Below are 41,437 nucleotides of genomic sequence, written 5' to 3' on the forward strand. Positions count from 1 at the left end.
GCTACCGGCTGGGGGCGGGGGCGGCGCTGCCGCCGCTGCTGCTCGACGACGAGGAGGCAGTCGCGGTGGCGGTCGGGCTCGGCCGGGCCGCGGGCGGCGGCGTCGTGGGCATCGAGGAGACCTCGGTGCGCGCGCTGGCCAAGCTGGAGCAGGTGCTGCCGGCGCGGCTGCGGCGGCGGGTCAACACGCTCAACGCCTACACCGTGCAGATCCTCGGCCCGGCGCCGTCCGTCTCGCCCGAGGTGCTGACCGCGATCGCGAACGCGGCCCGCGACCGCGAGCGGCTGCGGTTCGGCTACACCGGGCACGACGGCGGGCAGAGCGCGCGCGACGTGGAGCCGTACCGGCTGGTGCACCGGCGCGGGCGCTGGTACCTGGTGGGCTACGACGTGGAGCGGGGCGGCTGGCGGACGTTCCGGGTGGACCGGGTGAGTCCGCGCACGCCGTCCGGGCCCCGGTTCCCGCCCCGCGAGCTGCCGGGGGACGGCGACGTGGCGGCGTACGTGGAGAAGGGGCTGAACACGGCGATGTGGCGGCACCGCGCGACGGTGCTGCTGCACGCCCCGGCCGAGCGGATCCGGGCGCTCCGGACCGGCGTGGAGGTCGAGCCGGTGGACGACGCCACCTGCCTGGCCCGGCTGGGCGGCGACGACCTGGAGGGCATGGCGGTGTGGATCGGGTTCCTCGGGGTGGACTTCGAGGTGCTGGACTCCCCTGAACTGACCGAGCAGGTACGGCTGCTGGCCGAGCGCTACCACCGGGCGGTCAGCCGCCGGTAAGCCCGCCGTCAGCGTCCCCGGCGATGCTCAGGCCATGCAGAACATGACGCACGTCGCAGGCGGCAAGGACGACTTCCAGCTGGTCACCCACCTCACCCTGACCGGCTCCCAGGTCGAGATCGGCCGGGCGCTCACCGAGGAGGCCCGCCGGCTCGGCTGGGCGCCCACGCCCGCCGACCCGATCGTCAACCGCGCCCGCAGGGCCTGGTTCGAACGGCACTGGCCGCAGCACCACGCCCGCATGGACGGCGCCGCGGCGGCACTCGGCCTCGACCCCGACCAGGACGAACTGGCGCTCGACGGCCTCAACTACATCCCCGAGGGCTCGGGATGCTCGGCCCTGTGGATCCCGCCGTCGGCCGCCTCGGACGGCCACGGCCGCGTGGGCCGCAACTACGACTTCTTCCCGTGGACCACCAGCGAGGTCATGGGCGCCGTGCCCGGGCCGAACGAGCTGCCCATGGCCTCGCGCCCGTACGTCATCACGACCGTGCCCGACGAGGGCCTGGCCTCCACCGTGATCACCATGAACGACCTCGACGGCTGCATGGACGGCGTCAATTCGGCCGGCCTCGCGGTCATGCTGCTGGTCGCCGACTTCGCCAGCGCCGCGCCGCCGGAGACCGTCGCGCCGCAGGTCGGGGTGGGCAGCGTGCAGCTGCCCCGGTTCCTGCTCGACACGTGCGAGAACGTCGAGCAGGCCAAGCAGGCGCTGCTGGGCGCCAAGCAGTACGACCACGGCCTGCCCCTGCACTACCTGGTGGCCGACGCGAACGGCAAGGCGTTCGTGTGGGAGCGGGGCCGCGACGGCAGCGAGCACATCGTCGAGTTCGGCGACGGACCGCTCTGCGTCACCAACCACCTGCTGCACCGCCACCCCGACCCGATGGACCTGCCCGAGGACACCGAGGGCAGCTTCTTCTCCTTCGGCCGGCTGCGCACCCTCCACGAGCGCAGCAAGGGCGTCACGATGTCGGCCGACGACCTGCGCGAGAGCCTGCGCGCGGTCCAGCAGGCCGAGAACCCCGACCTGCCGTTCCGCACGCTGTGGACCACGATCTTCGACACCGCCGACCGTACGCTGTCGGTCCGCTTCCACCTGGGTGACGGCAGGGGCTACTCCGAGGAACTGCTCTTCCCCGCCGCCGCCAGGTAGGCCTCGCGCACCCGCGACCGCGACAGCTTGCCGGTCGGGGTGCGCGGGAGCTCGTCGCGGTATTCGATCACCCTCGGGTGCTTGAACCGGGCGATGCGCGGCCCGCAGTGCTCCAGCAGCTCGGCGGTCAGCTCGGGGCCGGCCTTGACCCCCTCGACGGGCTGCACGAGCGCGACGACGTGCTGCCCCCACTCCTCGTCGGGCACCCCGATGACCGCGACGTCGGCCACCGCGGGATGTTCGAGCAGGGCGGCCTCGATCTCGGCGGGGTAGATGTTCACGCCGCCGGAGATGATCAGGTCGGTGCGCCGGTCGCACAGGAACAGGTAGCCGTCCTCGTCCAGGTAGCCGATGTCGCCGGGGGCGTACCACTCCCCCAGCATGCTGGCAGCCGTCTTGGCCGGGTCTTTCCGGTATTCGAACGTGCTGAGAGTCGACTTGACGTAGATCATGCCGGGCTCGCCGGGCGGCAGCTCCTTGCCCGCCTCGTCATGGATCTTCGCCTCGAACGTGGGCGCGGGCCGGCCGACGGTGCCGGGCCTGGCCAGCCAGTCGTGCGGTTTGACGGAGAACGCGATCGTGGACTCGGTCGAGCCGTAGTACTCGTACAGCACCGGGCCCCACCAGTCCATGATCTTCTGCTTGACCGCGACCGGGCAGGCGGCGGCGGTGTGGATGACCTGGCGCAGGCTCGACACGTCGTACCGGGCCTTGACCTCCTCCGGCAGCTGCAGCATCCGGTGGAACATGGTCGGCACCATCATCGCGTTGCCGACGCGGTGGCGCTCGATCAGCTCCAGGATGCCGACCGGGTCGAACCGGGGCGCGATGACCACGGTGTGGCCCAAGTGGAGCGCGAACTGGGTGTGCGCGCAGGGCGAGGAGTGGTACATCGGCGAGGTGACCAGGTGCACGTCGTCGCCGGGCTCGAGGTCGACGACCTCGGCGAGGAACCAGGTGTACATCGGCACGATCGCCTCCGGCTCCGCACCCGGCAGCGGACGCTGCACGCCCTTGGGGAAGCCGGTGGTGCCGGAGGTGTACCACATGACGGCCCCCGACGTACGGCCGGCGGGCGCGTCCGACGGTTGGCCGTCGGCCAGGCCGGCGGTGCCGACCTCGGCCCCCGGCACGGTGGCGGCGTACTCGGGCCCGGCGACCACGACCTTGGCGTCGCAGTCGGCCACGATGTACGCGATCTCGGCGGCGTTCAGGTGCCAGTTGATCGGCACGTAGTAGAGCCCGATCTGACCGGTCGCCATGAGCATGACGACGGCGTCGAGGCCGTTGGGCAGCACGCCCGCCACCACGTCGCCGGTGGTCAGCCCGCGGGCGCGCAGCCCGTGGGACACCTGGTTGACGCGGGCGAGCAGGTCGCCGTACGTGGTCTCGGACCCGTCGGCGTCGATCACGGCACGGCGGCCGGGGTCGGCTGCGGCGATGGCGTAGAAGCCGGGCAGCCCGCTGACGTCCATCACAGCTCCAGCAGGTCGGCGAGGCGGGCACGGTGGATGCGCGGCGGGCCCAGCAGCACCTCGTCGGCCTTGGCCCGCTTGTAGAACAGGTGGGCGTCGTGCTCCCAGGTGTAGCCGACACCGCCGTACAGCAGCAGGTGGTCGCGGGCCACCTCGAAGCAGGCCCGCCCGACGTACGCCTGGGCGAGTGCGGCGGCGCCGGGCAGCTCGCCGGGCGACTCGTCGGCGGCCCAGGCGGCGTAGCGGACGATCGACTCGGCCTGTTCGAGCTTGCCGTGCATGTCGGCGAGCTTGTGCTTGACGCCCTGGTAGGAGCCGATGTAGCGGCCGAAGGCGACGCGGATCTTGGCGTAGGCCACGATGGCGTCGAGCGCCGCCCGCATCACGCCGAGCTGCTCGGCGGCCAGCGCCACGCACAGCCGGTCGGCGATGCCCGACTCCGGCGCCGGGCCGAGCGCCCGCCCCGGCGCGCCGTCGAGCACCACCTTCGCCTGGCCGCGGGTGAGGTCGAGGGTATCCAGCGGATCGCGGCGCACGCCGGGGGCCGCCAGCTCGACGCAGACCATGACCAGGCCGTCGCCGGTACGGGCGGGGGCCACCAGCACGTCGGCCTCCATGCCGCTGAGCACCCGCGGCAGCGTGCCGCGCGCGGACGTGCCGTCGAAGAGCACCTCGGTCTCGTCGAGCGTGGCCGTGACGCGACCTTCGGCGATGCCGGTCAGCAGCTCCTTGTCGGGCACGAGGGTCGTGGCGATGGCGGCGAACGCGGTGGCCAGGAACGGTCCGGGCAGCAGCGCGGCGCCGGTCTCCTCCAGGGCGACGGCGAGCTCGGCCATGCCGGCGCCCGCGCCGCCGTACTCCTCGGGGATGATCAGGCCGGACAGGCCGAGCTCACCGTTGAGCCGGGCGTACACCTGGGGGTCGTAGCCCTCGCGGACCTTGGGCAGCGGCGAGGCGCCGCGCAGGAAGCCGCGCACGGCCTCGCGCAGCTCCCGCTGTTCGGGGCTGAGTACGAGCTTCACGCCTGGGTCCCCACCTTCAGGTCCTTGAACGGCACGTTCTTGTCCACCCGCGGCTCCGGCGGCAGGCCGAGCACGCGGTCACCGACGATGTTGCGCATGATCTCGTTGGTGCCGCCGCCGAGCGCCATGCCGGGGGCGGTGGCGATCAGGCGGGAGAGGGGATGGTCTGCCAGCACCGCCTCGGGGCCGACGAGCCGGGTGGCGAGGTCGGCCTGGAAGAGGGTCAGCTCGGCGAGCAGCAGCTTGGCGGCGCTGCCGCGCGCGCCGGGGAAGACGCCGGCCTCGGTCTCCTGCGCCAGCCGCTGGTTGAACAGCGCCAGCGCGCGGCTGCGGATGTGCAGCTCGACGAGCTGGTCGCGGACGTACGGGTCGCTCGTGTCGACCATCGTGCGCAGCGCCTCCAGCGCGGCCGGGTTGTCCTTCTGACCGCCCATGCCGACGCCCGAGGAGATCGACAGCCGCTCGTGCAGCAGCGTCGTGACCGCGACGCTCCAGCCGTCGTCGACCTCGCCGACGCGGTGCTCGTCGGGGATGGTGACGTCGTCGAAGAAGACCTCGTTGAAGTTGGCCCTGCCCGACATGTCCTTCAGCGGCCTGACGGTCACGCCCGGGTGGTGCATGTCCACCACGAACATGGTCAGCCCCTTGTGCTTGGGCACCTCCACGTCGGTGCGGGCCAGCAGCAACCCCCAGTCGGCGTGGTGGGCGACGGAGGTCCACACCTTCTGGCCGTTGACGACCCAGTGGTCGCCGTCGCGCACGGCCCTGGTCTGCAGGGCGGCGACGTCGCTGCCCGCGCCGAGCTCGGAGAACAGCTGGCACCAGATCTCCTCGCCGCGCAGCAGCGGCCGCAGGAACCGCTCGCGCTGGGCGTCGGTGCCGCGATCGAGGATCGTCGGCCCGGTCATGCCGAGGCCGATCGAGAAGACGTAGGTGGGGAGGCTGTAGTCGCGTGCCTCCGCGGCGAACGCGCGCTCCTCCGCCTCGGTCAGCCCCTGGCCGCCCCAGCGCCGCGGCCAGGTGATGCCGGAGTATCCGGCGTCGTGGAGTCTGGCCATGAAGTCTTTGGCGCGGGTGACCGCGCCGGTCTCCGGGTGGTCGTCCGACGGAGCGTTGTCCTGCAGCCAGGCCCGGGCCGCGCGGCGATACTCGACAAGATTCACATCGACTCCTCGGCATCAGTGCTCACTTACTCTAAGTCAGCCCGCCGAGGCCCGTACAGAGCAATGCTCTGGAAGGTCTTTAGCCGGATTTGTCGAGGAATCTCCCTTAATTCGAGCAGTAAGTGCGTACTGTGATCATCTGATCACGGGGGGATGAAATGTGATCACTCGGCTGGGCCGTTCCATTCGTGCGCGACTGGCGCTGTTCGCCAGCATCGCCATGGCACTGCTCTGCCTGGTCACCAGCTCGCTGCTGCTGTGGTCGGCACAGGGCGCGCTCATGGACATCCGGACGAACGAGGTCATCGGCAGCGCGCTGCGCGTGGTGCACCTGATCAAGGAGCATGAGCGGCCGCCACCCTTGGTCGGCCTGGACTCACACAGCGTCCAGGCGGTCGACGAGAACGGCCGGGTGATGTCCGCGACGCCCGACCTGCGGGGCATGCCGCGCGTGACGAACCTGGCCCCCGCCTCCGGCAGCGCCAGCCGCATCGGCCCTCTCTGCGACGTGCCGCAGTTCCACGGGGAGTGCCAGATCATGGTCGCCTTCCGCGTGTACCGCAATGACGGCGACTGGACCGTCTACGCCTTCGGCGCCATGCCGCCCTGGTACGTCAACGCCTCCACGCTCGTCCTGCTGGCCGGGGGCTCGACGGCGCTCGTGGTGCTGGCCTGGTTCGGAGCCTCGCGGATGGTCGCCAAGACGCTCTCGCCGGTCGACAACATCACCGCCCGGCTCGCCGAGATCACCGCCGGCAACGGCGGGATGCGCGTGCCCGTGCCGGAGAACGCCGACGAGATCAGGGCGCTCGCCCAGACGGCCAACCGGACGCTCGCCCGGCTGGAGCAGGCGGTCGAGCAGCAGCGCAGGTTCGCCTCCGACGCCTCCCACGACCTGCGCAGCCCGCTGACCGCCATGCGCGCCGAGCTGGAGGAGGCCATGCTGGCCCCCGACGAGACCGACTGGCGCGAGACCGGGGCCCGGCTGCTGACGAGCCTCGACCGGCTGCAGAACATCGTCACCGACCTGCTCACGCTGACCAGGCTGGACGCGGGGGCGCCCGGGCACCTGGAGCCGGTGGACCTGGCCGAGCTGGTCAAGTCGGAGACGGAGCGGACGCGCGGCAAGAAGGTCGTCACCTCGCTGGAGCCCGGCGTGGTCGTCACCGCCGACCGGCTCCGGCTGAGCCGCCTGCTGACGAACCTGCTGGACAACGCCGAACGGCACGCCGAGAGCACGATCATCGTGGCCGTGCGGCAGTCTCGCGGGGAGGCGATGCTGGAGGTGCAGGACGACGGCGCGGGCATCGCCCCGGAGCACCGCGAGGTCGTGTTCCAGCGGTTCACCCGGCTGGACGCCTCCCGCAACCGCGACGCGGGCGGCACCGGCCTCGGCCTGCCCATCGCGCGGGAGATCGCGCACGCTCACGGCGGCGTGCTGCGCATCGAGGAGTGCGACAAGGGCGCCCGTTTCGTCCTCCGGATTCCAGTAAGGGATGCCTGATCCCTGTTTCCGCCCACTGCTACCATGATCAACCCGAGCGGAATTCCGGCGCGTACCGGATCGGTACATGCCCGGTTTGTCCTACGAATAACTATGAGTCAGAAGTTAGAGTTACTCGCTGTGACAACAGGTTTCAGCCGATTACGGCGCGAGGATTTGCTGAAAACGGCCTGCGAGGTGATCGCGGAGCAGGGGTTCGGGCACACCAGGACCATCGACATCGCCAAGGCGGCCGGCGTGAGCCAGGCCCTGCTCTTCTACCACTTCGAGACCAAGGAGCGGCTGTTCGCCCAGGCGTTCGGCTACGCCGCGCGCCTGCACCTGAACGCCCTGGCCGGTCTCGACAGCTCCGCGGGCACGCCCCTGGACCGCCTGCGCTCCCTGCTCAGGCTCTGCTCGCCGGCGATCCCCACCGAGGGCTGGCGGTTGTGGATCGACGCCTGGTCGGAGGCCATGCGCAGCGCCGAGCTGGAGGAGATCTCGCGCCGCATCGACGCCCGGGGACGTGCGCTGATGCGCGGCATCATCGAGGCCGGCGTCGACTGCGGGCAGTTCGCCTGTGCCGACCCCGACGCGACGTCGTGGCGGTTGTTCGCCCTCATCGACGGCCTGGCCGTCCAGACGCACCTGCACCCCAAGGTGCTCTCGCGCCGCCGGGTCAACGGGCTCATCCGGGCGGCGGCGTCGTACGAGCTGGGGGTTTCGGTGGAGGCGCTGTGACGGGCCTGCGGGCGAGCAGCACCTCGGTCACCGTCCGCAGCTCCCACGTGCCCGAGGGATTCAGCGCGAGCAGCTCCCGCCTGGCGGCCTCGGTGAAGGCCGCCAGCCGGTCGCCGAGCCGGGCTGGCGTGGAGTAGGAGTACGACAGCTGCAGGCCCAAGATCTCCTCGACCCCGTACGTCAGGCGCTCGGTGTAGCACGTCACGTCGAGGTCGCGGAACGGCGAGGTGACCAGCACGTCGTCGTGGTGCTCGCCGGTCGCCTGGTAGGAGTCGGACGCGGTCAGCGTGTTGACGCCGAACTCCTCGCGCAGCCGCCGCATGGCCGGCTCCCACGGCTCCTCCGGGTCGTCGTGGCGGGACGGCCCGACCAGCGCCACGACGCCGCCGGGCGGCAGCAGCTCGTCGAGGTCCGCCAGCACCGCGCGGCGGTCCGTCCAGTGGAACGACCGCCCCATGACGACGTGGCCGAACGGCGGCAGCGCGCGCAGCGCCGTGGAGTCGCCCCTGATCCAGCGGATGTTCGGCACGGCCGCCGCCAGGCGTTCGCCCTCGGCGAGCATGCCGGCGTCGGGGTCGACGGCCAGCACCTCGCGGACGTGGCGGGCCAGCGGGACGGCGATCGTGCCGGGGCCGCAGCCGAGGTCGAGCACGGTGCTTTCAGGCCCGAACGCCGCCGCCAGCCGCTCGATCGCCGGCCCTGCGTGGCGGGGTCTGTATCGGGCGTAGAAGGGAGCCGCGCCGCCGAACAGGTCCTCCATGGATGGGACCATATACGGGTTCATGACGTGTCCGATGGAAGGTTTTGCTCTGTGAGGCGGCTACTCACGGTCCTGCTGCTCGCCTGCGCCACCGTGGGACTGGCGCACACGCCGGCCCAGGCGCACAACGTGCTGATCGGCAGCGACCCCAAGGACGGAGCGACGCTGACGGCCTCGCCCGAGCGGGTGACGCTGGTGTTCGACCAGCTGGTGCGCCAGGGATACGCGCAGGTGGGCGTGACGGGGGCCGACGGGTCGGCGTGGGCCGACGGAGCGGCCGAGGTCGCGGCGGAGCGGGTGTCGGTCAAGGTCAAGCCGTTGCCCGCCGGGGGCACGTACGTCGTGGGCTACCGCATCCTGTCCGCCGACGGCCACCCGGTCACCGGCAAGATCACCTTCAGCCTGGCGCCGGACGCCTCCGGTGTGAGCACGGACACCACCAGCGCGGCGGCCGGGAGCTCTGGGGCTGCGAATTCTGGGGCTGCGAATTCTGGGGCTGTGAGTTCAGGAGCCGTGAGTTCTGGTGCGGCCGCCGAGGCGGCGGCCAACGGCGGCGCGGGGATGGCCGTGGTGTGGATCGTGGGAGCGCTGCTCCTGCTCGCGGCCGGCACCGCCGTGGCCCTGCGCCGTTCCTCCTCCCCCGTGGTTGAGGGCTCCCCCGCGGTTGAGGGCGAGAGGACGGGCGCGTGACCGTCACCGCTGCTTCCGTGTCCTCCCGCCGGATCGGCGGGCGTGCGGTGGCCGGGGCGTTCGGCGTGTGCGCCGTGCTAGCGGCCGTGGCCGCGAGCACCCTCACCGCCCAGGACGCCGTGCCCGGCATCCCCATGCCCGGCGTCGTGGTGACGTACGGGCTGCCGATCGTGCGGGTGCTGCTCGACGTGGCCGCCGTCGCCGTGGTCGGCCTCAGCCTGCTGCCCAAGCTGCTCGGCTTCGACGACCCCGAGCGCACCGAGCCCGTCATGCTGCGGGTGCGCCCGCTGGCGGTGACGGCCGCGTGGGCGTGGGCGATCTGCGCGCTGCTCACCATCGTGTTCCAGACCGCCGAGCTCAACCCCGGCTCCGTGCCGACGTTCGGCATGATCGCCGCTTACGTCGATGACGTCGGCACCGGTCAGGGGCTGCTGTTCAGCGCGGCGTGCGCGCTCGCGGCGGCCGGCATCGGGCTGATGGCGGTGCGGTTCGGCGAGAAGGTGCCGGCCGAGCTGCGGATCATCGTGGCGTTGTTCGGGCTGCTGCCGATCCCGGTCACCGGTCACGCGGTCGACTCGGTCTGGCACGACCCCATCATGATCTCGATGGAGATCCACGTCATGGGAGCGGCGGCGTGGACCGGCGGGCTGGTGGCGCTGGCCGCGTTCGTGGCCCCGCACCGCGATCTGCTGGCCGTGGCGCTGCCGAAGTTCTCGAGGATCGCCACGGTGTGCCTGCTGCTCGTGGGGCTGTCCGGCCTCATCACGGGACTCAGCACGATGGCGCTCACGCCGGGCGTGACACTGCCCGACGCGATCGTGACCAGCCCCTACGGGCAGCTGGTCGTGGTCAAGACGGCGCTGGTGGCGCTGCTGGTGCCGCTGGCCGCCCACATCCGCTTCCGGCTGCTGCCCGCCATCCGGCAGCGCCGGGCCACCGCCCTGGTGGGCTGGGCGGTGGCCGAGGTGAGCGTGATGGGGCTGGCCTACGGCGTGGCCGTGGCGATCACGCGCTCGTCGATCGTCTGACGGCTCAGGGGGTGACGGCGGCGGGGACGGTCGCGCGGGGCACCGGGGCCGCGGCCTCGCGCGGCCGGCGCCGGCTCGCGATCCACTCGACGGCCAGCCAGCAGACCAGCAGGCCGAGCCCGGCCCACACGGCCGACGCCGTGACCAGCGGGGGCGCGCCGAGCAGGCCCTCCTGGCCCTTGATCCAGCCGTACACCGGGCCCATGACGGTGCTCTGCGCCGCCAGCGCGCCGTACGCGCCGGCCGTGACCACGGCGGCGCCGAGCACCGCCCGCACGGCGGGCTGGCGCACCAGGAACGCCACGTCGACCAGCAGACCGGCGACGACCAGGAAGAACGGCACCGCCGACGGCGGGAAGCCGGTGAAGGTGAGCAGCGGCCAGGCCAGCGTCCTGAACCCGACGTAGGCGACGGCCACGAGCGTCGCGGCGCCGAACCGGCCGATCAGCAGCCGGGCCACGACGAGCACGGACAGCCCGACGACCACGGCGTAGACCGGGTAGAGATAGTCGGGCACGGGCAGGGTGAAGCCGGCCATCATCGCCCGGTCGATCGGCCGGCCCATCTGGTCGGCCGCGAACTGCAGCAGGATCTGCTCGGCGTAGACGACCTTGTCGTCCCACGCGCCGAGCGACAGGATGCCGTACTCCTGGTGCTGCTCTGGGAAGTGCACGTTCTCCAGGAAGAACGCGAAGAACGCCCCCAGCACGACCACCCGCTCCCGCCCGGGCGGCGCCCCCATGAACCAGCCGCGGATCACACCCGCGATCATGAAGAACGTCCCGGCGTAGAGCATCATGTGGGACGGGCTCCACGAGGTGATGTCGAGGCCGTTGATGCGGTGGTTGATCAGGTCGAGCGGCACCGCGACGAGGAAGACCCCCGTGCCCCACTGGATGAGCCGCAGCGCGGCCTTGTCGACACCGTAGCCGGTGTAGCCGTGGATGACGGTCAGCGCGACGACGATGACCGTGCCGACGGAGTTGAGCAGGTGGGGCGGGGCAAGGTCGTCGCGCAGCCACTTGAAGTGCCACGAGACGTCCCACGCCGAGCCCAGGACCTTGAGGGCGAACGCCACCAGCCAGCCGATGTAGAGCACCCTGAACAGATCCTGCGGCGTCTCACGGCCCGCCTGCCCCCGGGTCCAGTACGGCAGGGCCCAGGCGGCGGCCTTCTTGAACGATGCTGGAGACTTCACAGGACTGAATCTTACGGTGGCCGGCCTTGAACGCTGAGACGCCCTGTTCCGGCGATCACCTTTGCCACAATGCCGGCATGTCGTTTGATATCCGATCTGCCGGCCCGGAGGACTCGCCGGCGATCGAAGAGGTCCGCATCGCCAGCTGGCGTGTCGCCTACCGCGGGGTCCTACCGGACACGTACCTCGACGGCCTGGAGGTGCGGCCGCAGTTGGTGCAGGCTCGTGCGGAGGCGCTCGCGGACGGGCGGCTGACGGGCGCGGTCGCCGTGCGCGACGGGTCGGTCCGCGGCTTCACCCTGTACGGCCCGAGCCGCGACGCCGACATCCCCGGCATGGAGGTGTACGCCATCTACGTGCTGCCCGACGACTTCTCGACCGGCATGGGGCGGGCGCTGATGACGGCGACCACGCAGGCCATGGCCGCGTCGGGCGGCACGGAGACCGGGCTGTGGGTGCTGGCGGACAACCCGCGCGCGCGGCGGTTCTACGAGCGCTTCGGGTTCACGCCGTCGGGGCGGACGAAGCAGGTGGAAGATCCCCCGCTGGAGGAGGTGCACTACCGGCTGACGCTCTCAGCGAGAACATGAGAGGCAGCCGCGGCGCGCCGTACGGGAGGCGGTATCCGCCGTCGCCGGCGACGAGCGTGCCGTAGCGGCGGAAGAGCGTGTGGTCGTGCTCGTGCAGGAACTCCATCCGCAGCCCGGCCGCCGCCAGCGCGGTGACGATCTCACCCAGACCGTGCCGGAACTGCATCGTCCTCGTGTGCGTGAGCGCCGCGCCGTCGGTGTAGGTGTGCGGCTCGTCCCAGACGTGGGGGCCGCGTTCGAAGTAGTCGTGGGTGACCGTGGTGCCGCTCTCGTCGTCCAGGACGTCGGAGAACGGGTGGAACTCGGCCAGGTAGAGGAACCCGCCGGGCCGCAGCAGGGCGGCGACCGTCTCGGCCCAGCGGGCGATGTCGGGCAGCCAGACGAGCGCGCCGACGCCGGTGTAGACGATGTCGTACGTCTCGCCGAGCGCCTCGACGGCGTCGTACACGTCGGCAGTGACGAACCGGGCCGGGATGCCGCACTCCGCGGCCAGCGCCCGCGCCTGCTCGACAGCCGCCTCCGAGAAGTCGAGCCCGGTCACCTCAGCGCCGAGCCTGGCCCAGGAGAGGGTGTCGAGGCCGATGTGGCACTGCAGGTGAGCCAGCCGACGGCCGGACACGTCGCCGACCTCGTCCAGCTCGAACCTCCGCAGCGGGCTGCGCCCGGCCTTGAACCCTTCGACGTCGTAGAAGGCGGAGCCGACGTGGACGGGGACGCGCGCGTTCCAGTTGGCCCGGTTGAGCTCGAGGTAGTCGTCCATGCCGGGGAGCCTAGGCGTCGGCCCGCGGCTTCGCCGACATGCCACCTCCTACGTCCTCGTACGCGCACTCGTTGTCCACAGGAGCCCATGGGCGCCGGCCGGTTGTCCACAGGCGGCGCGCTCGGCGGTTCCCTCGGCCGGGCCGGCGTGCATCATGGCCGCGTGACTCCAGCAGACGCAGTGCCGCTTCTCCAGGTCGTGCATAGTCAGCCGCATGACCTGGCAGGTAATCGCCACGCCCACGCGCCGCCGGGCAGACTGCGACGGCACCACCGGGACGACATGAAGGAAAAGCCATGACGACACGTGACACCGTGCAGGAACTGCTGCGCCGGATCGGCGCGGGCGACCCCGAGGGCGTCGCCGCCCTGTTCGCCGAGCGGAGCGACTGGCGGTTCTCCTGGCCCGCCGACGGGCACCCGGCCGTGCCGTGGATCCGCCCGCGGGCCGGCCGCGGCGACGTGGCCGAGCACTTCCGGAGCCTGGCGGCGCACCACGTCGCCGAGCTGAACGGCACCTCGGTGAGCCACGTCCTGGTGGACGGCGACGACGCGGTCGTGCTCGGCACGATCGCGCAGACGGTCAAGGGCGGCGAGGTGTCCTACACGTCCCCGTTCGCGTTGCATCTCACCGTCGAGGAAGGCTTGGTCACCCGCTACCACATCTACGAGGACAGCCTCACGGTCGCCCGGGCGTTCTCCGGCGACCGGCGCACACCTTGATCACCCGGTTCAGCTCGTACAGCACCGCGCGGCAGGTCCCGGCGTGAGCCCCGTCTCAGGGATCTCTCAGGTGCGGAAAGTAGGCTCACCGCATGAAGCGTGTGGCCGCCCTGGTGGTGGCGCTCGCCCTCATCGGGGTGACGACGTGGCTCGTGTGGCCGTCGGCTCCCGGGGTGCGGGGCCAGGACCAGAAGATAACCGTCGTCGACGGACCCGCCGACGACCAGCGCGTGGTGCTCGACACGACGTTCTTCCCACCGCCTGAGGGCGGGAAGGCGCCTGCCGTGCTGCTCGCCCACGGGTTCGGCGGCAGCAAGCAGAGCATGCGGGACCAGGCGATCCGCCTCGCCCAGGACGGCTACGCGGTGCTGACCTGGTCGGCGCGCGGCTTCGGCCGCTCCACCGGTCAGATCGCGCTCAACTCGCCCGACTACGAGGTCAAGGACGTCAAGCAGCTGATCGACTGGCTGGCCGAGCGGCCCGAGGTCCAGCTCGACGCCTCGGGCGACCCGCGCGTGGGCATCGCGGGTGGCTCGTACGGCGGCGCGATCGCGCTCATGACGGCCGCCTTCGACCAGCGGGTCGACGCGATCGTGCCGCAGATCACCTGGTCCGACCTGGCCGACGCCCTGTTCCCCAACGCGGCCACCACCACCCAGACCGCCCCAGGCCCCACCACAGGCGAAGCCGACACCACCACCGGAACGGACGGCGACGCCGCGCGGAGCGATGGCGAGTCCGGCACGGCCTCAGGCGGCACCGACTCCTCCGCGAGCGCCGACCCCACCACGGGCGGCACCGAGTCCTCCGCGAGCGCCGACCCCACCACGGGCGGCACCGACTCCTCCGCGAGCGCCGACCCCACCACGGGCGGCACCGACTCCTCCGCGAGCGCCGACCCCGCCACGGGCGGCACCGGCACCGATCAGGGCGCCAGCGACACCGGCTCCCCTGACGCGTCCGGGTCGGGGGCGGCGAGTGGCGTCTTCAAGCGCATGTGGGCCGGCATCTTCTTCGGGCAGGGCGTCTCGCTCGACGCGTCGTCGCTGCTGGGCCCGCGGGAGACGGCCGGGCCGCTGACTCCTCAGCAGGCGCGCTGCGGCAGGTTCCTGCCGGAGATCTGCGACATCTACCAGGAGGTCGCCGAAGACGGCAGGGCCTCCCCGGAGGCCGTCGCGCTGCTGCGCAAGTCGAGCCCCATCACCGTGGCCGACCGCATCAAGGCGCCGACCCTGCTCATCCAGGGGCAGCGTGACTCGTTGTTCCCGCTGAGCCACGCCGACGCCAACGCCAAGGCCATCGCCGCCGCGGGCACGCCGGTCAGCCTGGCGTGGTTCGACGGCGGGCACGACGGCGGCAACGGCGAGGCCGACTGGCTGTTCGAGCAGTCCTCGGCCTGGTTCTCCCGCTATCTCAAGGGCGAGGGCTCGCGGACGCCGCCGGTGAGCGCGTTCACGGTGACCCGTGACGGCGGGCGCGACCCCGGCACCCGTCAGCGCATCCGCCTGCACCCGGAGGCCGACGCCTACCCCGGTCTCGGCGGCACCGACACCGCCACGGTCGAGCTGGCCGGCCCCGAGCAGAACATCGTCAACCCGCCCGGCGGCGCCCCTGCCTCGATCTCGACGGTGCCGGGCATCGGCGGCCTGCTGGGCGGCCAGGGCAACGGCGGCGTCTCGATCGACATGCCGGGCCAGAGCGCCGCGTTCGAGTCCCGGCCGCTCACCGCTCCCCTGCAGCTCACCGGCAGCCCGACCATCACGGTAAGGGTGACGGGCGAGGGCGAGGCGACACTGTTCGCCAAGCTGTACGACGTGGCCGAGAACAACCAGCTGCCCACCCTGCCCGCCGGGCTGGTGGCGCCCGTCCGGGTGACGATCCCGCAGGGCGCGGGCAGCACGGAGGCCACGATCACCCTGCCCGCCGTGGACCACCGCTTCGCCGTGGGCCACCGGCTGCGCCTGGTGGTGACGACGACGGACATGGGGTTCGCGACGCCCGCCGCGCCGGCGGCGTACCAGATCTCGCTGGCCTCCCCCGCGCTCACCGTCCCGACGGTGCGCACGCTGGCCGCCGCTCCCACCGGGGTGGCGTGGTGGGTCTGGGCCATGCCGCTGGCCTCGATCGTGGTCGCGGCCGTCCTGCTGGCCACCGGCCGCACCCCGGCCGGCCTCCGCCGCCGGCCCGTACGCGCCTCCACGGCCGAGCCCGCTTCGATCGGCGGCACGCCGGAAACCGGCATACCGAACACCACGCCTGCTTCCAGCCCGAACGGCAAGCCGGTCACCCCCGCTGTCACCACCCCGAACGGCCAGGCACCCGACGCCGGCACGGCGACCGGGACCACCGCGACCGGCACCACGACGGCCGGGACCACGACGGACGATCCATCGGACGTCGCCACCGGTGTCAACGGCTCCTCCCCCGATGCCGCGACCACCGTCAACGGCTCCTCCGATGCCATGGCCGGCGGCCAGGCTCATGACGGGGCCACGACGGGCAGCCGGACCGGTGCCGCGCCCGTCACCAGCGTCCCGGCAAGCGACACCCCCTCCGGCAGCAGCGCGACCGGCACGGCCGCGGTCGCCGCGGCGGAGGTGCCGCTGGAGATCAGGGGGCTGACGAAGGCGTACCGCAACGGCGAGCTGGCGGTCGACGGGCTGTCGTTCCGCGTCGAGAAGGGCCAGGTCCTCGGCCTGCTCGGCCCGAACGGCGCCGGCAAGACGACCACCATGCGCATGATGATGGGCCTCATCCAGCCCGACGACGGCGAGGTCCGCATCTTCGGCGAACGCGTCACGCCCGGCGCCCCCGTGCTGTCGCGGCTCGGCTCGTTCGTCGAGGGGCCCGGGTTCCTGCCCCATCTGTCCGGGCACGACAACATCCAGCTCTACTGGGCCGCCACCGGCCGCCCGGTCGCCGACGCGCACTTCGACGAGGCTCTGGAGATCGCCGGGCTCGGCAAGGCGCTGGAGCGGGCCGTACGCACCTACTCCCAGGGCATGCGCCAGCGCCTGGCCATCGCCCAGGCCATGCTCGGCCTGCCCGACCTGCTCGTGCTCGACGAACCTACCAACGGTCTCGACCCGCCCCAGATCCGCGAGATGCGGGAGGTGCTCAAGCGCTACGCGCGCGACGGCCGCACGGTGATCGTGTCCAGCCACATGCTGGCCGAGGTGGAGCAGACCTGCAGCCACGTCGTGGTCATGCAGCGCGGGCGGCTGGTGTCGACCGGCCCCGTCTCGCAGCTGCTCAGCTCGGCCGCCGCGGCCAACGGGCACGGGCCGCGCCTGGAAGACGTGTTCCTCGACCTCATCGGAGACAAGGCATGACCACCGCGACCGGCTACGCGCCCAACCGTACGCTGCCGTTGCGCGTGGAGATCGTCAGGCAGTTCAAGCGGCGGCGGACGCTGGCGATGTTCGGGCTGCTGCTGGCGCTGCCGTGGGTGCTGGTGATCGCGTTCCAGATCGGGCCGCAGGGCGCGAACGAGGAGCAGTCGCTGCGCATCTCCGACCTGGCCACCCAGAGCGGCCTGAACTTCGCCGCCTTCGCGCTGTCGGTGTCGGCCAGTTTCCTGCTCGTGGTGGCGGTCGCGCTGTTCTGCGGCGACACCGTGGCGAGCGAGGCCAACTGGTCGTCGCTGCGTTATCTGCTGGCCGCGCCGGTCCCCCGTGACCGGCTGCTGCGGCAGAAGCTGATCGTGGCGCTCGGCTTCTCGGCCGCCGCCGTGATCTGCCTGCCGGTGATGGCGCTGCTCGCGGGCACCCTGGCGTTCGGCTGGGACGACATCCAGCTGCCCGGCACGGGCGAGGTCATCCCGGCGCTCGACGTGCTGCCCCGCTTCGGCATCGTGATCGCGTACGCGATGGTCAGCCAGCTCGTGGTCGCGGCGCTGGCGTTCCTCATCTCGACCATGACCGACTCCCCGCTGGGCGCTGTGGGCGGCGCCGTCGGGTTGTGGATCGTGTGCACGATCCTGCAGGCCGTGGAGGCGCTGGGGGTGCTGCGCGAGTTCCTGCCCACGTTCTGGAACAACGCCTGGCTCGACGCCCTGCAGCCCGAGCTCGACTGGAGCGGGATGGCGAAGGGCGCGTCGGTGTCGATCACGTACGCCGCGATCCTCCTCGCGGTCGCCTTCCGCCGCTTCCGCCACAAGGACGTCGTCAGCTGACACCACCCCGCCGGCGAAGCGGCCGGTTGAGGGGTCAGTCGGTCTCGCTCCAGTCGAAGGCCTTGGTGATGGCCTTCTTCCAGCCGGCGTACCCCGTCTCGCGCTGCTCCGCCGTCCAGGTCGGTTCCCAGCGGCGGTCCTGGGCCCAGTGGGCGCGCAGTTCGTCGGTGTCACGCCAGAAGCCGACGGCGAGGCCGGCGGCGTACGCGGCCCCGAGCGCGGTCGTCTCCGAGACGACCGGCCGGCTGACCGGCACGCCGAGGATGTCGGACTGGAGCTGCATGCACAGGTCGTTGGCGGTGACCCCGCCGTCCACCTTCAGCACGTCGAGCACCACTCCCGAGTCCTGCTGCATGGCCTCGACGACGTCGCGGCTCTGGTAGCAGATGGACTCCAGGGTGGCGCGCGCGAGGTGGGCGTCGGTGTTGTAACGCGACAGGCCGACGATGGCGCCGCGCGCGTCGGCCCGCCAGTAGGGGGCGAACAGGCCGGAGAAGGCCGGCACGAAGTAGATGCCGCCGTTGTCCTGGACCTGCCGGGCCAGCGTCTCGCTCTGCGCGGCGGAGGTGATGATGTGCAGCTGGTCGCGCAGCCACTGCACCGCCGAGCCGGTCACCGCGATCGAGCCCTCCAGCGCGAACACCGCCGGCTGGTCGCCGAACTTGTAGGCCACGGTGGTGAGCAGGCCGCTCTTGGAGCGCACGGGGGTGGTGCCGGTGTTGAGCAGCAGGAAGTTGCCGGTGCCGTAGGTGTTCTTGGCCTCGCCGGGCGAGAAGCAGACCTGGCCGACGGTGGCGGCCTGCTGGTCGCCGAGGATGGCGGTGATCGGCACCTCGCCACTGCTCAGCCCGGCCCCGGAGGTGACGCCGTAGCCGGCGGGGTCGGACGAGGGGCGGATCTCGGGCAGCATCCGGCGCGGGATGCCGAAGAACGACAGCAGCTCGTCGTCCCAGTCGAGCGTGTCGAGGTCCATCAGCATCGTGCGGCTGGCGTTGGTGACGTCGGTGACGTGCACGCCGCCGTTGACGCCGCCGGTGAGGTTCCACAGGACCCAGGTGTCGGTGTTGCCGAAGACGGCCTCGCCGCGGTCCACGGCCTCGCGGACGCCGTCGACGTTCTCGAGGATCCACTGGATCTTGCCGCCGGAGAAGTACGCCTCCGGCCGCAGGCCCGTCTTGTCGCGGATGACCTGGCCGCGGCCGTCGCGATCCAGCGCGGCGGCGATGCGGTCGGTCCTGGTGTCCTGCCAGACGATCGCGTTGTAGTACGGCCGGCCGGTGCGCGGGTTCCACACCACCGTGGTCTCGCGCTGGTTGGTGATGCCCATCGCGGCCAGGTCGCTCGCCTGCAGGCCGCTGCGCTGCAGCGTGCTCTGGATCACGGCGGAGGTCCTGGTCCAGATCTCGATGGGGTTGTGCTCCACCCAGCCCGCCCTGGGCAGGATCTGCTCGTGCTCCAGCTGGAACTTGGCCACCTCGCCACCGTCATGATTGAAGATCATGAAGCGGGTGCTGGTGGTGCCCTGGTCGATGGCGCCCACGAACTCGGGCATGTCGTTCTCCTTACGGGTTCGTCCGAGGGTCAGTCCGAGGGCTTGACCACGTCGCGGTCCACGTCGTCGCGAGGCAGGAAGCGGTGGATCAGCACCTGGTAGAGACCGGCGCCGATGACCCCGCCGATCACGGGGCCGACGATGGGCACCCACCAGTACAGGTCGCCGTACTGGTCGCGCCAGGCTCCGCCGTACCCGGTGAGGAAGCTGGCCAGGCGCGGCCCGAAGTCACGCGCCGGGTTGATGGCGTAGCCGGCGTTGGTGCCGAAGGCCATGCCGATGCCGACCACCAGCAGGCCGATGAGGAACGGCGCCATGTTCGCGGCGGGCGCCATGTTGGCGACGTCCGACAGGGCGAAGACGACGAAGAGCAGGATGGCCGTGCCGATGATCTGGTCGCGCAGGCCGCCCCACATGTCCACCGGGAGGGTGCCGTTGCCGGGCAGGGTCGAGAAGACGCCCTGCGTCTTGATCGTGTGCCCGGGGTCCACCATGCTCAGGACCTCGTGGTAGTTCCACCGCACGATGAGCGCCGCGACGAAGGCTCCGGCCGTCTGGGCGAGCGCGTACGGGATGACCTTCTTCCAGGGGAAGCCGCGGAAGCAGGCGAAGGCCAGCGTGACCGCGGGGTTGATGTGCGCGCCGGTGGTGCGGCCGGCGACGTAGACGCCGAGCGCGACGCCGATGCCCCACGCCCAGGCGATGCTGTCGTGGTCGCCGATCTGTGCCGCGGCGACCTGCGCGACCACGCCCACACCGAACAGGATGAGCACCATCGTCCCTGCGAATTCGGCGATCAACTCGCCGGCCAGCCCCATTCGACCCAGACGTCCCGCCATCGCCGCGCCCCCTTCACCCGGCACCCGCGAACGCTGTGAGCCATTCCCTGGTTTACAAAGATGTATACGGCTGTTTTACGACATGTTTCACAAAAGAGCAGAAAGTAAGATTGCTCAGCGGGTCAGAGTTTGCGAGTGAAGGTCATCATGGCCGTTCCGGGGCCGTGGTATTCCGGGACCGGGCCGTCGGCCGTGAAGCCCATACGGCGGTGAAAGGCGATCGACGCGGTGTTGACCGGGGCGGTGATGGCACGCACGACGTGACGGCCCTCCCCGCGGGCGAGATCGAAGAAACGCTCGTACATGGTGCGGCCGAGGCCACTCCCCCTGGCCTCGGGGGCGACGCCGACGAAGTGGATGTACGCCTCGCCGGGCAGCGACGGCGACGGGAACCCGACGAGGAACCCCGCCATCCCCCCGCCAGGGCCCTGCGCGATCAGGCTGGTGCGGTGGAAATGGTCGAGGAAGAGCCTGGGCAGCGACGCCAGCACCGGCCGCCCCCACCAGTCGTCGACCACGGCGGCGATGGCGTCGTAGTCGGCGGGGGCGGCTGCGCGCAGGGTGTGCACAGGATCAGCCCCAGTGAGGCGGCCTGTTTTCCAGGTAGAAGGCGTCCTGGTCGCCCTCGGGCCAGTCTCCCCAGCCCAGGTCGCGGTCGTCGGACGTCTGTTCGGGTAGGAAATCTTCCACGGAGGACATGCTACCGGGGCGTACAAACCGGTACCGAGCGTGTCTCTCGCTCCGGGGACAGGCGTCGATCACCGGGGTACGATACGAGGGCAGGTGTCGCCTACCCCCCGTGAGGCTGCGCATGGCCACCCCGACCGGCTGGCGGCGAGAAGGCAATCTCCCGGCGGAGCTGACGAGCTTCGTCGGCCGCACTCGCCTCCTCGCCAACCTCAAACGGCACCTCAACGAGTCCCGCCTGGTGACCGTGACCGGCATCGGCGGCGTGGGCAAGTCGCGCACGGTGCTGCGCCTGGCCCACCAGGTGCGCGCGGGCTACCCCGACGGCGTCTGGTTCGCCGATCTCGCCCGCCTGCAGGACGCGGGCATGGTCAAGCACACCATCGCCTCCGCGCTCGGCATCGCCGACCAGTCCTCCCGCGCGGCGTCGGAGTCGTTGTCGGAGTGGGTCGGTGAGCGCGACATGCTGCTCATCATCGACACGTGCGAGCATCTCCTGGAGGGCTGCGCCGAGCTGATCCACGAGCTGCTCGAGGCCGCGCCCAGCCTGACGGTGCTGGCGATCAGCCGTCAATCGCTCAACCTCCCCTACGAGCAGGTCGTGCCGGTGCCGCCCCTCCAGGTGCCCGGCGACGACCCGGCGGAAAGCCTGTTCACCAACGAGTCCGTCCAGCTCTTCGCCGACCGGGCGGGGGCGAGCCTGCCCGACTTCGTGCTTGACGAGGACAACATCGGCGCCGTCGCCGAGCTGTGCCGCCGGCTCGACGGCATCCCGCTCGCCATCGAGCTGGCCGCGGTGCGGCTGCGGGCGCTGTCGGTCGAGCAGATCCTCGGGCTGTTGACCGACCGGTTCAGCCTGCTGGCCGGCGCGAGCCGCACGGCGCTGCCCCGCCACCAGACGCTGCGCGCAGCCATCGGCTGGAGTCACGAGCTGTGCGAGCCGGAGGAGCGGCTGTTGTGGGCGAGGCTGTCTGTGTTCGCGGGCGATTTCGAGCTCGACGCGGCGCGCTTCGTCTGCTCTGACGGGCGCCTGTCCGCCGAGCGCATCACCGACCTCATCGGTGGCCTGGTCGAAAAGTCGATCCTGCTGATCAGGAGCAACCACGCGGGCGTGCGCTACAAGTTGATCGACACCCTCGCAGAATACGGCGAGGAGTGGCTCGACAAGCTCGGCCAGGCCGAGCAGGTCCGCCAGCGGCACCTGGAGTACTACCTCAGCCTGGCCCAGCGCGGCGAGGACGCCTGGTCGGGGCCGCGGCAGATCTACTGGTTCATCCGCATGCGTCAGGAGCACAACAACGTCCGGACCGCGCTCGAGTACTCGCTGAACAAGCCAGGCAAGGAACCGCTGGCGCTGACGCTGCTGTCGTCGCTGTGGTTCATGTGGGTCTGCTGCGGATTCGCCCGCGAGGGCCGCCTCTACCTGGAGCGGGCGCTGGAGGCCAACCCCAGGCCGAGCAGGGAGCGGTGCAAGGCCCTGTGGGTGTTGGCCTATGTACGCAACTCCCAGGGTGACAGCGTCGGAGGGCGGGAGGCGGCCGAGACGTGCAGCGCCGAGGCCGTCAAGGTGGGTGACTCCCGGTCCGTGATCCTGGCCTCCAAGATGCAGGGCACGGCGGCGATGCTCCAGAACGACATGCAGAAGGCCAGCGCGCTGCTCGGCGTGGCGATCGAGTTCAACACCGACAACAAGGAGCTCAACCCCGGGCTGCTGCCCGCCATCGTCGAGCTGTCCATCGTGTTGACCGCGCAGGGGGAGTTCTACGAGGCCGAGTCCCTGTTGCATGACTGCCTGCAGGTGTGCAGGGAGCGCGGCGAGCTCTGGCTGAGTTCGCACGCGCAGTGGGCACTGGCGGGTGTCCGGCTCGCGACGAACCGGCCGGAGCAGGCGCTGCAGAACGTCAGGGAGGGGCTGCGGATCAAGCTGCACTTCCACGACACCCTCGGCACCCTGCTGTCGCTGGAGTCCGCGGCCCGCATATTCGTGGCCCTCGACCGGTTGCCGCTTGCCGCCACTCTGCTGGGGGCGCTGCACCAGAACTGGAAGACGGCGGGCCTGCCGCAACTGGGCGCGCCGTTCCTGTCCGACGACCACAACGCGTGCGTCCGAAACTGTGTGCTGCAGATGGGCGAGCTGCCCTACAAGAACGCCTTCGAGGAGGGTGCACGCCTAGACCTCGAAGAGGCGTCCGCGCTCGCGCTCGGCGAGCTGGACGCCCTCGACGAGATTTGACGGCGCGGCCTTAGACGGCCTGCGGCCAGCGGGTGTCCTCCGGCCAGGCCTGGACGAAACGTGCGCTGCCGAACGAGAACTCGATGTGACCGCGGATCCAGTGTTCTAGGCCGCGTACGTAGGCCAGCACCGGGGCCGGGGCCCATTTCTCCACGGCCTCGCGGCGCTCGACGAACGTGGCGATGGCGTCGTTATGCAGCTGCGCCACCTCAAGCAGCGCGTCCTGCAGCGAGAGGGACTTGTGGGTGGCCAGCACCGTCACGATGTTGTGCCTGGCCTTGTCGCTGTGGCGCTCCTTGGCATACGAAAGCAGGTCGTTGTCCCAGCCGACGAGGTCGCAAGCCAGGTCCGAGAGCAGTCGCACGTCGGGGTGGTACCAGTCCTCGGTCTCGATGCGGTAGCCGCCACCGAGGTCGATGAGCGCGAAACAGGTGTACGTGGCGCCGGTGGTACGGCGCATCAGGAGGTAATCCTCCGGAGTGGGGATGGCGTCGGCCTCGCGGTTCGCCGCCTCCCAGATTTGGGCGAACAGGTATTCCTTCACCGCGACGCGCCAGCGGTCGACCTGCTCGGGGGTGCCTAACGCGGAGATGCGGTCGAGGAGTTCTTTGAGAGCGAGGCTGAACGGATTACTGGAATCGGCCTCCCCGTCGAGACTTCTGAGGAGCGACGGCAAAGCCCGGGCGACCGTGGCGGGGCTGTCTCCGATGCCTTCCCTTTCGCAGAACCCGTCGTCGAAGGCCCAGAGCCAGAAATACCAGTCAGTGATCACCCGGAGGCTTACCTGCGGCACGGTGGGGTTGGTGCGCGCTGGAAGGGAGCCAAGTTCTGATCGCCTGAAGTACTCGACGCCATCGGCGTTCGGGAGCATGCCAGAGGCGGCAACCCACGCCTGGCTCTCGGCGGTGACTTCCGCATGATGGACGTTGATCTCGTTCGGGAAGGGGCAGGGCAGAGCGGGGATGTGGAGAGGTCGCCTAGCGAAGGAATGCGCAGAAGTAGCCACGCCTTACAGCATGACGATGGACCGCTCGAAAGGCCACAGTGGATAACTTTTATGTGGTTTAAGCCCATTTCATACTATGAATCACGTTGCGTGAACCATTGGACGAATTGGTCATTTGCGAACATTTGGGCAGTTTCCAGGGCGGATGGCCGGCCCTCGTTCGGATCGGCGCCCGCGTCGAGCAGCGCCCTGACGACCTCAGGCTCCTTCTTGAAGACCGCGCCCGCCAGCGGGGTCTGGCCGCGGTCGTTCGCCCGGTCGGGGTCGGCGCCGTGGGCGGCGAGCATGCGGACCGTTTCCGCGTGGCCGTGGTAGGCGGCCAGCATCAGCAGCGTGTCGCCCTTCTGGTTGGTCAGGTTGGCCGGCACCCCGGCCTCCACGTAGGCGCGCAGCGTCTCGGTCTCCCCCGCCCTGGCCATGTCGAACAGCTTGGTGGCGAACTCTTCCAGCTCCGGATCCCCGTCCATGCTGCCCATTCTGCCCCCGATAAAGTGCCCTGCACGGAATCGTTCCGGCGCGTCGTGGGTTCTGGTGATGAGTACCTAGGGAAAGGCTGTCCAACCGTGTTCGACCCGAAGGATCTCTACAAGCTCGCAGACGACGCGCCCGAGCTGCCCGATCCGGTGTTGCTGTACCACTTCGACGGTTTCGTTGACGCGGGCGGTGCCGGACGCCTCGCGGTGGGCCACCTGCTGGCCGAGCTGGAGCACCGGGTCGTGGCGACGTTCGACGTGGACCGGCTGCTCGACTATCGGTCGCGACGGCCGATCATGACGTTCGACACCGACCGGTGGGTGGAGTGCGAGAGCCCCGAGCTGGTCGTGTACGCCGCCAAGGACGCGACGGGCACGCCGTTCCTGCTGATGAGCGGCCCCGAGCCCGACCGCGAGTGGGAGCTGTTCATCCGGGCCGTGGGCGAGCTGGTGGAGCGGCTGAAGGTGAGCAAGCTGGTGATGGTCCACGGCGTGCCGATGGCCGTCCCGCACACCAGGCCGCTGGGCCTGACGATGCACGCCACCCGCCCCGAGCTGATCAACGCCCAGGCGAGCGTGTTCGGGCGGGTCCAGGTGCCCGGCAGCGTGGCGGCGCTGCTGGAGCTGCGGCTCGGCGCGAAGGGTCAGGACGCGATCGGGTACGCGGTGCACGTGCCCCACTACCTGGCCCAGGCCGAGTACCCGAGCGCCGCCGTGACCGGCCTGGAGGCGGTGACGCGGGCGACCGGGCTGGTGTTCCCGATGGACGCGCTGCGCGAGGCCGCCCGGCGTACCACGACGGAGATCGAGGAGCAGATCCGCGCCTCGGCCGAGCTGTCCACCGCCATCACTGGCCTGGAGCAGCAGTACGACGCCTTCGCGGCCGGTTCCGAGCGGGAGAACCTGATGGCCGAGACGACACCCATGCCCACGGGTGACGAGCTCGCCGCCCAGTTCGAGCGCTTCCTCGCCGAACGCGACGAGGACTGACGGCCTCCATGGACGACATCCGCGTCGGCCTCGTCGGCTACGGCACCGCGGGGGCGTACTTCCACGCCCCGCTGATCGACGCCACCCCGGGCCTGACGCTGTCGGCGGTGGTGACCCGCGACCCCGGCCGACAGGCAGAGGTCGGCGGCAGGTACGGCGCCGCGGGGGTGTCGGACGTGGAGGACCTGTGGGAGCGCTGCGACCTCGTCGTGGTGGCCTCCCCCAACCGCACCCACGTGACCACGGCCGTCTCCGCCCTCACCCACGGCCTGCCGGTCGTCGTCGACAAGCCGTTGGCCCGCACCGCCGAGGAGGGCCGCGCGCTGGTACGCCTGGCACGCGAGCGCGGGCTCATGCTGACCGTCTTCCACAACCGCCGGTGGGACGGCGACTTCCGCACCGTGCGGCGGCTGATGGGCGAGGGGCGGCTCGGCGACGTGCTGCGCCTGGAGTCGCGCTTCGAGCGGTGGCGGCCGGTGCCCAAGGGCGGCTGGCGGGAGAGCGGCACCCCGGAAGAGGTCCCCGGCCTGCTCTACGATCTCGGCAGCCACCTGGTCGACCAGGCCGTGCAGCTGCTGGGGCCGGTGCGCGAGGTCTACTGCGAGAGCGACGTCCGCCGGGCGGGAGTCTCGGGCGACGACGACACGTTCATCGCGCTCACCCACGAGGGCGGGGCCCGCTCCCACCTGTGGGCCAGCTCGATGGCGGCCCGGCTGGGCCCCCGCTTCCGCGTGCTCGGCTCGTCCGCGGCCTTCGTCAAGTACGGCATGGACGTGCAGGAAGAGCGCCTGCGCGCCGGGATGCCGCCGGACGCGCCCGGGTTCGGCGACGACGAGGAAGACCGGTGGGGCGCGCTCGGCACGCCCGGCGACCAGCAGATCGTGCGCACCGAGCCGGGGGCGTATCTCGACTTCTACCGGGGCGTGGCGGCGGCGCTGCGCGAGGGCGCGGCGCCGCCCGTCGACCCGGAGAGCGCCGTCGAGGTGCTGGCCGTGCTGGAGGCGGCCCGGCTGTCGGCGACCGAGCGGATCGTCGTCCACCTGAGCTGAGCGGGTCGTCAGTCGCGCAGGCGGGCGCGCATCGCCTCGGTGTCGCCGTCCGTCCAGCCGTGCCGGGCGAGCCAGCCCGCCGGGCCGCCGTAACGGTCGTCGAGCACGCCGAGGAACTGCTCGATGTAGCGGGCGCGCGGCATGTGGTCGTCCGCGGGGCGCGAGTCGAGATCATCCCGGTACGTGCTGCTGCCGCGCAGGCGCTTGAGTATCAGCTCCAGGCGCTCCCCCGTGGCCACGTAGTCCTCGACGATGGCCTCCCGGGTCGCCCCGGCGACCTCCAGCGCCAGCGCCGACAGCACACCGGTGCGGTCCTTGCCCGCCGCGCAGTGCACGAGCGAGGCGCCGGCGTCGAGCGCCATCGCGCGCAGGGCCGCCACCACGGCGTCGGGCCGGTCGCGCAGGTAGCCGAAGTAGAAGCCGGTCACCCGCAGCTCCTCGTCCAGCGTGCGGCCCGCCCACGGCAGCACCCGCTCACCGTCGATCCCGTCGGGGACGTCGGCCTCGACGTCGGTGTGCCGGCCGCCTTCGGCGAACAGCGTCAGATGGTGGTGGCGCACCTCCGGCACCAGCGTGAGCGGGCCGGGGCCCTCCAACTGCACCTCCGCGATGGAACGCAGGTCGACGACGTGCCGCAGCTTCAGCTCCGCGACGAGCAGCCGCACGTCGGCGGAGGTGAGGCCCTGCAGGTTGTCGGCGCGGAAGACGCGCCCGAAGCGGGTGCGGCCACCGTCACGCGTCGGCAGTCCGCCCAGGTCACGCGCGTTGACCGCGCCTTCCAGATCAATCCACCTCGTCATCTCGCTCATTGTTGTGACCCTATATGTCCGCCAAAGCTGAGCGGATTCGACGTTCATAACGCAGCATGAACATGTGACCCCTCCGCGCCCAGAAGGAAGCGGCCTCCCGATGAGCCGCTCGCGCCGCTCGGCGAAGGGCCTGCTGCCCGTCACCGATCGCGGCCGGCGAGGCCACACCCACGTCCGGACCGGCCACCTGACCGGTGGGCGGGAGCGGCCGGGCGGGCACACCGGCGCACGAGAGGATCACCTACCAGCGACGAGTTCCGTAATGCGACGATCACGACACTGCGAGGCGCCGGCACATCCGAAGGGAGGGAGCGCGGATTCCCCCGCCCGTTGAAGCAGGCGGCCCCCTCCGCGCACGACATATGGATCCACGAGCTCTGCCTCCACGGCTGGTGATCGATCCGACGCTGTCCCCGGAGATCGCGGCCGAGCTGCGGTCGAGCCCCGACCTCCTGCGCCTGACGCGGTCGGGCGCGCGCATGGACACCACGCACAATCCCGCCCTGCTGTTCGTCCTGCCCGCTTTCCTGGTGCTCCTCGCCGTGCTCACGAGCACGGAGCCGTTGTTCGTCGCGGGTGTCGGGACGGGGGTGATCGTGCTCTTCCGGTGGATCGCGATGGACAACTCCTACCGTTCCACCAGGCGCAGGCTCCATCTGGCGCGGGCCCACGCCGACCGCTACATCCTGCCGGAGGACCTCGACCATCCCTGTCAGATGCTGCTGCGCCGGGCGCAGAACGCGGTCGACGCGATACTCAACTCCAAGGTGCACAAGGCCGGGCTGATCGACAGCATCGACAACCAGGTGTCGCTGCCGGAGGAGCTGTGGGAGGTCGCCCAGCGGCTGCGGCGGTTGTCGGCCATGCACACCGAGCACGGCAGGCTCGTCCCCCGGGAGCTGCCGCCCGGCATGGAGGACGCGTTCAAGCCGTACACGAGCGCCCTCGACGCCGCCTGGACGTCGCTCACCCACCGCGTCCGCCACCTGGAGAAGTACGCCAAGCAGGTGCTCAAGGCCGACAAGGTCTACCACACGCACAAACGGCTGGAGGCGCTGGCCGCCAAGACGCCGGAGTATCAGCGGCTGATCGCCGACACCGTGCGCGACGACCTGGCCAAGCAGCACATCAAGGAGCTGTCGGACCAGGCGGCCCACGTGCGCAGGATGTTCGAGGAGAGCATCGTGCAGGCCCGGCAGGCCGCCGGTGAGCTGCTGCGCACGCCGTTCTCCGACCCGCCGGGCGGCGCGGTGGAAGGCCCCGGCAAGAGCACCGAGTACGGCACCACCTGAGGGCTCAGCCGGTGTCGGCACGCGCGCGCCGCAGGAGCTCCAGGGTCCGGCGCATGCCGGCCTCGTTGCCGAGGCTGCGGTAGATCGCCCTGGCCTGCTCCAGCGGCTCCACGGCGGCCGCGCGCCCGCCCGCGTCGAGGTGCGCCTCGCCCAGGTAGCGCAGGCTCAGCGCCATCCACCACCGGTCCTCCAGCTCCTCGAACGCCGCCCCCGCGCGCCGCAGCTCCAGCTCCGACTCGGCGGTCCGGCCGAGCCTGGCCAGCGCTCGCCCGGCCGACACCGCGGTCCTCGCCACGCCCCACGAGTCGCCGAGCGCGGCCAGGATGTCCTCGGCCCGCCGTACGTAGTCGAGCTCGCGCAGCCCGTTGTCCGGGTCGCCGACCTCGCCGGCCGCGCGCAGGCAGCGGGCCTCCTCCCACAGCTCCCCGCGCTGCCGGAACATCTCAGCGGCCCGGTCGAGGCTGAACCCGGCCCGGGTGAACAGGACGGCGGCCTGCCGGTGCTCGCCCGCGCGGTGCTCGCCGCGGGCCTGCGCCGCCAGCACCTCGCCGTAGACGCGCAGGGTCTGGGCCTCGGAGTAGCGGTTGCCGTCGCGTTCGAAGACCTCCAGGGCGTACTCCAGCAGTTCTCTGGCCTCCTCGGGCTTGCGTTCCGCCAGGCGCAGCTCGGCGAGGTTGCGCTGGGTGCGGGCCATCCACCACAGGTCCTCCTCGGCCCGGAAGCCGGCGATGGCGTCGATGAGGAAGTCCTGTGCCCGGTCGAGGTGGCCGTCGCTGAACAGCGTCATCCCGATCGTGCGCCGGGCCCTGGCCGCCCACCACGACTCGCCGAGGTCGGTGAAGAGCACCAGCGCGCGCTCCGCCTCCTCCTGCGCCCTGCGGCGCAGGCCGAGACCGCCGTGGACAGCGGCGGCGTCGAGCAGCGCGATGGCCATCGAACGCCGGTCGCCCGCCTGCTCGGCGGCCTCGCGGCCGAGCTCGGCCACGGCCGCCCAGTCGGCCCAGTACGCCCGCAGCGAGTGGCACAGCGAGCAGAACGCCCTGGCCAGACCCCAGGTCAGCTCCCAGAGCCGCAGGTGGTGGGCCAGGTTGATCATGGACAGGAGGGCGAGCCGTTCGGCGTTGAGCCAGTCGGCGGCGCGGACCTCACCGTCGAGCGTGGAGCGCCGCCCGCCGCGGCTCCAGTCCTGCGGCCAGCGGTTCTGGGCGGCCTCCTCGGCGCGGCGGCGGTAACCGGACAGGACGCGTTCGATGGCGGCGCGGCGGCGGTCGCCGTCCTGCTCGGCCAGTTCGGCGGCGAACACGCGGACCAGGTCGTGCAACCGGTAGCGCATCGCGCCGGTCTGGTCGGTGCCGGAGCACTCGGCGAGCTGGGCGTCGATGAGGGCTTCGAGCTGGTCGGCGCCGTCGAGCCCGGAGATGTCGAGCAGCTCGCCGGCCACCCAGCCGGGCACGTCGGGCGCGGTCAGGGAGCTGAGCAGGCGCAGCAGGCGACGCTGCATCCCGGTGCAGTCGTCGTAGCTGAGCTGGACGGAGTCGCGCACGCTCTTGTCCACCGTCGGGGCGACCTTGAGGTTGTCGAGGATGCGGCGCGTGTCGGCCAGCCGGTCGGCCATGTCGCGCATCGTCCACTGCTCGCGGGTGGCGAGCCGGCCGCCGCAGATGTTGATCGCCAGCGGCAGGTTGTCGCAGAGCCGTACGATCTGCCGGGCGGCGTCGAGGTCGGCCGCGACGCGGTCGTCGCCGGCCAGTCTGGCCAGCAGCTGGATCCCCTGTGCCTCGGAGAACTCGACGAGCTTCTTGTCGTAGGTGCCGTAGAGGTACAGCGGCGCGCGGGAGGTGACCAGCACCGCGCAGCCGGGCTCGGCCGGGATCAGCGGGGCGATCTGGGCGGAGTCGTGGGCGTTGTCCAGGCCGATGAGGATCTTGCGGCCCTTGGTCCAGGTCAGCCAGAGCTTGCCGAGCTCCTCCAGACCGCCGGGGTCGGTGGTGAGGCGGACGTCGAGCGCGCGCAGGAAACCGATCAGCACCTCTTCTGGGCGGACCGGGGCGTCCACGCCGCCGCGCAGGTCGGCGTAGAGGCGGCCGTCGGGGAACCGGTCGGCGACCTCCTGCCCGAACCGGGTCATGAGCGCCGACTTGCCGACGCCGCCGCGGCCGTACACGGAGATGACCAGCGGCGGCGAGACCTCGGAGGATCTCCTGCGGCCGTCGAAGACCCGGTGCAGCTCGGCGAGCGTCTCTTCGCGGCCGGTGAAGTGCTCGGGGACGGGCGGCCAATGGTCGGGGGCGACCGGGCCCAGCTCCGGCCGGGCCCGCGGCCTGGGCCGGATGTCGGTGGTGGCCCAGGTCGTCAGCCCCACGAGGACGGCCGCCGCCATGGTGACGCCGATCTTGGCGGTCGGCGGGATCTCCCATTCGAGGGAGGCCGCCAGCACGCTCGCGGCGCCTGCCGCGAGGCCGGCCGCGACCGGCGCGGGCCATCGGCGGCGGCGCCGGTCCGGTAACTTCCCCGTCAACGAACACCCCCTTTGGGGGTGATTCAAACCGATGGGGTACGGCTTGCGCCAGCCGCACCCCAAGGTTCACTCAGCGGCCATTCACGTTACAGGTGGCCGTCATCGTCTTGCCCGGGTCACTCTCCGAGGTGGCGGTGAGCGTGACCTTCGCCTTGCGGTCGCCGCCGTCGCCGCGGACCGCGTTGACGATCACGGTGTCCCGCTCGCCGAACTCCAGGTTGGCCAGGGCGTTGGGCACCTGGGCGGTCCAGCCCCGGCCCTCGACCGTGGCGGTGAGCCGGTAGACGTCGTTGTTGAGGTACTTGCTGACGTCCTCCGGGTGCTGTCCCTGCGCGGGGGCGGCCTGACCGGTGTTGGTCAGCGGGAACCGGCAGACGGAGACACCGTCGCCGCCGGGCACGCCGGAGCCGTGCTGCAGCTTCACGCCGCGCTTCTGCGGGCCCGCGCCGTCGAGCGAGCGGACGGCGACCGTGTAGGACAGCTCGCCGTCGCCGTTGCGCTCCAGGTCGGTGACGTAGAAGTGCAGGCGGTTGTCCTCGTCGACGAACTCGTACTCGCTGCCGGAGTCGGTGCCGGCGTGGAAGAGGGCGTCGGACAGCTGGCGGTAGTCGCCGATGGTGATGGGCACCTCGGTGCCGTCGGGCAGGACGTAGTCCGTCATGCCGATGTCCTGCGGGTTGGCGTCGATCACCCACTCGAACGGGGCGCTGTCCTGGTTCTTGGTCTTGGCCAGGAGCACGCCGGAGTCGGGGGTGAAGGAGTCGGCGCCCATGCGGTCGACGACCTCGACGGTGTAGTTGTCGTAGTTGCCGCCGTCGCACATCGGGTCGGTGCGCCAGTCGCAGTTCGGGTTGTGGTCCTCGGTGTCGAACGAGATGTTGATGCCCGACAGCTCGTCCTGTCCCGGCTGCACGACGCGGGCCAGGACCTTGGCGGTGACCAGTCCGGACTCGTCGAGCGCCTCACGCGACAGGCGCAGCACGTTCTGCTCGTCGACCATCTGCAGGTCGATCTTGTTGCGCAGCATGTGCTGGGCGCCCATGGACGCGCCGGCGACCGGCGGGATGACCCAGCGCGAGTGCGGGCCGCCGGGGCCGTTGAAGCTGCCGCGGCTGAGCATCTCCCAGATGCCGGTGTACGCCCGCCTCGGCGGCACGCCGTACGGGTTGTTGTAGTTGTCGGCGATGCCGAAGATGTGGCTCAGCTCGTGGGCGTAGGTGCCCATGCCGGAGCTCTCGGTCTGCACCGAGTCGACGCCGAAGCGGGCGTTGGGCCAGAAGGTGGAGCCGGCCTGCCAGGAGGTCCAGTCGACGTAGCGGGTGGTGGACCAGTTGGGCAGGTTCTCGTCGCCCTCGGGGCCGAACTCGTCCGGCACGTCCTCCTTGGTGGGGAACTTCATCATGCCGAACTCCTGCCAGGTGCCCGACTCGTCCTGACCGGCGCTCAGGTAGAAGACGAAGTCGAACTGGTCGGCGACCTCCTGGCCGACGGCGGCGAGCCAGGCGGCGTTGCCGTCGGTGCGCAGGTTCCTGTTGCAGGTGTCACCGGCCGGGCAGTGGTTGCGCTGGTACTCCATGCCGTACTCGTGGTCCTTGCCCGGCATGGTGTACGGGCCGAAGCCGGTCAGGTCCACACCGATCCGGCCACCGGAGTCCTCCATCCAGTACTCGTGGATGGTGTGACCCTTGTTGAGGTCGTTCGGGGTGTTGAGGAAGTCCTGGTAGAACTTGGCGACCTGGTCGCGGGGGATGTTCGCCCCTTGCGGGCTGGGGTTGCCGAAGACCGTCGAGCCCTGCGGCTGGGTCACCACGAAGGGCTGGTTCGGGTAGTCGAGCAGGACGAGCGCGCCCTTGAACTGGCGGTCGGAGCCCTTGACGCTCGGATCGTTCCAGGTGGTACCCGGGGGCTTCTTGTAGTCGTCCCACGTCATGTGGTCGGGGTTTTCCCAGTTCTGGGGGTCGATCGGCGCGAGGTCGGCGACCGGCCGGGCCCGCTTGGCCTGCGCGGGGCTGTCGAGTTGCCAGGGCTGGGTCTGCGGCCAGTGGTTCTGCCGCCAGGGCGTGTCAGGGTCGACGGTGGGGGGTGCTGCGGAAGCGGGGGTGGCCACCATCGCCATCGGGATCACCACGATGGCGGTGAGCACGCCCTTCAACAGCTTCTTAGGGGCTATCACACGGAATGACGGTATCCACGTTGTTGACGGAGATCACCCGCTGAATGTAGGGAAGACCTGTACTGAAATTTTCGACATATGTTGAAACCTCCAGGTGAACGGGTAGGGCTGTGGCCGACCTCCAGAAGACCGTGGAAGAGCTCGCCACCCGCCTCGGCCGCCCTTTGTTGCTCGAGGACCGGGTGCAGCGCGTCGTGGCGTACAGCGAGCAGAACGGTGCCATGGACGACGTGCGCCGCGACTCGATCCTGCGCCGGCGCACCGTGCCCGAGGTCCGGCAGTGGTTACGGGCGGCCGGCATCCACCGGGCCACCGCGCCGCTGCGCACCCCCGGCGCGCCGCACCTGGGCCTGTTACCCCGGGTCTGCGTCCCCGTACGGCACGCCGGCGGGCTGCTCGGCTTCCTGTGGTTCATCGACGCCGAGCCTCCCATGTCGCGCGCGCAGGTGGACAAGGCCGCGGCCGCCGCGCCCGCCCTGGCGCTGGCCCTCTTCCACGAGAGCCTGGCCACCGGCCTGGCCACCCATCGCGAGCTGGAGGCCGTCACCGGGCTGCTGCTCGGCGAGCGGGACGCGGCCAGGCAGCTCATCGAGGCGGGCGCGTTCCCGCAGGGGCGGCCGGTGACCGTCCAGGTGGCCAGGCCCCGTACGGCCGAGCCCGACGACGCCCTGCGGCTGGCGCTGGAGCAGGGGCTGCTGGCGCTGCGCCGGCGGCTGAGCGGGCACCACCCGCTGCACCTGGTCCGCTACGACCACGCCGTGCTGCTCACCGCCGGGGTACCGGTCCCGGCCGACGAGCTGCACGCGGCGATGCCGGTGCCGGTGGTGGTCGGCGTCGGACGCGGCCGCCCGACGCTGGCGGAGGCGGCGGACTCGTACCAGGAGGCGCGGCACGCGGCCGAGGTGGCGGCGCGGGTGCCCGGGCTCGGGCGGACGGCGGAGTGGGCGCGGCTCGGCGTCTACCGGATGCTCGCCCAGGTGCCGCCCGACCAGGACCTGCATCCGGGACTGGAGGAAATGCTGGCGGACGCCCAGCACCTGCCGCTGCTGGAGACGCTGGAGACGTACCTGGATCTGGCGGGCAGCGCGGTCGCGACCTCCCGGGCGCTGCGGCTGCACCGTACGTCGCTGTACTACCGGCTGCAGCGCGTGGAGGAGCTGGCCCGCACCGACCTGAAGGACGGCGGTGAGCGGCTCGCCCTGCACCTCAGCCTCAAGCTGGCGCGGCTCTCGGGACGCTACGCACCCAGGGGATTCTCATAATTCATCTTGATTGCGCCTTCGTCCCAATATCCCGTTTAATTTATAAAAGGGGCTAGATCGACGGGAGATCAGATGCCGTCTGCGAGGCGTGCCGGGCCGGTTCTGGACAGGCACGCGCCCGCCCCCGTCGTGCTCCACTCGGCGCCGCTCGTCCTGCCCGTGTGCGTCGATCCCCTCCGTGACGGCGCCGTCGCCACCAAGGGCTCCCACGTGCTCAGAGTGGGGCCGCGGGCGGAGCTGCGCGCCGCCTACCCCGCGGCCGAGGAGCTGCGGTGGCGGGGCATGATCGTGGCCGGCCAGGTGGACGCCTGCTCCTCCGCCCGCGCGCCCGTCCCCGGGGTGACCGCGCGGGCGAGCATGGTCGGCGACCCGGCCGACTGCCTGGGGCTGCCCGGCATCTCGTACGTCCGGGTGAACAGCGCAGGCGAGGAGGAGTGGGAGGAAGGCGAGCGGGACGCCGTCATCACCGCCATCCGCGAGGTCGAGCGGCCGTACGCGGTCGGCATCGCGGCGCTCACCGGCGACTTCCAGGTGCTGGAGGACGTGGCCGTGCTGTCCAGGACGTTCGGCCTGCGACTGCTGGCCGATCTGGACCGCCACTCCACCGCCGCCCTGGACGAGGCCGGGGTGCTCGGGCCGCTGTGCCACGTCGCGTGCGCCCGGACGCTCGACCCCGGGGAGCGCAAGCTGCTGCGCCTGCGCGGGACTGCGGTGGCGCTCTGCCCGCCGGGGCCCGATCCAGGCGGCGACACGCTGGCGCTGCTGGAGGAGGGGAACACCGTCGCGTTCGGCAGCCACGGGCCGGCCTCGGATCCGTGCCAGGAGGGTGGCTTCGGGCCGCTCGATCTGGCGGCCGCCCTCCGGCGGCACGTGCGCGGGCGCGGCCAGCGTCCACGGGGCCTGGACCGGCGGCTGGTCGAGGCGGTCACCATAGGTGGGGCCGCGGCTCTCGGCATGGACCGGGGCAAGGGGCGGATCGGGTCGCTGTGCCCCGGCGCCCGCGCGGACTTCGCGGTCTACGACGCCCGTGGCCGTTACCCGTACGCCGCGCTGCTGGCGCAGCCGCCCTGCCTGGGCACGGTCGTCGGCGGCGTGATCACCACAACCGCGCCCTGACCGCCGCCCGCCGGCTCGTGGGGCAAGGCGCCCGTCCCTCATCGGAACTGCTCGTCCACCAGGGTCAGCAGCTCGCGCAGCCGGTCGCGTTGCCCGTCCGACAGGACGGCGAACAGTTCCTCACCCGCCTGCCTGCGCGCGTCGCGCGCCCGCTCGGCCAGCGCGCGGCCCTCGGGCGTGATCATGACCAGCGTCGAGCGGCGGTTGGCCGGATCCACCTCCCTGCGCGCCAGTCCCGCCTCCTCCAGCGCGTCCACGACGGGCGTCAGCGAGCGCGGCACGATCCGCAGCTGGTCGGCGAGCTGCACCATCCGCAGCGGCCGTTCCGCGTCAGCCAGCGCGCGCAGCGCCCGCGCCTGGCCGGGGTTGAGGCCGAGGGGCACCAGTCGGTGGAGATAGCCGTGCCGCAACCGCCTGCTGACCAGATGCAAGAGCTCGGCGAGCTCCTTTTCTTCCATATCGCCAAGTTTAGCCGGAACAAATATGAGTTAACCTCTGTTTGAGAGGACATCTGGAAGGAGGCCCCATCTGTGGCCGAGGAACCACGCGCGCCGCTCGGGCGCATCGTCAGACTCTTCGGCGCCTACCGCGGCCGGCTGGCCCTGGTAGGCGCCTTCATCCTGCTGTCCTCACTGGTGTCGCTGGCCTCGCCCTTCCTGCTGCGCGAGGTGCTCGACACGGCCATCCCCGCACGCGACGCCGGGCTGCTCGCGCTGCTGGCCCTGGGCATGATCGCGGTGGCCGTCACGACGACGGTGTTCGACGTGCTGCAGACGCTGGTCTCCACGACCGTGGGCCAGCGGGTGATGCACGACCTGCGCGTCGCGGTCTACTCCCACCTGCAACGCATGTCGCTGGCCTTCTTCACCCGCACCAAGACGGGCGAGGTCCAGTCGCGCATCGCCAACGACATCGGCGGCATGCAGTCGGTCGTCACCTCGACGACCGCCTCTCTCGTCTCCAGCCTGACCACCGTGATCGCCACGTTCGTCGCCATGATGGCGCTCGACTGGCGGCTCACCATGGTGTCCCTCGCGTTGATGCCGTTCTTCGTGTGGATCAGCCGCAAGGTCGGCGCCGAGCGCAAGCGCATCACCTCCGAGCGGCAGCGCAAGCTGGCGACCATCGCGACCATGGTGCAGGAGTCGCTGTCGATCAGCGGCATCCTGCTGGGGCGCACCATGGGCCGCTCGTCCGAGCAGACCGAGCGCTTCGGCCGGGCCTCCCACGAGCTGGCCGACCTCGGCGTGCGCACCAGCATGGCCGGGCGCTGGCGGCAGTCGTCCGTGCAGTTCGTCATGGCCGCGATGCCCGCGGCGATCTACTGGGCCGTCGGCCACACCGGCTCGATCTCGGTGGGCACGCTGGTGGCGTTCACGACGCTGCAGACGGGCATGTTCCGGCCGCTGGTGCAGCTCCTGCGGCTCGGCGTCGAGGTGCAGACCTCGCTGGCGCTGTTCGGGCGCATCTTCGAGTACCTCGACCTGCCCGTCGACATCCACCCCGGCACGCGCCGGCTGGAGGACGTACGCGGCGAGGTGCGCTTCGAGAACGTCGACTTCTCCTACGGCGACGCCCCCACGCTCGAAGGGATCGACCTCACCGTGCCCGTGGGCGGCAGCCTGGCCGTCGTGGGCGAGACCGGCTCCGGCAAGACCACGCTCAGCTACCTGCTCCCCCGGCTCTACGACGTCACCGGCGGCCGGGTCACGATCGACGGGGTCGACGTGCGGGAGCTGACGTTCGAGACGCTGAGCGAGGCGGTCGGCGTGGTGTCGCAGGAGACGTACCTCTTCCACGCCTCGATCGCCGACAACCTGCGCTTCGCCCGGCCGTCGGCCACCGACGAGGAGCTGGAGGCGGCGGCGCACGCCGCGCACATCCACGACCACATCGCGTCGCTGCCCGACGGCTACGACACCCTGGTGGGCGAGCGCGGCTACCGGTTCTCCGGCGGCGAGAAGCAGCGCCTGGCCATCGCCCGCACGATCCTGCGCGACCCGCGGGTGCTCGTCCTCGACGAGGCCACCAGCGCTCTCGACACCCAGACCGAGCGGGCCGTGCAGGAGGCGCTCGACACGCTGGCGCGGGGCCGTACGACGATCACGATCGCGCACCGCCTGTCCACCGTCCGCGACGCGGACCAGATCGTGGTGCTGGACCACGGGACGATCGTCGAGCGCGGCACCCACGACGAGCTGATGGCCGGGGGCGGACACTACGCCGCGCTCGTGAGCCGCGACGATCCCCTGTTGAGTCCAGCCTAAACGTGGACTGCCTCACATTCCGGCCATGACGGAAATCCGCTTCGGGACGGGTGGTGTTCAACCCCCGTAGATCTCCCAAGGCAAGGATCGTCGTGTCTCCCTCCCCCTCCCCGTTCAGAGCTCTCCGTCATCACAACTACCGGCTCTGGGCGGGCGCCGACGTCATCTCCGTCACCGGCACCTGGATGCAGGTCCTCGGCGTCAACTGGCTCATCCTCACCCTGACCGGCTCGGCGACCAGCGTCGGGCTGAGCCTGGTCATGCAGGCGCTGCCGACGCTGGCGCTGGGCATGTGGGGCGGCGCGCTGGCCGACCGGTTGCCCGCGCGGCCCGTCGTGATCGCCGCGCAGCTCGCCCAGGCCGCCCTCGCCGCCGCGCTGGCCGTGATCGCGCTGACGGACGTGCGCTCCGTCCTGCCGATCTACGCCGTGGCGCTGGCCGGCGGCGTGGTCACCGCGCTCGGCGGGCCCGCGCTCGGCCGCTTCGGCGCCGAGGTGGTGCCGCCCGCCGACCTGCCGAACGCGATGGCGCTCGGGTCGGTCCTCAGCTCCGCCGGCCGCATCCTGGGCATGAGCCTGGCGGGCGCGCTGCTCCCGGTCACCGGCAACGCCGGGCTGTTCGCCCTCAACGCGGCCACCTTCTTCGTGGTGATCGCGGCCGTGGCGGCCATGCGACGCCGGGAGTTCCACGTGCTGGCCGCCGCCGAGCGGCAGCCGGGCGCCGTCCTCGACGGCCTGCGGTACGTGCTGCGCACCCCGTGGCTGCTCGCCGTGCTCGCGCTCTGGTTCGTCTCGGGCAGCCTCGGCCGCAACTTCCAGGTCACCATGGCCGCCATGAGCGCCGGGCCGCTGGGGTCGGGCGCCGGCGGGTACGGCCTGCTGTCCACGGTCTTCGCCGTCGGCACGGTGCTGGGCGGCTTCCTGGCCGCCTCCCGGCCTCGCCTGACGATCCGGCTGCTGCTCGTGATGGCGTTCGTCACCGGGGTGGCGCAGGCGTTGAGCGGTCTGATGCCGTCGCTGTGGACGTTCGCCGCCGTGATGCTGCCGATCGCGGCCGGCGCGGTGGCGCTCGACACCACGGTCTCGGCGCGGGCGCAGCTCGACAGCCCCGAGGCGATGCGCGGCCGGGTGATCGCCGCCCTGTCGATCGTCAGCGCCGGTGCCGGCGCGCTCGGCGGGCCGCTGCTCGGCTGGTTCAGCGACACGCTGGGGCCGCGGGTGGCGCTGGAGATCGGCGGGGTGGCCTGCGTGGCGGCCTCGCTGCTCGCCGCCGCGGCGCTGGCCCGGCTGTCGGGCCGCACGCTCCGCCAGGCCGTCCGGCCCCGGCGGCGCCTGGAGCCGGGCTTCGAGAACGCCTGACCGGCTCTCCTGGCTTGCATGTCGGCATGCAGATAACCTATAAATGTAGTTGGAGGTTAGCTGCATAGAAGTACTCGACGAGGAGGCTGGGACATGTTGTTGACCTCGATCGACCCCTTCTTCCAGGAGTTCGAGCGGCAGTTCGACCGGCTGACCCGCCAGGCCCTCGGCGACGGCGGCGCCGTGATGCCGATGGACGGCCTTCGCCGCGACGACGACGTCCTGCTGCGCTTCGACCTGCCCGGCATCGACCCCGACTCCATCGAGGTGACGGTGGACCGCGGCGTGCTCAGCGTCAGCGCCTTGCGTGAGGAGCAGATCGCCCAGGACGAGCGGCTGTTCGTCCGCGAGCGGCCGATGGGCGCCTTCACCCGGCGGGTCTACCTGTCGGAGCACCTCGACAGCGACAAGATCGACGCGTCGTACGACAACGGGGTGCTCACCGTCAGGATCCCGGTGCTGGAGCGGGCCAAGCCGCGTAAGGTGGCGATCCAGCGAAGCGAGACCAAGGCCATCAAGGCCTGACACGAGCTCGGGGGCGGGACATCCCGCCCCCGAGCCACGAGGAGAAGGAGACATGCCCGACCTGCCCTTCGACGACGAGCACGCGCCTCTCTACTCACTGGGGCAGGTGGCGGAGATGCTCCAGGTCCAGCACGCCTTCCTGCGCCGGCTGGACCAGCACGACGTCATCCGGCCGAGCCGGTCGAGCGGCGGCCAGCGGCGTTACTCCCGCCACGACATCGTCATCGTCCAGCACGTCACCCGCATGGCGGAGGAGGGCATGACGCTCATCGCCATCCGCCGCATCCTGGAGCTGGAGCGGGAGCTCGTCGAGCTGCGCCGGGAGCTCAGGGAGGCTCACGCCCGCATCCGCGAGCTGCGCGACCCGAACTGAGCACCTGAGAGCCGCTACCAGGTGGGCCGCGGGCGTACTCTCGTGCCGTGCACACCACCAGATACGCGCCCTCCGGCATGGTCTGCAGCGTCGACCACCTGGCCTCCGGGGCCGGACTCACGATGCTGGAGCGCGGCGGTTCCGCCGCTGACGCGGCCATCGCCGCCAACGCCGTGCTCTCCGTCGTCGCCCCCCACATGTGCGGCCTGGGGGGCGACCTGTTCGCCCTCGTCCACGACGGCGAGGTCACAGCACTGAACGCCTCCGGACGCGCCGGCTCCGGCGCCGACCCCGCCCGCCTGCGCGCCGAGGGCCACACCCGCATGCCCCACCAGCACGACATCAGGTCCGTGCCGGTGCCGGGCTGCGTGGACGGCTGGGCGGCGCTGCACGCCCGCCACGGCCGCCTGCCGCTGGCGGAGCTGCTCGCGCCCGCGGTCAGGCTGGCCCGCGAAGGGTTCCCCGCCTCGCCGCTGATGCTGACCGGCGCCGCCAACGCGGCCCGCCGGCCCGGCGCCGGCGACTTCGCGTCCGTGCGCGCCGCGGGCGACCGCGTGACCAGGCCCGGCGTGGCCCGCGCGCTGGAGGCCGTGGCCGAGGGCGGGCGCGACGGGTTCTACCTGGGCGAGTTCGGCCAGGGCCTGGTCGAGCTGGGCGCCAGCGAATACACCGAGGACGACCTCGCGACACCCGCCGCCGACTGGGTGGAGCCGCTGAAGGTCCGCGCCTTCGGCCACGACGTCTGGTCGATGCCGCCCAACTCCCAGGGCTACCTGCTGCTGATGTCCCTGGCCATCGCCGACGGGCTGGAGCTGCCGCCGTTCCCGCGCCACGCCGCCTGGGCGCACCTGCTGGCCGAGGCCGCCAGGGCGGCCGGCCACGACCGGCTCGACGTGCTGCACAAGGATGCCAAGGAGCTGCTCGACCCCGCCGAGATCGCCCGCCGCCGGGCGCTGATCGACCCGCTGTCCCGGGTGCGGCTGCGCGGCCCCGCCCAGCGCGACGGCGACACGACCTACCTGTGCGCGGTCGACGGCGACGGCATGGGTGTCTCGCTCATCCAGTCGAACGCGTCCGGGTTCGGCAGCATGGTGTTCGAGCCGCGTACCGGGATCAACCTCCACAACCGCGGCATCGGCTTCTCCCTCAAGCCCGGCCACCCCGCAGAGTACGG

At 71.4% G+C, this 41,437-nt stretch carries 36 protein-coding genes; 21 read left to right on the plus strand and 15 right to left on the minus strand.

All coding sequences use genetic code 11. The annotated features are described in order from the left end of the window. Together E1286_RS21180 and E1286_RS21185 are read left to right on the plus strand one after the other, a co-directional pair. Window positions 1-779, plus strand: a 779-nt coding sequence (locus tag E1286_RS21180) for a helix-turn-helix transcriptional regulator (RefSeq protein ID WP_132615140.1), incomplete at its 5' end; no start/stop codon positions are given. 43 nt (window positions 780-822) lie between these two features. After that, the gene (locus E1286_RS21185; protein WP_132615142.1) at window positions 823-1,935 is read left to right on the plus strand and encodes a C45 family autoproteolytic acyltransferase/hydrolase; all 1,113 of its coding nucleotides are present in this window, start codon (window positions 823-825) and stop codon (window positions 1,933-1,935) included. Here E1286_RS21185 and E1286_RS21190 read toward each other — a convergent pair. From E1286_RS21190 to E1286_RS21200, 3 genes are read right to left on the minus strand one after another with little or no spacing between them, the layout of a single operon-like run. Beyond that, the gene (locus E1286_RS21190) at window positions 1,896-3,410 is read right to left on the minus strand and encodes an AMP-binding protein (RefSeq protein ID WP_132615144.1); all 1,515 of its coding nucleotides are present in this window, start codon (window positions 3,408-3,410) and stop codon (window positions 1,896-1,898) included. The genes E1286_RS21185 and E1286_RS21190 overlap by 40 nt on opposite strands. Next, the gene (locus tag E1286_RS21195) at window positions 3,410-4,432 is read right to left on the minus strand and encodes an acyl-CoA dehydrogenase family protein (RefSeq protein WP_132615146.1); all 1,023 of its coding nucleotides are present in this window, start codon (window positions 4,430-4,432) and stop codon (window positions 3,410-3,412) included. Before E1286_RS21195 ends, E1286_RS21190 begins: the two co-directional genes overlap by 1 nt. After that, window positions 4,429-5,595, minus strand: coding sequence for an acyl-CoA dehydrogenase family protein (locus E1286_RS21200; protein WP_132615148.1), 1,167 nt, complete (start codon window positions 5,593-5,595; stop codon window positions 4,429-4,431). The genes E1286_RS21195 and E1286_RS21200 overlap by 4 nt, the downstream gene beginning before the upstream one ends. Before the next feature lie 160 nt (window positions 5,596-5,755). Here E1286_RS21200 and E1286_RS21205 point away from each other — a divergent pair, with 160 nt between their 5' ends. Further along, window positions 5,756-7,099, plus strand: coding sequence for a sensor histidine kinase (locus E1286_RS21205; protein ID WP_132615150.1), 1,344 nt, complete (start codon window positions 5,756-5,758; stop codon window positions 7,097-7,099). Between the two features lie 120 nt (window positions 7,100-7,219). After that, a complete protein-coding gene (locus E1286_RS21210) occupies window positions 7,220-7,819 on the plus strand; it encodes a TetR/AcrR family transcriptional regulator (RefSeq protein WP_246075017.1) in 600 nt (199 codons plus the stop codon). Here E1286_RS21210 and E1286_RS21215 read toward each other — a convergent pair. Next, window positions 7,767-8,579 carry a class I SAM-dependent methyltransferase gene (locus E1286_RS21215; RefSeq protein ID WP_165969829.1) on the minus strand — a complete coding sequence of 271 codons (813 nt, stop codon included), beginning with the start codon at window positions 8,577-8,579 and terminating at the stop codon, window positions 7,767-7,769. The two genes, E1286_RS21210 and E1286_RS21215, sit on opposite strands and share 53 nt — an antisense overlap. 51 nt (window positions 8,580-8,630) lie before the next feature. On the opposite strand from E1286_RS21215, the gene E1286_RS21220 reads away from it, so the two are divergent. Together E1286_RS21220 and E1286_RS21225 are read left to right on the plus strand one after the other, a co-directional pair. Then, window positions 8,631-9,269 carry a copper resistance CopC family protein gene (locus E1286_RS21220; RefSeq protein ID WP_132615156.1) on the plus strand — a complete coding sequence of 213 codons (639 nt, stop codon included), beginning with the start codon at window positions 8,631-8,633 and terminating at the stop codon, window positions 9,267-9,269. Then, window positions 9,266-10,297 carry a copper resistance D family protein gene (locus E1286_RS21225; RefSeq protein WP_132615158.1) on the plus strand — a complete coding sequence of 344 codons (1,032 nt, stop codon included), beginning with the start codon at window positions 9,266-9,268 and terminating at the stop codon, window positions 10,295-10,297. Before E1286_RS21220 ends, E1286_RS21225 begins: the two co-directional genes overlap by 4 nt. A gap of 4 nt (window positions 10,298-10,301) precedes the next feature. Here the strand turns inward: E1286_RS21225 and E1286_RS21230 are convergent, their stop codons facing one another. Then, complete coding sequence (locus tag E1286_RS21230; protein WP_246075018.1) at window positions 10,302-11,495, minus strand: hypothetical protein; 1,194 nt, start codon at window positions 11,493-11,495, stop codon at window positions 10,302-10,304. A gap of 77 nt (window positions 11,496-11,572) precedes the next feature. Here E1286_RS21230 and E1286_RS21235 point away from each other — a divergent pair, with 77 nt between their 5' ends. Beyond that, the gene (locus tag E1286_RS21235; RefSeq protein ID WP_132615160.1) at window positions 11,573-12,085 is read left to right on the plus strand and encodes a GNAT family N-acetyltransferase; all 513 of its coding nucleotides are present in this window, start codon (window positions 11,573-11,575) and stop codon (window positions 12,083-12,085) included. Here the strand turns inward: E1286_RS21235 and E1286_RS21240 are convergent. Continuing rightward, entirely contained in the window at window positions 12,000-12,845 is an 846-nt protein-coding gene (locus tag E1286_RS21240; RefSeq protein WP_132615162.1) for a class I SAM-dependent methyltransferase, read from the minus strand. The genes E1286_RS21235 and E1286_RS21240 overlap by 86 nt on opposite strands. Window positions 12,846-13,141: 296 nt before the next feature. Between E1286_RS21240 and E1286_RS21245 the strand changes: the two genes are divergently transcribed. The 3 genes from E1286_RS21245 (at window position 13,142) to E1286_RS21260 (ending at window position 17,741) form a co-directional block, all read left to right on the plus strand. Further along, entirely contained in the window at window positions 13,142-13,567 is a 426-nt protein-coding gene (locus tag E1286_RS21245) for a nuclear transport factor 2 family protein (RefSeq protein ID WP_132615164.1), read from the plus strand. Window positions 13,568-13,659: 92 nt separating this feature from the next. Further along, window positions 13,660-16,899: an alpha/beta fold hydrolase gene (locus E1286_RS50350; protein WP_246075019.1), complete on the plus strand. Its 3,240-nt coding sequence runs from the start codon at window positions 13,660-13,662 to the stop codon at window positions 16,897-16,899. Beyond that, entirely contained in the window at window positions 16,896-17,741 is an 846-nt protein-coding gene (locus tag E1286_RS21260) for an ABC transporter permease (RefSeq protein WP_132615166.1), read from the plus strand. Before E1286_RS50350 ends, E1286_RS21260 begins: the two co-directional genes overlap by 4 nt. Window positions 17,742-17,775: 34 nt before the next feature. Here E1286_RS21260 and glpK read toward each other — a convergent pair whose 3' ends face one another. From glpK to E1286_RS21275, 3 genes are all read right to left on the minus strand, one after another. Continuing rightward, window positions 17,776-19,293 carry a glycerol kinase GlpK gene (gene glpK, locus E1286_RS21265; protein ID WP_132615168.1) on the minus strand — a complete coding sequence of 506 codons (1,518 nt, stop codon included), beginning with the start codon at window positions 19,291-19,293 and terminating at the stop codon, window positions 17,776-17,778. Between the two features lie 29 nt (window positions 19,294-19,322). After that, entirely contained in the window at window positions 19,323-20,132 is an 810-nt protein-coding gene (locus E1286_RS21270) for an MIP/aquaporin family protein (RefSeq protein ID WP_132615170.1), read from the minus strand. 122 nt (window positions 20,133-20,254) lie between these two features. Further along, window positions 20,255-20,701 (minus strand): GNAT family N-acetyltransferase, encoded by a 447-nt coding sequence (locus E1286_RS21275; protein WP_132615172.1) that lies wholly within the window; start codon window positions 20,699-20,701, stop codon window positions 20,255-20,257. A 230-nt stretch (window positions 20,702-20,931) separates the two neighbouring features. Here E1286_RS21275 and E1286_RS21280 point away from each other — a divergent pair, with 230 nt between their 5' ends. Further along, a complete protein-coding gene (locus tag E1286_RS21280; protein WP_246075020.1) occupies window positions 20,932-23,052 on the plus strand; it encodes an ATP-binding protein in 2,121 nt (706 codons plus the stop codon). Between the two features lie 10 nt (window positions 23,053-23,062). On the opposite strand, the gene E1286_RS21285 is transcribed toward E1286_RS21280, so the two are convergent. Then, a complete protein-coding gene (locus E1286_RS21285) occupies window positions 23,063-24,058 on the minus strand; it encodes a terpene synthase family protein (RefSeq protein WP_132615174.1) in 996 nt (331 codons plus the stop codon). 74 nt (window positions 24,059-24,132) lie between these two features. Continuing rightward, a complete protein-coding gene (locus tag E1286_RS21290) occupies window positions 24,133-24,534 on the minus strand; it encodes an ankyrin repeat domain-containing protein (RefSeq protein WP_223190190.1) in 402 nt (133 codons plus the stop codon). Between the two features lie 87 nt (window positions 24,535-24,621). Between E1286_RS21290 and E1286_RS21295 the strand changes: the two genes are divergently transcribed. Both E1286_RS21295 and E1286_RS21300 read left to right on the plus strand, forming a co-directional pair. Next, complete coding sequence (locus E1286_RS21295) at window positions 24,622-25,521, plus strand: proteasome assembly chaperone family protein (RefSeq protein ID WP_132615178.1); 900 nt, start codon at window positions 24,622-24,624, stop codon at window positions 25,519-25,521. Window positions 25,522-25,529: 8 nt separating this feature from the next. Next, a complete protein-coding gene (locus E1286_RS21300) occupies window positions 25,530-26,570 on the plus strand; it encodes a Gfo/Idh/MocA family oxidoreductase (protein ID WP_132615180.1) in 1,041 nt (346 codons plus the stop codon). Between the two features lie 8 nt (window positions 26,571-26,578). Here the strand turns inward: E1286_RS21300 and E1286_RS21305 are convergent, their stop codons facing one another. Then, complete coding sequence (locus E1286_RS21305) at window positions 26,579-27,370, minus strand: tyrosine-protein phosphatase (protein WP_342776242.1); 792 nt, start codon at window positions 27,368-27,370, stop codon at window positions 26,579-26,581. Window positions 27,371-27,771: 401 nt separating this feature from the next. Between E1286_RS21305 and E1286_RS21310 the strand changes: the two genes are divergently transcribed. Further along, window positions 27,772-28,671, plus strand: coding sequence for a hypothetical protein (locus E1286_RS21310; protein ID WP_132615184.1), 900 nt, complete (start codon window positions 27,772-27,774; stop codon window positions 28,669-28,671). 4 nt (window positions 28,672-28,675) lie between these two features. Here E1286_RS21310 and E1286_RS21315 read toward each other — a convergent pair whose 3' ends face one another. Both E1286_RS21315 and E1286_RS21320 read right to left on the minus strand, forming a co-directional pair. Further along, on the minus strand, window positions 28,676-31,189 hold the full coding sequence (locus E1286_RS21315) for an ATP-binding protein (protein WP_132615186.1): 2,514 nt from the start codon (window positions 31,187-31,189) through the stop codon (window positions 28,676-28,678). 70 nt (window positions 31,190-31,259) lie between these two features. Next, on the minus strand, window positions 31,260-33,362 hold the full coding sequence (locus E1286_RS21320) for a M6 family metalloprotease domain-containing protein (protein ID WP_246075021.1): 2,103 nt from the start codon (window positions 33,360-33,362) through the stop codon (window positions 31,260-31,262). Between the two features lie 110 nt (window positions 33,363-33,472). Between E1286_RS21320 and E1286_RS21325 the strand changes: the two genes are divergently transcribed. Next, window positions 33,473-34,624, plus strand: coding sequence for a PucR family transcriptional regulator (locus tag E1286_RS21325; protein ID WP_132615188.1), 1,152 nt, complete (start codon window positions 33,473-33,475; stop codon window positions 34,622-34,624). A gap of 72 nt (window positions 34,625-34,696) precedes the next feature. Then, window positions 34,697-35,740, plus strand: coding sequence for an amidohydrolase family protein (locus tag E1286_RS21330; RefSeq protein ID WP_132615190.1), 1,044 nt, complete (start codon window positions 34,697-34,699; stop codon window positions 35,738-35,740). 38 nt (window positions 35,741-35,778) lie between these two features. Here the strand turns inward: E1286_RS21330 and E1286_RS21335 are convergent, their stop codons facing one another. Continuing rightward, complete coding sequence (locus tag E1286_RS21335; protein WP_132615192.1) at window positions 35,779-36,198, minus strand: MarR family winged helix-turn-helix transcriptional regulator; 420 nt, start codon at window positions 36,196-36,198, stop codon at window positions 35,779-35,781. Window positions 36,199-36,270: 72 nt separating this feature from the next. Between E1286_RS21335 and E1286_RS21340 the strand changes: the two genes are divergently transcribed. The 5 genes from E1286_RS21340 to E1286_RS21360 all read left to right on the plus strand — a co-directional run. Then, the gene (locus E1286_RS21340; RefSeq protein WP_281282710.1) at window positions 36,271-38,007 is read left to right on the plus strand and encodes an ABC transporter ATP-binding protein; all 1,737 of its coding nucleotides are present in this window, start codon (window positions 36,271-36,273) and stop codon (window positions 38,005-38,007) included. 92 nt (window positions 38,008-38,099) lie between these two features. Then, window positions 38,100-39,365: an MFS transporter gene (locus E1286_RS21345; protein ID WP_132615196.1), complete on the plus strand. Its 1,266-nt coding sequence runs from the start codon at window positions 38,100-38,102 to the stop codon at window positions 39,363-39,365. Between the two features lie 93 nt (window positions 39,366-39,458). Then, window positions 39,459-39,890 carry an Hsp20/alpha crystallin family protein gene (locus E1286_RS21350; RefSeq protein ID WP_132615198.1) on the plus strand — a complete coding sequence of 144 codons (432 nt, stop codon included), beginning with the start codon at window positions 39,459-39,461 and terminating at the stop codon, window positions 39,888-39,890. A gap of 52 nt (window positions 39,891-39,942) precedes the next feature. Next, the gene (locus tag E1286_RS21355) at window positions 39,943-40,263 is read left to right on the plus strand and encodes a helix-turn-helix domain-containing protein (protein WP_132615200.1); all 321 of its coding nucleotides are present in this window, start codon (window positions 39,943-39,945) and stop codon (window positions 40,261-40,263) included. 47 nt (window positions 40,264-40,310) lie between these two features. Then, window positions 40,311-41,437, plus strand: a 1,127-nt coding sequence (locus E1286_RS21360) for a gamma-glutamyltransferase (RefSeq protein ID WP_132615202.1), incomplete at its 3' end; no start/stop codon positions are given.

Origin of the sequence: Nonomuraea terrae (assembly GCF_004348995.1) — a bacterium.
GTDB classification, from domain to species: domain Bacteria; phylum Actinomycetota; class Actinomycetes; order Streptosporangiales; family Streptosporangiaceae; genus Nonomuraea; species Nonomuraea terrae.

Bases quoted from the DNA above. Each gene is read 5' to 3' on its own strand.
- E1286_RS21305 (WP_342776242.1), bottom strand. From the start codon at position 27,370: ATGACGAGGTGGATTGATCTGGAAGGCGCGGTCAACGCGCGTGACCTG.
- glpK (WP_132615168.1), bottom strand. From the start codon at position 19,293: ATGCCCGAGTTCGTGGGCGCCATCGACCAGGGCACCACCAGCACCCGC.
- E1286_RS21185 (WP_132615142.1), top strand. From the start codon at position 823: ATGACGCACGTCGCAGGCGGCAAGGACGACTTCCAGCTGGTCACCCAC.
- E1286_RS21270 (WP_132615170.1), bottom strand. From the start codon at position 20,132: ATGGCGGGACGTCTGGGTCGAATGGGGCTGGCCGGCGAGTTGATCGCC.
- E1286_RS50350 (WP_246075019.1), top strand. From the start codon at position 13,660: ATGAAGCGTGTGGCCGCCCTGGTGGTGGCGCTCGCCCTCATCGGGGTG.
- E1286_RS21300 (WP_132615180.1), top strand. From the start codon at position 25,530: ATGGACGACATCCGCGTCGGCCTCGTCGGCTACGGCACCGCGGGGGCG.
- E1286_RS21235 (WP_132615160.1), top strand. From the start codon at position 11,573: ATGTCGTTTGATATCCGATCTGCCGGCCCGGAGGACTCGCCGGCGATC.
- E1286_RS21335 (WP_132615192.1), bottom strand. From the start codon at position 36,198: ATGGAAGAAAAGGAGCTCGCCGAGCTCTTGCATCTGGTCAGCAGGCGG.
- E1286_RS21330 (WP_132615190.1), top strand. From the start codon at position 34,697: ATGCCGTCTGCGAGGCGTGCCGGGCCGGTTCTGGACAGGCACGCGCCC.
- E1286_RS21350 (WP_132615198.1), top strand. From the start codon at position 39,459: ATGTTGTTGACCTCGATCGACCCCTTCTTCCAGGAGTTCGAGCGGCAG.
- E1286_RS21190 (WP_132615144.1), bottom strand. From the start codon at position 3,410: ATGGACGTCAGCGGGCTGCCCGGCTTCTACGCCATCGCCGCAGCCGAC.
- E1286_RS21245 (WP_132615164.1), top strand. From the start codon at position 13,142: ATGACGACACGTGACACCGTGCAGGAACTGCTGCGCCGGATCGGCGCG.
- E1286_RS21260 (WP_132615166.1), top strand. From the start codon at position 16,896: ATGACCACCGCGACCGGCTACGCGCCCAACCGTACGCTGCCGTTGCGC.
- E1286_RS21240 (WP_132615162.1), bottom strand. From the start codon at position 12,845: ATGGACGACTACCTCGAGCTCAACCGGGCCAACTGGAACGCGCGCGTC.
- E1286_RS21290 (WP_223190190.1), bottom strand. From the start codon at position 24,534: ATGGGCAGCATGGACGGGGATCCGGAGCTGGAAGAGTTCGCCACCAAG.
- E1286_RS21355 (WP_132615200.1), top strand. From the start codon at position 39,943: ATGCCCGACCTGCCCTTCGACGACGAGCACGCGCCTCTCTACTCACTG.
- E1286_RS21215 (WP_165969829.1), bottom strand. From the start codon at position 8,579: ATGGAGGACCTGTTCGGCGGCGCGGCTCCCTTCTACGCCCGATACAGA.